Source organism: Microvirga sp. P5_D2, from assembly GCF_054049475.1.
In genome coordinates, this window is the sequence record NZ_JBFUMH010000004.1 from 1 (window position 1) to 56,336 (window position 56,336).

General features: G+C 62.5%; 54 protein-coding genes, 1 tRNA gene and 1 pseudogene (1 of these 56 running past the window's edge). 29 read left to right on the forward strand and 27 right to left on the reverse strand.

Annotated elements, in window-relative coordinates:
* Positions 1-49: 49 nt before the first annotated feature.
* The 3 genes and pseudogenes from ACXJKO_RS02540 to ACXJKO_RS02550 form a co-directional block, all read left to right on the forward strand.
* A pseudogene (locus ACXJKO_RS02540) lies at positions 50-286 on the forward strand (transposase); the annotation flags it as partial.
* A 241-nt stretch (positions 287-527) separates the two neighbouring features.
* Positions 528-1,688: a peptide ABC transporter permease gene (locus ACXJKO_RS02545; RefSeq protein ID WP_457089506.1), complete on the forward strand. Its 1,161-nt coding sequence runs from the start codon at positions 528-530 to the stop codon at positions 1,686-1,688.
* Between the two features lie 56 nt (positions 1,689-1,744).
* The gene (locus tag ACXJKO_RS02550) at positions 1,745-2,914 is read left to right on the forward strand and encodes a M20 aminoacylase family protein (protein WP_457089507.1); all 1,170 of its coding nucleotides are present in this window, start codon (positions 1,745-1,747) and stop codon (positions 2,912-2,914) included.
* Between the two features lie 48 nt (positions 2,915-2,962).
* On the opposite strand, the gene ACXJKO_RS02555 is transcribed toward ACXJKO_RS02550, so the two are convergent.
* Positions 2,963-4,645: an L-lactate permease gene (locus tag ACXJKO_RS02555; RefSeq protein WP_457089508.1), complete on the reverse strand. Its 1,683-nt coding sequence runs from the start codon at positions 4,643-4,645 to the stop codon at positions 2,963-2,965.
* 145 nt (positions 4,646-4,790) lie between these two features.
* Positions 4,791-5,903: a GTP cyclohydrolase II RibA gene (ribA, locus tag ACXJKO_RS02560; protein ID WP_457089634.1), complete on the reverse strand. Its 1,113-nt coding sequence runs from the start codon at positions 5,901-5,903 to the stop codon at positions 4,791-4,793.
* 287 nt (positions 5,904-6,190) lie between these two features.
* Between ribA and ACXJKO_RS02565 the strand changes: the two genes are divergently transcribed.
* Complete coding sequence (locus ACXJKO_RS02565; RefSeq protein ID WP_457089509.1) at positions 6,191-7,141, forward strand: hypothetical protein; 951 nt, start codon at positions 6,191-6,193, stop codon at positions 7,139-7,141.
* Here the strand turns inward: ACXJKO_RS02565 and ACXJKO_RS02570 are convergent.
* Positions 7,104-8,063 carry a DMT family transporter gene (locus tag ACXJKO_RS02570; protein WP_457089510.1) on the reverse strand — a complete coding sequence of 320 codons (960 nt, stop codon included), beginning with the start codon at positions 8,061-8,063 and terminating at the stop codon, positions 7,104-7,106. The two genes, ACXJKO_RS02565 and ACXJKO_RS02570, sit on opposite strands and share 38 nt — an antisense overlap.
* A 214-nt stretch (positions 8,064-8,277) precedes the next feature.
* Here ACXJKO_RS02570 and ACXJKO_RS02575 point away from each other — a divergent pair, with 214 nt between their 5' ends.
* Complete coding sequence (locus ACXJKO_RS02575; protein WP_457089511.1) at positions 8,278-8,547, forward strand: hypothetical protein; 270 nt, start codon at positions 8,278-8,280, stop codon at positions 8,545-8,547.
* Between the two features lie 6 nt (positions 8,548-8,553).
* Here the strand turns inward: ACXJKO_RS02575 and ACXJKO_RS02580 are convergent, their stop codons facing one another.
* Together ACXJKO_RS02580 and ACXJKO_RS02585 are read right to left on the reverse strand one after the other, a co-directional pair.
* Positions 8,554-10,332 carry an SLC13 family permease gene (locus tag ACXJKO_RS02580; protein ID WP_457089512.1) on the reverse strand — a complete coding sequence of 593 codons (1,779 nt, stop codon included), beginning with the start codon at positions 10,330-10,332 and terminating at the stop codon, positions 8,554-8,556.
* Positions 10,333-10,394: 62 nt separating this feature from the next.
* Positions 10,395-10,859, reverse strand: coding sequence for a CAP domain-containing protein (locus ACXJKO_RS02585; RefSeq protein ID WP_457089513.1), 465 nt, complete (start codon positions 10,857-10,859; stop codon positions 10,395-10,397).
* A gap of 157 nt (positions 10,860-11,016) precedes the next feature.
* Between ACXJKO_RS02585 and ACXJKO_RS02590 the strand changes: the two genes are divergently transcribed.
* The gene (locus tag ACXJKO_RS02590) at positions 11,017-12,288 is read left to right on the forward strand and encodes an NAD(P)/FAD-dependent oxidoreductase (protein WP_457089514.1); all 1,272 of its coding nucleotides are present in this window, start codon (positions 11,017-11,019) and stop codon (positions 12,286-12,288) included.
* Positions 12,285-14,087 carry a DNA helicase RecQ gene (recQ, locus tag ACXJKO_RS02595; protein WP_457089515.1) on the forward strand — a complete coding sequence of 601 codons (1,803 nt, stop codon included), beginning with the start codon at positions 12,285-12,287 and terminating at the stop codon, positions 14,085-14,087. Before ACXJKO_RS02590 ends, recQ begins: the two co-directional genes overlap by 4 nt.
* Here the strand turns inward: recQ and ACXJKO_RS02600 are convergent.
* From ACXJKO_RS02600 to ACXJKO_RS02615, 4 genes are all read right to left on the reverse strand, one after another.
* On the reverse strand, positions 14,084-15,202 hold the full coding sequence (locus tag ACXJKO_RS02600; RefSeq protein WP_457089516.1) for a Gfo/Idh/MocA family protein: 1,119 nt from the start codon (positions 15,200-15,202) through the stop codon (positions 14,084-14,086). The genes recQ and ACXJKO_RS02600 overlap by 4 nt on opposite strands.
* Positions 15,203-15,361: 159 nt before the next feature.
* Positions 15,362-16,147: an ATP-binding cassette domain-containing protein gene (locus tag ACXJKO_RS02605; RefSeq protein WP_457089517.1), complete on the reverse strand. Its 786-nt coding sequence runs from the start codon at positions 16,145-16,147 to the stop codon at positions 15,362-15,364.
* On the reverse strand, positions 16,147-17,289 hold the full coding sequence (locus tag ACXJKO_RS02610) for an ABC transporter permease (protein WP_457089518.1): 1,143 nt from the start codon (positions 17,287-17,289) through the stop codon (positions 16,147-16,149). The genes ACXJKO_RS02605 and ACXJKO_RS02610 overlap by 1 nt, the downstream gene beginning before the upstream one ends.
* Before the next feature lie 73 nt (positions 17,290-17,362).
* On the reverse strand, positions 17,363-18,304 hold the full coding sequence (locus ACXJKO_RS02615; protein ID WP_457089519.1) for a sugar ABC transporter substrate-binding protein: 942 nt from the start codon (positions 18,302-18,304) through the stop codon (positions 17,363-17,365).
* Between the two features lie 257 nt (positions 18,305-18,561).
* Here ACXJKO_RS02615 and ACXJKO_RS02620 point away from each other — a divergent pair, with 257 nt between their 5' ends.
* Positions 18,562-19,422 (forward strand): MurR/RpiR family transcriptional regulator, encoded by an 861-nt coding sequence (locus ACXJKO_RS02620; RefSeq protein ID WP_457089520.1) that lies wholly within the window; start codon positions 18,562-18,564, stop codon positions 19,420-19,422.
* A 262-nt stretch (positions 19,423-19,684) separates the two neighbouring features.
* Here the strand turns inward: ACXJKO_RS02620 and iolG are convergent, their stop codons facing one another.
* Positions 19,685-20,674: an inositol 2-dehydrogenase gene (gene iolG / locus ACXJKO_RS02625; protein WP_457089521.1), complete on the reverse strand. Its 990-nt coding sequence runs from the start codon at positions 20,672-20,674 to the stop codon at positions 19,685-19,687.
* Positions 20,675-20,818: 144 nt separating this feature from the next.
* Between iolG and ACXJKO_RS02630 the strand changes: the two genes are divergently transcribed.
* The 4 genes from ACXJKO_RS02630 to iolB all read left to right on the forward strand — a co-directional run bounded on the left by ACXJKO_RS02630 (position 20,819) and on the right by iolB (position 26,399).
* Positions 20,819-22,732: a bifunctional 5-dehydro-2-deoxygluconokinase/5-dehydro-2-deoxyphosphogluconate aldolase gene (locus ACXJKO_RS02630; RefSeq protein WP_457089522.1), complete on the forward strand. Its 1,914-nt coding sequence runs from the start codon at positions 20,819-20,821 to the stop codon at positions 22,730-22,732.
* Between the two features lie 101 nt (positions 22,733-22,833).
* Entirely contained in the window at positions 22,834-24,681 is a 1,848-nt protein-coding gene (iolD, locus tag ACXJKO_RS02635) for a 3D-(3,5/4)-trihydroxycyclohexane-1,2-dione acylhydrolase (decyclizing) (protein ID WP_457089523.1), read from the forward strand.
* A 23-nt stretch (positions 24,682-24,704) separates the two neighbouring features.
* Entirely contained in the window at positions 24,705-25,589 is an 885-nt protein-coding gene (gene iolE, locus ACXJKO_RS02640) for a myo-inosose-2 dehydratase (protein WP_457089524.1), read from the forward strand.
* Between the two features lie 12 nt (positions 25,590-25,601).
* On the forward strand, positions 25,602-26,399 hold the full coding sequence (gene iolB, locus ACXJKO_RS02645; protein WP_457089525.1) for a 5-deoxy-glucuronate isomerase: 798 nt from the start codon (positions 25,602-25,604) through the stop codon (positions 26,397-26,399).
* Positions 26,400-26,429: 30 nt separating this feature from the next.
* Here the strand turns inward: iolB and ACXJKO_RS02650 are convergent, their stop codons facing one another.
* The 8 genes from ACXJKO_RS02650 to ACXJKO_RS02685 form a co-directional block, all read right to left on the reverse strand.
* A complete protein-coding gene (locus ACXJKO_RS02650; RefSeq protein ID WP_457089526.1) occupies positions 26,430-26,864 on the reverse strand; it encodes a PilZ domain-containing protein in 435 nt (144 codons plus the stop codon).
* Positions 26,865-27,061: 197 nt separating this feature from the next.
* On the reverse strand, positions 27,062-27,391 hold the full coding sequence (locus tag ACXJKO_RS02655) for a hypothetical protein (RefSeq protein ID WP_457089527.1): 330 nt from the start codon (positions 27,389-27,391) through the stop codon (positions 27,062-27,064).
* 219 nt (positions 27,392-27,610) lie between these two features.
* Positions 27,611-28,378 carry a LuxR C-terminal-related transcriptional regulator gene (locus tag ACXJKO_RS02660; protein ID WP_457089528.1) on the reverse strand — a complete coding sequence of 256 codons (768 nt, stop codon included), beginning with the start codon at positions 28,376-28,378 and terminating at the stop codon, positions 27,611-27,613.
* Positions 28,379-28,692: 314 nt separating this feature from the next.
* Positions 28,693-28,769, reverse strand: a tRNA-Arg gene (locus ACXJKO_RS02665).
* Between the two features lie 215 nt (positions 28,770-28,984).
* Positions 28,985-29,662, reverse strand: a complete 678-nt coding sequence (locus ACXJKO_RS02670) for a TerC family protein (protein ID WP_457089529.1) — start codon at positions 29,660-29,662, stop codon at positions 28,985-28,987.
* A 661-nt stretch (positions 29,663-30,323) separates the two neighbouring features.
* On the reverse strand, positions 30,324-31,064 hold the full coding sequence (locus ACXJKO_RS02675; protein ID WP_457089530.1) for a pseudouridine synthase: 741 nt from the start codon (positions 31,062-31,064) through the stop codon (positions 30,324-30,326).
* Positions 31,061-31,966, reverse strand: a complete 906-nt coding sequence (locus tag ACXJKO_RS02680) for a class I SAM-dependent methyltransferase (RefSeq protein ID WP_457089635.1) — start codon at positions 31,964-31,966, stop codon at positions 31,061-31,063. The genes ACXJKO_RS02675 and ACXJKO_RS02680 overlap by 4 nt, the downstream gene beginning before the upstream one ends.
* A gap of 82 nt (positions 31,967-32,048) precedes the next feature.
* Positions 32,049-32,351 (reverse strand): hypothetical protein, encoded by a 303-nt coding sequence (locus tag ACXJKO_RS02685; RefSeq protein WP_457089531.1) that lies wholly within the window; start codon positions 32,349-32,351, stop codon positions 32,049-32,051.
* Positions 32,352-32,525: 174 nt separating this feature from the next.
* Here ACXJKO_RS02685 and ACXJKO_RS02690 point away from each other — a divergent pair, with 174 nt between their 5' ends.
* Complete coding sequence (locus tag ACXJKO_RS02690) at positions 32,526-32,810, forward strand: hypothetical protein (protein WP_457089532.1); 285 nt, start codon at positions 32,526-32,528, stop codon at positions 32,808-32,810.
* Positions 32,811-32,817: 7 nt separating this feature from the next.
* Here the strand turns inward: ACXJKO_RS02690 and ACXJKO_RS02695 are convergent, their stop codons facing one another.
* On the reverse strand, positions 32,818-33,771 hold the full coding sequence (locus tag ACXJKO_RS02695; RefSeq protein ID WP_457089533.1) for a DMT family transporter: 954 nt from the start codon (positions 33,769-33,771) through the stop codon (positions 32,818-32,820).
* 214 nt (positions 33,772-33,985) lie between these two features.
* Between ACXJKO_RS02695 and ACXJKO_RS02700 the strand changes: the two genes are divergently transcribed.
* From ACXJKO_RS02700 to ACXJKO_RS02715, 4 genes are all read left to right on the forward strand, one after another.
* Complete coding sequence (locus ACXJKO_RS02700) at positions 33,986-35,212, forward strand: MFS transporter (RefSeq protein WP_457089534.1); 1,227 nt, start codon at positions 33,986-33,988, stop codon at positions 35,210-35,212.
* Between the two features lie 190 nt (positions 35,213-35,402).
* A complete protein-coding gene (locus ACXJKO_RS02705; RefSeq protein WP_457089636.1) occupies positions 35,403-35,768 on the forward strand; it encodes a septal ring lytic transglycosylase RlpA family protein in 366 nt (121 codons plus the stop codon).
* Positions 35,769-36,009: 241 nt separating this feature from the next.
* Positions 36,010-36,597, forward strand: a complete 588-nt coding sequence (locus ACXJKO_RS02710; protein ID WP_457089535.1) for a hypothetical protein — start codon at positions 36,010-36,012, stop codon at positions 36,595-36,597.
* Entirely contained in the window at positions 36,590-37,762 is a 1,173-nt protein-coding gene (locus ACXJKO_RS02715) for a thermonuclease family protein (protein WP_457089536.1), read from the forward strand. Before ACXJKO_RS02710 ends, ACXJKO_RS02715 begins: the two co-directional genes overlap by 8 nt.
* A gap of 48 nt (positions 37,763-37,810) precedes the next feature.
* On the opposite strand, the gene minE is transcribed toward ACXJKO_RS02715, so the two are convergent.
* The 3 genes from minE to minC are packed head-to-tail and all read right to left on the reverse strand — an operon-like array spanning position 37,811 to position 39,568.
* Positions 37,811-38,071 (reverse strand): cell division topological specificity factor MinE, encoded by a 261-nt coding sequence (gene minE / locus ACXJKO_RS02720; protein WP_457089537.1) that lies wholly within the window; start codon positions 38,069-38,071, stop codon positions 37,811-37,813.
* The gene (gene minD, locus ACXJKO_RS02725) at positions 38,068-38,883 is read right to left on the reverse strand and encodes a septum site-determining protein MinD (protein ID WP_457089538.1); all 816 of its coding nucleotides are present in this window, start codon (positions 38,881-38,883) and stop codon (positions 38,068-38,070) included. The genes minE and minD overlap by 4 nt, the downstream gene beginning before the upstream one ends.
* A gap of 22 nt (positions 38,884-38,905) precedes the next feature.
* Positions 38,906-39,568: a septum site-determining protein MinC gene (gene minC, locus ACXJKO_RS02730; protein ID WP_457089539.1), complete on the reverse strand. Its 663-nt coding sequence runs from the start codon at positions 39,566-39,568 to the stop codon at positions 38,906-38,908.
* A 439-nt stretch (positions 39,569-40,007) separates the two neighbouring features.
* Here minC and ACXJKO_RS02735 point away from each other — a divergent pair, with 439 nt between their 5' ends.
* Together ACXJKO_RS02735 and ACXJKO_RS02740 are read left to right on the forward strand one after the other, a co-directional pair.
* On the forward strand, positions 40,008-41,201 hold the full coding sequence (locus tag ACXJKO_RS02735) for a TAXI family TRAP transporter solute-binding subunit (protein ID WP_457089540.1): 1,194 nt from the start codon (positions 40,008-40,010) through the stop codon (positions 41,199-41,201).
* Positions 41,202-41,271: 70 nt separating this feature from the next.
* Entirely contained in the window at positions 41,272-42,756 is a 1,485-nt protein-coding gene (locus tag ACXJKO_RS02740; RefSeq protein WP_457089541.1) for a hypothetical protein, read from the forward strand.
* Positions 42,757-42,765: 9 nt separating this feature from the next.
* Here the strand turns inward: ACXJKO_RS02740 and ACXJKO_RS02745 are convergent, their stop codons facing one another.
* Entirely contained in the window at positions 42,766-43,023 is a 258-nt protein-coding gene (locus tag ACXJKO_RS02745; protein WP_457089542.1) for a hypothetical protein, read from the reverse strand.
* 208 nt (positions 43,024-43,231) lie between these two features.
* Between ACXJKO_RS02745 and ACXJKO_RS02750 the strand changes: the two genes are divergently transcribed.
* Together ACXJKO_RS02750 and ACXJKO_RS02755 are read left to right on the forward strand one after the other, a co-directional pair.
* Positions 43,232-43,999, forward strand: coding sequence for a sulfite exporter TauE/SafE family protein (locus tag ACXJKO_RS02750; protein WP_457089543.1), 768 nt, complete (start codon positions 43,232-43,234; stop codon positions 43,997-43,999).
* Positions 44,000-44,129: 130 nt separating this feature from the next.
* A complete protein-coding gene (locus ACXJKO_RS02755) occupies positions 44,130-44,573 on the forward strand; it encodes a hypothetical protein (protein ID WP_457089544.1) in 444 nt (147 codons plus the stop codon).
* An 85-nt stretch (positions 44,574-44,658) separates the two neighbouring features.
* On the opposite strand, the gene ACXJKO_RS02760 is transcribed toward ACXJKO_RS02755, so the two are convergent.
* Entirely contained in the window at positions 44,659-45,690 is a 1,032-nt protein-coding gene (locus ACXJKO_RS02760; protein WP_457089545.1) for a cysteine synthase A, read from the reverse strand.
* A gap of 192 nt (positions 45,691-45,882) precedes the next feature.
* Here ACXJKO_RS02760 and ACXJKO_RS02765 point away from each other — a divergent pair, with 192 nt between their 5' ends.
* The gene (locus tag ACXJKO_RS02765; protein WP_457089546.1) at positions 45,883-47,118 is read left to right on the forward strand and encodes a YeeE/YedE family protein; all 1,236 of its coding nucleotides are present in this window, start codon (positions 45,883-45,885) and stop codon (positions 47,116-47,118) included.
* A 52-nt stretch (positions 47,119-47,170) separates the two neighbouring features.
* Here the strand turns inward: ACXJKO_RS02765 and ACXJKO_RS02770 are convergent, their stop codons facing one another.
* On the reverse strand, positions 47,171-48,073 hold the full coding sequence (locus ACXJKO_RS02770; RefSeq protein ID WP_457089547.1) for a LysR substrate-binding domain-containing protein: 903 nt from the start codon (positions 48,071-48,073) through the stop codon (positions 47,171-47,173).
* Positions 48,074-48,169: 96 nt separating this feature from the next.
* Here ACXJKO_RS02770 and ACXJKO_RS02775 point away from each other — a divergent pair, with 96 nt between their 5' ends.
* The gene (locus ACXJKO_RS02775) at positions 48,170-49,636 is read left to right on the forward strand and encodes a catalase (protein ID WP_457089548.1); all 1,467 of its coding nucleotides are present in this window, start codon (positions 48,170-48,172) and stop codon (positions 49,634-49,636) included.
* Between the two features lie 60 nt (positions 49,637-49,696).
* Here the strand turns inward: ACXJKO_RS02775 and ACXJKO_RS02780 are convergent, their stop codons facing one another.
* Complete coding sequence (locus ACXJKO_RS02780; protein WP_457089549.1) at positions 49,697-50,347, reverse strand: MBL fold metallo-hydrolase; 651 nt, start codon at positions 50,345-50,347, stop codon at positions 49,697-49,699.
* Positions 50,348-50,491: 144 nt separating this feature from the next.
* Here ACXJKO_RS02780 and ACXJKO_RS02785 point away from each other — a divergent pair, with 144 nt between their 5' ends.
* Together ACXJKO_RS02785 and fghA are read left to right on the forward strand one after the other, a co-directional pair.
* The gene (locus ACXJKO_RS02785) at positions 50,492-51,604 is read left to right on the forward strand and encodes an S-(hydroxymethyl)glutathione dehydrogenase/class III alcohol dehydrogenase (protein ID WP_457089550.1); all 1,113 of its coding nucleotides are present in this window, start codon (positions 50,492-50,494) and stop codon (positions 51,602-51,604) included.
* Between the two features lie 14 nt (positions 51,605-51,618).
* Entirely contained in the window at positions 51,619-52,464 is an 846-nt protein-coding gene (gene fghA, locus ACXJKO_RS02790; RefSeq protein ID WP_457089551.1) for an S-formylglutathione hydrolase, read from the forward strand.
* Here fghA and ACXJKO_RS02795 read toward each other — a convergent pair.
* On the reverse strand, positions 52,461-53,036 hold the full coding sequence (locus ACXJKO_RS02795; RefSeq protein WP_457089552.1) for an NUDIX domain-containing protein: 576 nt from the start codon (positions 53,034-53,036) through the stop codon (positions 52,461-52,463). The genes fghA and ACXJKO_RS02795 overlap by 4 nt on opposite strands.
* Before the next feature lie 130 nt (positions 53,037-53,166).
* Between ACXJKO_RS02795 and ACXJKO_RS02800 the strand changes: the two genes are divergently transcribed.
* The 4 genes from ACXJKO_RS02800 to ACXJKO_RS02815 form a co-directional block, all read left to right on the forward strand.
* Positions 53,167-53,988 carry an SIR2 family NAD-dependent protein deacylase gene (locus ACXJKO_RS02800; RefSeq protein ID WP_457089553.1) on the forward strand — a complete coding sequence of 274 codons (822 nt, stop codon included), beginning with the start codon at positions 53,167-53,169 and terminating at the stop codon, positions 53,986-53,988.
* Between the two features lie 172 nt (positions 53,989-54,160).
* Complete coding sequence (locus ACXJKO_RS02805) at positions 54,161-55,321, forward strand: OpgC family protein (RefSeq protein WP_457089554.1); 1,161 nt, start codon at positions 54,161-54,163, stop codon at positions 55,319-55,321.
* Positions 55,322-55,338: 17 nt separating this feature from the next.
* Positions 55,339-56,082, forward strand: a complete 744-nt coding sequence (locus ACXJKO_RS02810; RefSeq protein WP_457089555.1) for an SGNH/GDSL hydrolase family protein — start codon at positions 55,339-55,341, stop codon at positions 56,080-56,082.
* A gap of 84 nt (positions 56,083-56,166) precedes the next feature.
* Positions 56,167-56,336: the 5' portion of an AmpG family muropeptide MFS transporter gene (locus ACXJKO_RS02815; protein WP_457089556.1), read on the forward strand. 1,153 nt of this gene lie beyond the right edge of the window; only the first 170 of its 1,323 coding nucleotides appear in the window; the start codon lies at positions 56,167-56,169; its stop codon lies beyond the right edge, outside the window.

Sequence of the window (56,336 nt, forward strand, 5' to 3'; positions counted from 1 at the left end):
GTTCACAAAAGTGAAAAGGCTGCGCAGTGTCTGAAGCAACGTTCACAAAAGTGAAAAGGCTGCGCAGTGTCTGAAGCAACGCGGAGCCTGGTTCCTGTTCCTGCCGGCTTATTCGCCCGATATGAACCCCATTGAACAGGCCTTTGCCAAGATCAAGGCACACTTGCGCAAGGCCGAGGCGCGAACGTTCGACGCGCTCTGGCGCGCCCTCGGCGACATCTGCGATTTGTTTGAGCCGCACGAGTGTTGGAACTACCTCAAGGCTGCTGGATATGCGTCCGATTAAACATCCGATGCTCTAGCCCTCCCCGCAAGGGGAGAGAACGTGCCCCTCCCTCGGAGCGTCGCTGAGCGCCTAAAGGCCCTCACATGACTGCAAAGGTTCCGGGTGTTGCACAGCACCTACAGCTTTTGCCCCCTCCCTCCACTAGCTTAACCCTTCCGAACACGCCCAACAGACGATTGCCTCAAGCCTCATGGTCCGCCCCATCTCCCACACGGCCAACCCCTCAGCGGATGCCGCCTCCATGCTGCGGCGAATCGGCTTTGCGATCCTGTTTCTCGTGATTCCGTCGGTGGCGTTCCTGACCCGGCGCGCCATGGTCATCCTGGCGCCTCTGGCCGTGGTTTTGATCGTGCTGGCCTCTATCCTGGACGGCAGCGCCAGGCAGCCCATGCAACGCCTGACCGACCTGCTGGGGTCGCGCGGGATCCTGGCAGGCGGCGTCCTGCTGCTGTGGGCCTGCCTCTCCCTGATCTGGACGCCGTTCCTGCCCCAGGCCTCCGAGCGGCTCTTCAACATCATCGTCATGGGCCTGATGGCGCTCGTCGGGTATCTGGCCCTGCCCGAGCGCATGCGCTCGGCCAATCTTTACCTGTTGCCCCTCGGCGTCGGCCTTGCCGCCCTGGTCGCCGTGCCCCTGGTCCTGAAGGAAGGCGCGCGCCTCGACCCGGAGGGTCTGAGCATCGAGCGTGGCATGATCGTGCTCGTCCTGCTGCTCTGGCCCGCCGTTACTTGGCTCCATTCCAGGGGCCGCAACCTCGAGGCGTTGGCCCTCGTCCTGGCGGTCGCGCTCGGCGCTTTTGCCGCCACGGACGGCCTGCCGCTTTACGGCATGGCCATCGGCGCCCTCGCCTTCGCTCTCACCGCCACGAGCCCGGCTTTGGGCTCGCGCTTCGTCGCATTCGCCATGGCAGGCCTCCTGCTGTTGGCCCCTGTTCTCCCCTTCGTCCTGAAGCCTCTGAGCGACGGTGTGCTGGGGCCGAATTCCGCGGCGGCTTTGAGCCTTGGCGTGTGGCGCGACACCATTCTCGCCGATCCGCTGCGGCTGCTCACCGGCCATGGGCTGGAAACATCCATCAGGGGGCGGATCTATGGGATCATCCCCTCGCGCGCGCCCTCGACCCTGCTGTTCGAAATCTGGTACGAGCTTGGCCTCATCGGCGCACTCGCCGGGGCGATCCTGCTCTATCGCGCCGCCATGGGCGCACAGGGCCATCGCCCCATCCTCGGCCCCGGCATCATGGCTGCCTTCGCCACCGCCTTCGCGCTCGGTTGCTTCGGCATCGGCACCACCCAGGTCTGGTGGTTCACGGGCCTGATCATGCTCGTGCTGATCTTCGTGGCGATCGAACGCGGGCAGTTCCGCACCACACGCCCCAAGGCCATCCTGAGCCGCCGCGCTTGACCTTCGGGCTTTAGCTTGGTTCGGTAGGCATTCCCGATCATGCCGGAGGTGCGTTCATGCCGATCATCAACCGCGTTGCCGATCTCACCGATGAGATCACCGCCTGGCGTCGGGATTTCCATGAAAATCCGGAGCTTGAATACGACGTCCACCGCACCGCCGGGATCGTGGCTGAGAAGCTGAAAGATTTCGGCTGCGACGAGGTGGTGACCGGGCTTGGCCGCACCGGCGTCGTCGGCGTGATCAAGGGGCGCACGAATATCTCGGGCAAGGTAATCGGCCTGCGCGCCGACATGGATGCGCTTCCCATCGAGGAAGCAACCGACGTGCCCTATAAGTCCAAGGTGCCCGGCAAGATGCATGCCTGCGGCCATGACGGCCACACCGCCATGCTGCTGGGGGCCGCGAAATATCTCGCCGAGACGCGCAATTTCGACGGCACCGCCATCGTGATTTTCCAGCCGGCGGAGGAAGGCGGCGGCGGTGGCGCCGCGATGGTGGAGGACGGCCTGATGGAGCGCTTCGGCATCCAGGAGGTCTACGGCATGCACAATTGGCCTGGCGTGCCGATCGGCCATTTCGCCATGCGCCCCGGCCCGACCATGGCCGCCGCCGACCGCTTCACCATTGTCATCGAAGGCAAGGGCGGGCACGCGGCCTATCCGCATGATTGCATCGACCCCATTGTTGCAGCGGCCCATGTGATCACGGCTCTGCAATCCGTGGCCTCGCGCAGCGTCGATCCGCTGGAATCGGTGGTGGTGTCCGTATGCACGATCCGAGCGGGCGATACCTTCAACGTCATCCCGCAGACCGCGACCTTGCTCGGCACCGTGCGCACGTTGTCTCCCGCCATTCGCGATCTGGCGGAAACCCGCATCCGTACCATCGTCGAGAACACCTGCGCTGTCTTCGGCGCGAAGGCGAACATCACCTATAACCGCGGCTACCCGGTGACGGTGAACGATGCGGAGAAGGTTGATTTCGCTGCCTCGGTCGCGAAGGCCGTCGTGGGCGAGAGCGCCGTCGAAACGAATTTCCCACCGGAGATGGGCGCGGAGGATTTTTCCTTCATGCTCGAGAAGCGCCCCGGTGCCTACATCTTCCTCGGCAACGGCGACAGCGCGGGCGTGCATCACCCGGCCTACGACTTCAACGACGAGGCGACGCCTTACGGCGTGTCGCTCTGGGCGAAGATCATCGAGACAGGAATGCCTGCGCGATAAGCCGGCTCGAACAAAGCGCCGCTGGAGATAATCCGGCGGCGTTTTTCGTTAGTGCAGGACCATGGCCGAGAACGGATGGACATAAGCCTGCAGCATCACCAGCACGCCCACCAGGGAAGCGAGCACGATGGAGTGCCAGAACACGAAGCGCAGGATGCTGCCTTCGTGACCGAACCAGTTCGTTGCCGTTGACGCGACGACGATGGATTGTGCATCGATCATCTTGCCCATGACGCCGCCGGACGAGTTGGCTGCCGCCATGAGGATCGGCGACAATCCCAATTGCTCCGACGTGATCTTCTGCAAGCCGCCGAACAGCACGTTGGATGCGGTATCCGAGCCCGTCAGCGCGACGCCGAGCCAGCCGAGCAAAGTGCCGAAGAACGGATAGAAGAATCCGGTTCCCGCAAACGCAAGTCCCAGCGTGGCATCGACCCCCGCAAAGCGCGTGAGCGTGCCGATGGCGAGCATCGACGCGATGGTGATGAGCGAGTAGCGCAGGACCCAGATCGTCTCGAACCAGGCGGTGATGAGCCGCAGAGGCGAGAAGCCCATGACGAGACCGGCGATGATCGCCGCGATGAGAACGCCCGTGCCCGTATAGGACAGGTAGGTGAAGGCGAAGATCGCCGGCTCCGGTGTCGGCTTGGCCACGATAGGCGCAACCTTCTGCACGATGTTGTGCAGGCCGGGAATGGGATAGCTCCACGTGAAGATCGGATTGACGAGCGACTTGAACCAGCCGGTGCCCCAGATCGCGACGATCACGGACAGGATGATCCACGGAACCCACGCGCGGATGACTTCGCCGCGCGGAGCCTGAGGCATCACACCCGATGCGCCGGCGCCCAAAGGAGCGGGCCGTGTCAGCGTGGCGGCGGAAGCATCGTGCGTGCGCAAAGCCGGCGACGTCCAGATCTCCTTCGGATGCCAGACCCGCATGAAGGCGACGAGACAGGCCATCGAGATGAGCGATGCGCCGATATCGACGATCCACGGATTGATGAAGTTCGAGATCACGAATTGCGGGATCGCGAAGGAGACCGCGCAGACAAGGATCGCCGGCCAGATCTGAATCATGCCGCGGAAACCCGCGAAGACCCAGATCAGCCAGAACGGCACGATCACCGAGAAGAAGGGGAGCTGCCGGCCGATCATGGCGCCGAGCACGTAAGGATCGAAGCCCGTGACGGATGCCAATCCCTGGATCGGCGCACCGAGCGCGCCATAGGCCACCGGAGCGGTATTGGCGATGAGCGAGAGGCCGGATGCCGCGAGCGGCGAAAAGCCGAGACCGATGAGAATAGCGCCCGTCACGGCAACGGGCGTGCCGAACCCGCCCGCGCCCTCGAAGAACGCGCCGAAGGCGAAAGCCACGAGCAGCAATTGCAGACGCCGATCCGTCGTAAGGTTTCCGACCGATTGCTGGAGGGTCGCGAAGTACCCTTTCTCCACGGTGAGCCGGTAGAGAAAGATGACGTTCAGGATGATCCAGCCGATGGGGAACATGCCGGTTGCCACGCCGAAGAGCGCGGCGCGGAGGGCAAGTCCGGTGGGCATGGTGAACGCGATGATGGCAACCGCGATGGCGGCCGCCAGGGCGATCATAGCGGCGATATGCGCCTTCACTTTTCCGGAGGCGATCATCACCAGAAGCAGGACCACCGGAATGGCGGCTGCGACGGTCGATAACACGGCGTTGCCGAACGGGTCGTAAACTTGGCTCCACATGGCTTTTCCCCTAACCCGCCAGCGCAAGCTGGCGCACGTGGCAAGGCGGTCAGGCCGAAGCGGTCGTCTCCGCCAAGGGAAAAGCTAGAACCTTATTGGAGCGCGACAATATCGGATCGAAGGGAAATATCGAGAAGACCTCGCCCTAGTCCTTATTGGAGCAGGCGAGCAGCCCTTCGAGGTCGATGTAATGCCCGGCGCGGTCGCGCTTGGCCGCGAGATAGCTGACATTCTCAGGCGTCGGGCGGCCGAGCACGCGGTGATCGGACATCACCTGAAGGCCCGCCTCGGACAGGGCGCGGATCTTTTCGGGGTTGTTGGTCATGAGGCGCACCTTCGCCACCCCAAGCTGCTTCAACATCTCGGCCGCGAAATCGAAGCGGCGCTGGTCGGTCTCGAAGCCCAGAACCTCGTCAGCCTCGTAGGTGTCGTAGCCCTGAGACTGGAGCTTGTAGGCGCGGATCTTGTTGGCGAGGCCGTTCCCGCGTCCTTCCTGATCGAGATAGAGCAGGATGCCGCCTTCGTTCTCGGCCATGAAGCGCACGGTCTCGCGCAGTTGGTCGCCGCAATCGCATTTGAGGCTGGCGAACAGATCGCCCGTGAGGCAGGCCGAATGCAGGCGCACGGTAACCGGACTGGACAGATCCGGCTTGCCGACGATGATCGCCACCTGATCGCGCAGTCCCTCGCCGCCGCGATACACCACGAATTCGCTGGTCGGCGCGCCTTCCAGCGGCACCGGGGCGCGGCTCACGATCTTCAGGTCAAGGGCCTTGGCACGGCGGTAAGCACGAATGGCTGAAGCAGTTACCCGCACGAGGGACGGATCGATCTCGATCCCGGCGGAAAGCGGCACCACGATCACGGCGGGCAGGACGAGGGAGAGGCGGGCAAGCTCCACCGCCTCTTCGTCCAGATCGCCCGCGGGCCGGACCGGCGCGTCGATCCGCGCACCGACCTTGAGGGCCAGGGTCTCGACCCGCTCGCGGCTCACCACGGGCAAAGCCACACGACCCGGCACGTCGCGCTCGAGGCCAAGGCGGCGCAGGCGGGCGGCGGGCAGGATGAGATGAGCGTGACCGCCGGCAATCGCCTCGATCTCGGCGCTGCGGGCCTCGTCCAAGTCCTCGACGCCGATCACGAGCGCGCTCGCCTCCGGTCCGTCGATCACGACGGGACGGGCGCTGCGGAACTCCATGATCGCCCGCTCGACCGAGGTCGTGTCGGGGTTGTCGGACAGGCTCAAGGTCAGGCGCATCATCAAGAAAACTCGGGCAGACAGCCTTAAACGTTTGGAAAATCAGGTCTTTGCCGGATACCAGCCAAACCTGGGAAGCCAAGCTTCGGGATAGAGCTCACCTTACCACAGGAGGCCCATGAACCCTAATTCCTGAGATAGGATGGCTGCCATGCGCCATCAACAGGCCCCATGCAAAGGCCAGTCTGCAAATCCGGATATCTCGACGCGTCGGCGGCAGCGCGGTATCTGTGCGCCGAACGGCTCGGCCACCCATTCATAAACAACGATTGTTCATGATGCCCATGATGTTTTCCCGGCTCCTCGCCCTCGGCTTCCTTGGCATAACCTCGATGGCCCATGCCGCGACCCTCGACGGCCTTGCCGTCGATGTGACGAATACCAGTGAGCCGGTCCTCTGCGCGGAGAAGGACAACATCGCCATCAACTTCGCCTCGCCGGATGTGCGCAGCTTCAGCATCGAGGCCGTGCACCCGGCCTATATGGGCACCCTGCGCCAGGACCGCTGGGAGCCGGACTGGACGGCCTGCGAGGACATCTCGGCGGAGACCTCCGCGAAGCCTCACCCGACGATGAGCACGCTCTACGAAGATGCCGATATGCGCATCATCGGCCTGTCCTTCACGGAGTTCTGGCGCCCAAGCGACGTGACCGTGACCATCGGCACCCGTGTCGAGCGCAACATCCACCTGCTTCAGCTTTTGAAGAAGCGCGGCGACAAGGCGGAAGAGGTTCTCGTGATCTATCCGGGCGACGGCTACTGGCGCATCAAGCCGTTGCCGCCCGAGCACCTGGAATGGACCGCCTACGGCTCATCCTTCCTCGTCGGCCCGGTGGAGTTCGACCAGCGCCCGGTGGTGAACCTGAAGGACGTGGCTTTCGACCCGAAGGCCATGAGCTTCGCCCTGACGCTCTCCAAGGGCGGCAAGGCCGAGGTGAAGATCAAGGCGCTCAACGAGGAGCGTCTGGCGCTCGACGTGACCTTCGATCAGGCCGTGTCGGGCGTGCCTTTCGCGGCGCTTCGCTCCATGTACGTGACCGAGTTCAACGCGGACGTGGCGCGCATGGCCGTGCGCGAGGCCAATGCCCACTCCTGGCGCGAGGAGATGATCATGAACTTCCGCGACGCCAAGGCGACGGATGCGTGGATGGGACGCCTGCTTCCCTCGCGCCACAACACCAGCGCGCCGGATATGATGTTCAACCGCTTCCGTGCGCAGCCGGGCGCTTCGCGCTGAAGACGGACATGATCCGCCCGTCCATGAGGAGAAGCCCTGCGCCGATCAGCGCCATTCCGGCGATGTGACGCGGCTCCAGGGTTTCGCCCAACAGGACGACACCGAAGAGAATCGCGCTCACCGGAATCAGGAAGGTCACGAGCCCCGCATTGGTGGCGCCGGCGCGGGCGAGCAGCCGGAAGAAGAGAAGATAGGCAAACGCCGTCGAGACGAGGGCGAGGGCGAGAATCGAAAGGATCGCGGCAAGGCTCGGCATTGGCAGAGTCCAGGGACGGTCGATGATGAGGGCGAACGGCAGCAGCATCACGCTCGACGCCGTGACCTGCCCCGCGGCTGTCGCGAGCGGCGGAATTCCCATGGCCTTGAAGCGGCGGCCATAGACGCCCGAACAACCGTAGGACAAGGCTGCTCCCAGGATGGCGAGCTGCGCCAGCACATTGGCACTCAAGCCGGCGACCGCCGCTGCCCCCACCATCACGGCCACGCCGAAGAATCCGACGATGACGCCCATGAGCCTGTGGCCGGTCAACTTCTCGTCCGTCGTGAAGTAGTGCGCCACGATCACCGTGAAGAGCGGCGTGGTGGCGTTGAGAATCGACGCCAGCCCGCTCGCGATGTGGCTCTGCCCCCAGACGATGAGCGTGAACGGGATGACGTTGTTGAGGATGCCCATGCCGATGAAGGCGGCCCAGACCCGACGCTCGCGCGGCAACCACAGGCCCATAACGCGCAGGACCACATGCAGGGCAAGCGCCGCAATCGCGACCCGCAACGTGACGATGGTCAGAAACGGCAATTCCCRCACCGCGACGCCGTTGAACAGGAAGGAGCCGCCCCAGACCAGCGACAAGGTCGCCAGCACGCCCCAATCGGCGACTGTCATGGTTTTGCGGATGGCGTTGGGATCTTGCGGCTCGGGCATTGCGGGGACCTCTTGTCTCGGCCTTCCATGACACAGACCACGCCCCTTCGCGACCCGATTTCTGTGGTTCGACGCACGCAGTGACGCCAAGGCGGCGCCTTCGCATTTAAACGTTTGATTTACGACGAATGCGAAGGCTGTGAATCCTTTACCTCCCGTTCATTGCTTGGGGGCGAACGTGATGCCGTAACCTTTCTCCTCCAAGCGTGACGCCATGAGTTTCCAGCCCTCCCGCCATGCCTCCTACGGTGCCGACCTTGCCCATAGCCCAGTGCGCCAGGCGGTGAGGTCGAGCTTCAGCATCATCCCGCATTCGCCCAAGCCCGTGCGGAATGCGAGCTTCATCTTCGGTCGCTCCGATTCGCGCCTGCGTCCCCTACTGAACCAGGAAGAGCGCAACCGGATGCATTGCTGGGCGATGGTCATCGCCCTCGTTTCATCCGTCGCCGGAACCACGCTGCTGCTGACGACAATCCTGCCCTGACGCCGCTCATTGCAGCGGCCAGAAGACCATGATCAGGGGCGTTCCCACCACGACGACGAGAATCGACAGCGGCAAGCCGAGCCGCCAGTAATCCCCGAAGCGATAGCCGCCCGGCCCCATCACCAGCGTGTTGCATTGGTGGCCGATGGGCGTGAGAAAATCGCAGGCAGCCCCGATCGCCACCGCCATGAGGAAGGCATCGGGCCTAAAGCCGAGCTGGTTTGCGAAGCTCGCGGCAATCGGCGCCATCACGAGCACCGTCGCCGCGTTGTTGAGAAACGGCGTCACCGCCATGGCCGCCACCATGATGAGCACGATCGCGCCCGTCGGCGGCAGCATGTTCGCGGCGGAGGAGAGCCATCCAGCGATGAGATCCGTGCCGCCGGTCGTGCGAATCGATTCACTCACCGGAATGAGCGCGCCGAGCATGACGATGATGGGCCATTCGATGGTCTCGTAAGCTTCGCGTAAGGACAGCGAGCCGAACAGGACCAGCAGCACGCCCGCGCCGAAGAAAGCGATGGCGACCGGCAGGATATCGAAGGCGACCAGCACCATGGCGAGGCCAAGGATGACGATGGGAAGCAGGCTCCTGCGCGCGCTGCCGAGTCTGATCTCCCGCGCGGCGAGCGGCAAGCAGCCGATTTGCTGTAGGGTATCAGGCAATTTCTTGAGATTGCCCTGGAGCACGATCACGTCGCCCGGCCGAAGCGTGATCGTGCGCAAGCGTTCCTTGAACCGCTCGCCGCTGCGGCTCACCGCGATCAGGTTGATTTGAAAGCGCTCGTACAGGCCGATCATTTCAGCGGAGTGGCCCGCCAGAGGTGAGCTCGGCCCGACGATGGCTTCGATCACGCCGATTTCGTCCGTGGCTTCCTCGATCTCCGGCACTCTATGCTCGCGGGTGAGCTTGAGGCCCGCCCGCGCGACCGCACTCTCGAGCGCATCGGGCTCGCCCTCGAGCATGAGAAGATCGTTCTCGCGGATCATCGCATCCGGCAACGGGCTCGAGCTTCGGGTCTCGTTGCGGATGATCGCCGCCACTTTCACCTCGCCGTTGGCGAGCTTATGCAGATCGGCCACCGTCTGCCCGACCACATCGGATTCCTGGATCACCCGCGCCTCGGTGATGTAATCCTTGATGTTGAGCGCCTCTACGAGGGAGGCAGCGCCCTTGCGACCTTTGGGCAGAAGCCTGTAGCCGAAGGCGAGGAAGACGACGCCCGCAATCGCGATGCCGAGGCCCACCGGCGTGAAGTCAAACATGCCGAAAGGCTCGCCCAGCAATTCCTGCCTGACCCGCGACACGATGATGTTGGGCGAGGTGCCGACCAGGGTGACGATGCCGCCGAGAAGCGAGCCGAAGGCCATCKGCATGAGGAAGGACGACGGCGGTGTGTTCGTGCGTCGCCCGAGCTGGAATGCGACGGGAATCATCATCGCCAGTGCGCCGATATTCTTCACGAAAGCCGAGAGCACCGTGACCGTGGCGACCAGCACGATGACCTGCATCTGCGTGTTGCGCAGGTAGGGACCGACGCGATTGAGTGCCGCCTCAAGCACCCCGGATTTCGCAACCGCTGCACTGACGAGCAGCGCGCTCGCGACGATGATGACGATGTCGTCGCTGAAGCCGGTGAAGGCCTTGTTCGCCGGAACGATGCCCACCAGCACGGCGGCGAGAAGCGCCAGGACCGCCACGAGGTCGTAGCGAAAACGCCCCCACACGAAAAGCGCCATCATCCCGGCGACGATGGCGAAGGAGAGCATTTGCTGATGGGTCATGAGGGACGCACTTGAGAGGGAACCACGGAGCTAACGCGCCATGGCTTCCTTTGTGCCCGCCCTTACTGACCGAGAACGAGAGCCCAGTAGCGTCCGTAGCGGTTGTCTGCGTCGGCGCGGGCAAGACCGATCTTGCGGGCCTGGGGCAGCAGCAGATTGGTGTTGTGGCCGGGCGAGGCCTTCCAGCGGCCGATCGCGCCATCGACGGAGGACGAACCTGCCGAGAGATTCTCGGCCGAATAGCCGATGATGCCGTACTCATCCATGCGGCTCGCGAAATTGCCGTGGCTGAGCCGGCCCGCCGCCGCTACGGCGCGGGCCTGGTGCTCGGCGGCCTTGTTCAGGCCGGAATCCACGGTGACCGGACTCAGCCCCCTGGACACACGATAGGCGGAGATCAGCCGCGCCGCCTCGGCGGCGTCGGTGGTCGTACTGGCGAGAACCTTGTCGGTCGCGATCAGCGCCGAATCGGAGGCGCAGCCTGCGAGCGCCAAGGCGATCAGGGCGCAGATTGAAAGAACACGCATCGAATTTTCCCCTTGAGGCGGCGTTCGGCGCCGCTCCCCTTGAAAAAAGATCCTGTGGCGGTCATGTGCAAACAGCCATGATCCGACGCGTTGAATGCCATGTTGCAGCGTGAGGGTCCAGATTCTTGCTCCACCTCCTTCCGCGTCAGCTGAGCGCATGCCCGTGTCCCCACCCTCCCCTCATGTCGCCATCATCGGCGGCGGCCCCGCAGGGCTGATCGCTGCCGAAATGCTGGCGCGCGCAGGCGTAGCCGTGACAATCTACGACCGGATGCCTTCGTTGGGCAGGAAATTTCTCATGGCCGGGCGGGGCGGCCTGAACCTGACCCATTCGGAAGAATTCGAGCGATTCGTCGCCCGCTATGCGGAGGGCGCCCCGGCGCTTCGCCCCCTGATCGAAGCCTTCCGCCCGGAGGACCTGCGGGCCTGGTGCGAGGGCTTGGGGCAGGAGACTTTCGTCGGCTCCAGCGGGCGCGTGTTCCCCAAAGCCTTCAAGGCCTCCCCGCTGCTGCGGGCCTGGCTGTCCCGCCTGGATGGGCTTGGCGTCCGCTTCGCCCTGCGCCATCGCTGGCAGGGCTGGGATGCGAATGGCACCCTGGTTTTCACCGATGCCACCGGGGAAAGCGTGACGGTCGAGGCTGACGCCACGATCCTGGCGCTCGGCGGCGCGAGTTGGCCGAGACTCGGCTCGGACGGTTCCTGGGTGGAGATTCTCGAGGCCAAGGGCGTTGCTGTGGCCCAGTTACGCCCGGCCAATATGGGCTTCACCCTGCCCTGGTCCGAGGTGATGCGCGGGCGGTTCGAGGGCGAGCCTCTGAAGCGAATCGCCTTGACCTTCAAGGGAGTGACGGTTCGGGGCGAGGCCATCGTCACGGCAGATGGGATCGAGGGCGGTGCGGTCTATGCTCTGTCTGCCCGCCTCCGGAACGCCATCGAGCGCGAGGGACAAGCCGTTCTCCACCTCGATCTCAGGCCTGATCTGTCCGAAGAAGCTCTGGCGAAGCGCCTGAGCGCACCCCGGAAAGGGCAATCCGCCTCCACCTTCCTGCGCAAGGCAGCCGGTTTGAGCCCTCTCGGAATCACACTATTACGCGAATCAGATTCGCGCCTGCCCGGGGAGCCTGACGCCCTGGCGCGCCTCATCAAGGCCATTCCCTTGACTCTTACGGGCATTAAGCCCCTGGACCGGGCCATTTCCTCAGCGGGCGGCATCCCCTTCGCGGAACTCGACGAACACCTGATGCTGGGGCGGCTGCCGGGAGTATACGCTGCGGGCGAGATGCTGGACTGGGAGGCCCCGACCGGCGGCTACCTGCTCCAGGCCACCTTCGCCACGGGAATCGCGGCTGCCAAAGGCGTTCTGGCGCAGCTCAAGATTCCCGATGCCGCATTGACCTTGAATCCGTCATCGGCCACACCCCAGACGTGATCGACCCCGCTAAGATTCTCCACGACGTTTTCGGCTTTCCGTCCTTCCGCGAAGGACAGGAGGAGATCGTGCGCGCCGTGCTGGCGGGCGAGGACGTTCTTGCCGTCATGCCCACGGGCGCGGGCAAGTCCCTCTGCTACCAGCTGCCGACGCTTGTCCGGGAGGGCCTGACCGTCGTGGTCTCGCCGCTGATCGCCCTCATGCGCGATCAGGTCGCGGCGCTGCGCCATTTCGGCGTCGAGGCGGGCAGCCTCAATTCCGCGAACGACCAGGACGAGAACCGCCGGGTGGTGGATGCCGTGCGCGACGGCCGCATGCGCGTTCTCTACGCCTCTCCCGAGCGGCTCGCCAATACCGGCACCACCGAGTGGCTCGGCCGCTCCGGCGTGAACCTGCTCGCCATCGACGAGGCGCATTGCGTCTCGCAATGGGGACACGATTTCCGTCCCGAATACGCCATGCTCGGCGAGGTGCGCCGCAGGCTCGGCAACGTGCAGACCATCGCGCTCACCGCCACCGCCGATGTGGCGACGCGCGGCGATATCATGCATCGCCTGTTCGAGGAGGAGCCGCGCCTCTTCATCCACGGCTTCGACCGCCCGAACCTGCGCCTTGCCATGCAGGCCAAGGAGCAGTCGCGGCGCCAGCTCTTCTCCTTCCTCGACAAGCACCGGCACGAGAGCGGCATCGTCTATTGCTCGTCGCGCGATGCCACCGAGAAGCTCGCGGATTCGCTGAGCCAGGCCGGCTACCGCGCCATGCCCTATCATGCGGGCATGCCTCAAGGCGCGCGCGCCAAGAACCAGGACATGTTCCTGCAGGAAGACGGTGTGGTGATGGTGGCGACCGTCGCCTTCGGCATGGGCATCGACAAGCCCGACGTGCGCTTCGTGGCGCATGCGGCTCTGCCGAAATCCATCGAGGCCTATTACCAGGAGATCGGCCGCGCGGGCCGTGACGGCGCGCCCGCCGACACGCTCACCCTCTACGGCCTCGACGACATGCGCCTGCGCCGCATGCAGATCGAGCAGAGCGATGCCTCCGACGAGCAGAAGCGCGTGGAGCGCCAGCGCCTGAACGCGCTCGTTGCGCTTTGCGAAGCGCCGCGTTGCCGGCGCCAGACGCTGCTCGCCTATTTCGGCGAAACCACGGAGCCCTGCGGCAATTGCGACCTGTGCATCGACGGCGTCATGTCCTTCGACGGCACCATCGAGGCGCAGAAGCTTCTCTCGGCTATCGTGCGCACCGGCGAGCGCTTCGGCACAGAGCATCTCATCAGCATCGTCGTTGGCGACGGGACCGATGCCGTGATGCGTTTCGGCCATGACAAGCTGAAAACCTTCGGCGTCGGCAAGGATCGCTCGAAGAACGAGTGGCGCTCGCTGCTGCGCCAGATCTATGCCGCCGGACTCGTGAGCCTGGAGCTCGCCGAATACGGCCGCTGGACGCTCACCGACAAGGGCGTTGCGGTACTGAAAGGCCAGGAGCGGATCGAGCTGCGCTCCGACGTGCTGATGAAGCCAGCCGACCGCCGCCGCAAGCGCTCGCGCATGGAGGCGGAATCCGTTGTGCCTTCCGACGATCCGTTGCTGCTCGACCTGAAGGCCCTGCGCACGCGCCTTGCGAAGGAAGAAGGCGTGCCGGCCTACGTCATCTTCTCCGATCGCAGCCTCATCGACATGGCGGCAAAGAAGCCGACATCAACGCGAGCCTTCGGCGAAGTGCATGGCGTGGGCCAAGCCAAGCTCGACCGCTATGCGGATGCGTTCCTCGATGTGCTGAAGGCTCACGCGACTTAAGCCGCCAGCTCCACCCATCGTCCCTCATGCGCGCTGCGCGCCATGGCATCCACCGTGCGCTCGATGCGAATGCCGTCCTCGAACTCGATCAGCACCGCAGGCTCGCCGTGAATGCGGTCGATCAGCTGCCTGCACTCGATAATTTTGAGATCGTTGAAGCCGAGACCATGACCGGGTGCGGGAATGAACTTGTCGTAGGGCGGGTGCTTAGGCCCGGCCAGGATTGTCCGGAAGCCCTGCGTTTCTCTCGCATCATCGATCGTGTAAAGTTGCACCTCGTTCATGCGTTCCTGATCGAAGACGATGGTGCCTTTCGAGCCGAAGATCTGGATGAAGATGCGCCCCTTCCGTCCCCAGGCGGAGCGATTGAGCGCCATCACGCCCGATGCGCCATTTTCCAGTTCCAGCAGGATGGCGGCGATGTCGTAAGTCTCGACGGCGCGGCGTCCGCCATCACGTAGAGGACGGTCCACGTAAGGTTTCGACATGTGAGCGCAGACGCACCGCACGCCGCCCAGAAGCGTCCAGAGCAGGCTCAAAGGATGGACGCCGAAATCATCGAGCGCGCCATGGCCGGAGGATGCCTCGCTCTTCCAGTAGAAGAGCTCCTCCGGGTCCGCCATGAAGTCTTCGTCCATCTCGAAGCGCACATGGTTGACCTCGCCGATACGGCCTTCGTCGAGCAGGCGGCGGATCAGGCGGATGATGGGGTTCTGGATATAGTTGTATCCCAGCGCCGCGACTTTGCCGGAGGCCCTTGCCGCGGCCAACATGCGCTCCGCGTCGACAAGCTTCGTCGCCATGGGCTTCTCGCACCACACATGCTTGCCCGCCTCCAGCGCCGCAATGGCCATGTCCGGGTGAAAGGCGTTGGGTGTCGTGATCGAGACGACATCGATCTCAGGATCGGCGACAAGCGAGCGCCAGTCGCCGGTGGCCCGCGCGAAGCCGAGCTCCTGCGCCTTGCGTTCCGCCAGATCCTGCGAGGCTTCGGCCAGCATGGCAAGGCGCGGGCGAGGCACATCACCGAACACGGAAGCCACCGCGTTCCAGGCGAGCGCGTGGCATTTGCCCATGTAGCCGGTGCCGATGAGGCCGACGTTGAGAGACTTCATTCGCGAGGCTCCTGAAACGATAAAATCCCACCCTCATCCTGAGGAGCAGGCAGAGCCTGCGTCTCGAAGGATCGTCCAGTGGTCTCTGGAAACGCCCTCGTCCTTCCATCCAGTCGCTGCGTGATCCCTCAGGATGAAGGCTACATTTGTCGTTGGGTCCTAGACCATCCCGCCGAGTTCCTTCGACACGGCCTGCAATTCCTTGCCGCCGGCCATGAGGTTCTGCAGTTCCTCAATCTGGATATCGGACTTCGCATACGTCCCCAGCGTCTTCCCGCGATTGAGCACGGTGAACCGGTCGCCCACCGCGTAGGCGTGGCGCACGTTGTGCGTGATGAAGATGACGCCGAGGCCCTTTTGGCGGACCTGATGGATGTACTTCAACACCATGGACGTCTGCGCAACGCCGAGCGCGGACGTCGGCTCGTCGAGAATCAGCACCTTCGCGCCGAAATAGACCGCGCGGGCAATCGCCACGCATTGCCGCTCGCCGCCGGAGAGCGTACCCACAGCCTGATGCGGATCGCGCACGTCGATGCCGATCTTGTGCATCTCGTCCTGCGTGACGGCATCGCAATGATCGAAATCCACCCGGCGGAAGGGCCAGACACCCTTCACCGGCTCGCGRCCCATGAAGAAATTGCGCGTCACCGACATGAGCGGGATCATSGCSAGGTCCTGGTAGACCGTGGCGATGCCCGCGTCCAACGCGTCGCGTGGGCTCGTGAAGGTCACGGGCTGGCCCTCCACCATGAAATCGCCCGAGGTCGGCCTGTGCACGCCGGCAAGCGTCTTGATGAGCGTGGACTTGCCCGCGCCGTTGTCGCCCAGCAGGCACATCACCTCGCCGCGATGGACGGAGAGCGAGACGCCCGACAGGGCGATGACGGAGCCGAAATGCTTGACGAGATTGCGAACTTCGATGAGCGGAGCTTGGCTATCCATCACCGTTCTCCCGTCACCTTGCGGCGGATGAAGTTGTTGAACAGAACCGCCAGCAGCAGCATGGCGCCGAGGAACACCTGGAACCAATCCGAATCGAACCTCGTATAGGTGAGGCCGATGGAGACCATGCCGAAGATGATGGCGCCGAAGAATGCGCCGATGGCCGAGCCGTAGCCGCCGGTGAGAAGGCAGCCGCCGATCACCGCCGCGATGATGGCCTCGAACTCTTTCTGGAAGCCGCGCCGCGCATCCGTCGAGCCTGCATCGAGCACCGTGAGGATTGCGACCAGGGCGGCGGCGCAGGCGGTGAGCATGAAGAGACCGGTCTTCACCCGGTCCACCGGCACGCCGGAATTGCGCGCGGAATTCGCGTCACCACCGGAGGCGAAGATCCAGTTTCCGGCGCGGGTGCGCAGCAGGATCCAGGTGGCGAGAAGCGCGATGCCGATGAACCAGAGGATGGACACGGGCACGCCGGTGACCGTGGGCGTTCCATTCGGAAATTTTGCGATGAGATTGTTGGCGGCAAGCCAGGAGAACAAGCCTTCGAGCGCTGTGCCGGAAAAGATTTCCCGCACGAAGTCCCCGCCCGAATCCGCGCCGATGCCGCGCATCTGCGTGGAGCCGCCGGTCGCCCATTTAAGTCCCACCAGCGACAGGCCGCGCAGGATGAACAGGAAGGCAAGCGTCACGATAAACGACGGCAGACGCGTGCGGATAACGATCTGCCCGTTCAAGCCCCCGAGAACGGCGGCGACCACGAAGGTCGCGAGAATTGCGAGAAGAAGCGGCCAGCCGGAGAGAGTCACGAAGCTGCCGAAGACGAGGCCGGTGAACGCCACCATGGAGCCGATGGAAAGATCGAACTCGCCGCCGATCATGAGCAGGGCAGCCGCGATGGCGAGAATGCCGAGCTGAGATGCCGGCGAGAGAATGTTCATCACGCCCGCCAGCGTGAACATCGACGGGTCGGCGGTGGACATGAAGAAGATGGCGACCAGCACGAGACCTGCCAGCGCACCGAGCTCGGGGCGGCGCATGATCTTCGTCAGGACGGACACCTCCCTGAGGCGTTCATCCTGAATTTTCTTGACGGCAGGCGCCGGAGACACATCGGCGGTCGGCTGGGTGGTGTGCACCATGAGAGCCTCCCTTGAAACAATCGCATGTAAGAGGAAGCCCGCGGTTCCTTGCGGCCGCGGGCTTCGATGAGGCTTAGCGAATGCCCTTCGCGGAGAGATCGATCACCTGAGCGGCCTTTTCCTTGGTGATCAGGTTCGGGCCGGAAGGAACATTGCCGCCGGGCATGAGGCCGTATTTCGCGTTGAGCGCGAGGAAGGCCACAGGCAGATAGCCCTGCAGGAATTGCTGCTGGTCGATGGCGAAGACCGCCTCGCCCGCAGCGATCGCCTTGAGGAAGCCGGCGGACATATCGAACGTCGCCACGCGAACAGTGCCTGTCTTGCCGGCATCCTTCACCGCCGCAACGCTCGGCTCGCCCGCCGTGCCGGCACCCAGCGCCAGCACCGTATCGACGGTGCCGTCAGCGGCGAGCGCCGCCTTCACCTTGGCCCGGATATCGGTCGGGTCGTTCGATACCGGCAGCACCGTCACCTTGCCGCCGAAGCCTTCCGAGAAACCCTTGCAGCGCAGATCGAGCGAGACGTTACCGACTTCCTGGTTGACGCAGATGCCGACCTTGCCGCCCATCTCCTTGAGCTTCCCGCCGGCGATGCGTCCGGCCTCGACCTCATCTTGCCCCACATGGAGCATGGCGCCGAGCTTCTTCGACACGTCGGAGCCCGAATTCATGGAGATCACCGGGATGCCGGCGGCCACAGCCTTCTGGATCGAGGCGGTGAGTGCCGACGCATCGGGGATCGAGACCACGAGGCCCGCGGGCTTCTGGTTCACGGCAGCATCGATGAGCTGGCTCATGGACACCATGTCGAAGGTTTCGGGCGCGCGGTAATCGACTTGGACATTCATGTCCTTGCCGGCCTCTGAGACGCCGTTCTTCACGACGGACCAGAACGGATCGTTGGCCTGTCCGTGGGTGACGACGATGATGCGCCCGCCCTGCTGGGCAGCGACAGGCGCGACGGCGGCAACGGTCAGGGCCGCAGCGGCGACGAGACCGGTCAGATAAGATTTCATATGCTTCCTCCCAAATGGGTTCCCTGGCCCCAACGCGCCGGATTTCGACACGCCGGGTGCCCTCGCCCCCACTCAGGAACAGAAGAAAGCAAAATTGTTTTTCAGCCGAATCACCGGCCTTTGATGGCGCTTCCTCTGCCGACCCGGTCGCCTACGATGTAGAACGCCAGAACCTTTTTGTTTATATAGTGGAATATTCATTCCATTTTCTGTGGATCGGTGTCAAGGTCCCCGATCTTAGGCCTAAGGTAGAGAGAATGGAGACCGGGAAAAGCATCGACGTGACAGAATCTGCCAGAGAATTGCCAGGCGACTACGAGGGTCTGCGGATGCTGCTGCTCAGCCGCAGGGAGACGATGCCCAAGCGCCTCAAGCAACTGGCCGCCTTTGCCATGGAGCATCCCGAGGAGGTTGCCTTCGGTACGGTCGCCGGCATCGCGGAGCATGCGGGCGTGCAGCCCTCCACCCTGGTGCGCTTTGCCAAAAGCCTCGGCTATGACGGCTTCTCCCATCTCCAGCAGATCTTCCGCGACCGCCTTCGCGAGCGCTTTCCCGATTACCGCGAACGCTTGAAAGGTTTGCGCATCCTGGAGGGAGACCACGTTCATGCAGCCTCCCTGTTGGAGGGCTTCACCAATGCGGCCGCGATCTCACTCGACAAAATGCGCGAGTCGGTGCGGCCGGAGGAACTCTCCCGCGCCATCGAGACCCTTGCGAAAGCCGACACGATCTATCTTCTCGGCGCGCGCCGGGTGTTTCCCATTTCCGCTTATTGCGCTTATGCCTTCGGCAAGCTCGGTGTGCGGGCGATCCTGATCGATCACATTGCCCAGCTCGGCCCGGAGCAGCTCGCCACCGCCTCCGAGCGCGACGCGGTTCTCGCCATCAGCTTCACGCCTTATGCGCCGATCACCGCCGATCTCGCAGCGACCGCCGCCCGGCGCAACATCCCCGTGGTGGCGATCACGGATTCAGCCTTCAGCCCATTGGTAACGAGCGCCGATGTGTGGATCGAAGTGGCGGAAGCGGATTTCGGCGCATTCCGTTCGCTCTCGGCAACATTCGCGCTTGCGATGGCGCTGGCCGTGGGCACGGCGGAGAAGCGGGCGGAAGGCTGACGCACTCCCCGTCATGACCGGCTTTGTGCCGGTGATCCGCGCCTTCATGGCCAACCTATCACCCTGAGGAGCCTGCAAATCAGGCTTCTCGAAGGAGTATCCAATGCTCGCTGGAATCTCCTTCGAGACAGTCACTTCGCGACTTCCTCAGGATGAGGTTTGTATTTTCTAAAACGTGAATGGCCAGGACAAGCCCGGCCATGACGGAAAGTGCAATCTCGTAAATTCGGATCGACTTAGCTGTCCGGTATGACGCCCGGGATCAGACCTTAACCGGCTTTCCGCTCTGCGCCGACTCTGTCGCCGCATCCGCCAACCGCTGCGCCATCAGGCCGTCGCGGCCGTTGGGATTGCACGGCTTGCTGTCGCGGACGGCGTTGAGGAACGTGGTGAGTTCGTCGCGATAGGCGTCCGCATAGCGCTCCAGGAAGAAGTCCTGTACCGGATCGGCGGTGATGCCGGAGGCGTTCGCCACTTCCACCGTCGTGCGGTGGATGTTGCCCGCGCGGATCATGCCCTTCGAGCCATGCACTTCGATACGCTGGTCGTAGCCGTAGGTAGCGCGTCGGGAGCAGGAGATCTGCACGATCTTGCCCTTGGCGGTCTTCAGCATGACGGCGGCGGTATCAACGTCGCCCGCCTCGCCGATGGCCTTGTCCACGAGGGAGGAGCCGAGCGCGTGCACTTCCACCGGCTCATCGCCGAGCAGCAGAAAGCGCGCCATGTCGAGATCGTGAATCATCATGTCGCGGAACAGGCCGCCGGAGGTCTTGATGTAGCTCACCGGCGGCGGGCCGGGATCGCGGGAGAGAATCGTCACCAGTTCCACATCACCCACTTCGCCATCGGCAAGGCGCTTTTGCAGGGAAGCGAAGTTGGGATCGAACCGGCGGTTGAAGCCGATCATCAGCGGCGTGCCGGCCTTCTCGACCACGCCGAGGCAGCTCACGATGCGCTCGCTCGAAAGATCGACGGGCTTCTCACAGAACACGGCCTTGCCGGCCTTCGCGCCGCGCTCGATGAGATCGGCATGGGTCGTGGTGGGCGTGCAGACGAGAATGGCGTCCACATCGGAGCGTTCTACAATCTCCTCAAGCGGCGAGACCTCGGCACCGGTCGCCGCCGCGAGTTCCTGCGCGGAAGGCGCATGCGGGTCCGCCACCGCAACGAGGCGGGCATCGGGATGGTTGGCGGCGTTACGCCCATGAATGCGGCCGATGCGGCCAGCGCCCAAAACGGCGATCCTGATCATGTTTCCCCCAATATGTTTTGCCGGCTTCCAGAAAATTTGGAATTGAAATTCCAGTACCAGATGCTAATAGAATAAACATTCCATAAGTTCAAGGGCCGGAGGCCCTGACGCGATCTTATAAGGTCGTGCCCTGGGAGGAAGAGCATGAAGCCAGCCCTGGATGTGATCACCATGGGTCGCGCCTCTGTCGATCTGTATGGCCAGCAGGTGGGCGGCCGGCTCGAGGACATGGCCTCGTTCTCGAAGGCTGTCGGCGGTTGCCCGGCCAACATCGCCATCGGCACCGCACGGCTCGGCCTGAAGTCCGGTCTCATCACCCGCGTCGGCGACGAGGCCATGGGCCGGTTCATCCGCGAGCAGATGGAGCGCGAGGGCGTTGCGACGCGAGGCATCGTCACCGACAAGCAGCGCCTGACTGCTCTCGTGATTCTCGGCGTGCGGGACGAGGATTCCTTCCCGCTCATCTTCTATCGCGACAATTGCGCGGACATGGCGCTCAGCGAAGACGATGTGGACGAAAGTTTCGTCGCCTCGGCCGCCGCCATCGTCGTGACTGGCACGCACTTCTCCCGACAGAACACCGCCGCCGCGCAGAAGAAGGCGATCCGCATCGCGAAGGCCAACGGACGCAAGGTCGTGTTCGACGTGGATTACCGCCCCAACCTCTGGGGCCTTCTCGGCCACGGAGCGGGCGAGTCGCGCTATGTGCGCTCGGACGCGGTGACGGAACACTTGAAGCCGATTCTTGCCGATTGCGATCTCATCGTTGGCACAGAGGAGGAGCTGCACATTGCCGGCGGCTCCGAGGATACGCTTCAATCGATCCGCGCCATCCGCGCGGTCTCGAAAGCCACCGTCGTGTGCAAGCGCGGCCCCATGGGCTGCGTGGTCTTCCCTGGCGATATTCCGGATTCGCTCGATGACGGCGTGAAAGGCCCCGGCTTCCCGGTGGAGGTCTTCAACGTGCTTGGCGCGGGCGATGCCTTCCTCTCCGGCTTCCTGCGCGGTTGGCTGAAGGACGAGAAGCTGGAGACCTGCTGCGCTTATGCCAATGCRAGCGGTGCGTTTGCCGTGTCGCGCTTGCTCTGCTCGCCGGAAATTCCGACTTTCCCGGAGCTGCAGCACTTCCTCAAGGAAGGCAGCCGTCATAAGGCGCTGCGCTTCGACGAGGATATCAACCACATCCATTGGTCGACGACGCGCCGTCCCTCTCCCGACACGCTCATGGCGCTTGCCATCGACCACCGCATGCAGCTGGAGGTGATGGCCAAGGAAGTGGGCGCTTCAATCGACCGCATCCCCGACTTCAAGGTTCTGGCCGTGCAGGCTGCCGCCAAAGTGGCGAACGGGCGTGACGGGTTCGGCATGCTGATCGACGGCACCTATGGCCGCGAAGCCCTGTTTCGCGCCGCCGATCACCCGTTCTGGATCGGCCGCCCCGTCGAATTGCCGGGCTCGCGCCCGCTCGATTTCGAAGGCGGCGGCAGCATCGGCGCGAAGCTGGTGGAATGGCCGGTGGGCCACACCATCAAGTGCCTGTGCTTCTACCATCCCGACGATTCAGCTGAACTGAAGGCTCAGCAGGAGCGCGAGCTGCTTCGTATCCACGACGCCGCACGCCGCATAGGCCGTGAGCTTCTGGTAGAGATCATCGCGGGCAAGCATGGACCGCTGAAGACCGATACGGTCGCCGGCATCGTGCAGCATCTCTACGATCTCGGCATCAAGCCGGATTGGTGGAAGCTGGAGCCGCAGCAGGACAAGGCCGCATGGCACGCCATCGGCAAGGTGATCACGAAGAACGATCCCTATTGCCGCGGTATCGTGCTGCTCGGCCTCGAAGCGCCTGAAGACGAGTTGGAAGCGGCCTTCGCCGCCGCCGCCAGCGAGCCGCAGGTGAAGGGCTTCGCGGTCGGACGCACGATCTTCAACGACGCCGCGCGGCGCTGGCTGAAGGGCGAGATTTCGGACGAAGCCGCCGTCGCCGACATGGCCGGCCGCTTCCAGCGCCTCGTCGATTGCTGGCAGCGCGTATCGGGCCAAGCTAAGGCTGCCTAAGACGAAGGGCGGAGCCGATCCTCGGCTTCGCCCTCTTTTCATGACCAACAAAACCTGAGAACGCTGCCGACATCACGCGGCGCATTTTGAGAGAAACGCTCATGAGCACGATCTGCCTCACCATGGCGCAAGCCGTCGCCCGGTTCCTCACCGCGCAGAAGACGGAGATCGACGGGAAAATCCTGCCGCTGTTCGGCGGTGTCTGGGCCATCTTCGGCCATGGTAACGTGGCGGGCATGGGCGAGGCGCTGCATGGCGTGCGCGATCAGCTTCCCACCTTCCGCGCCCATAACGAGCAGGGCATGGCCCATGCGGCTGTCGCCTTCGCCAAAGCCTCGCGCCGGCGCCGCATGATGGCCTGCACCACCTCCATCGGTCCCGGCGCGACGAACATGGTGACGGCGGTTGCCGTCGCCCATGTGAACCGCATTCCCGTGCTGCTTCTGCCCGGCGACGTATTCGCCAATCGCAAGCCCGATCCGGTGCTGCAGCAGATCGAGAATTTTGCCGACGGAACGGTTTCGGCGAACGACWGCTTCAAGCCCGTTTCCCGCTATTTCGACCGCATCACGCGCCCCGAGCAGATCATCCCCGCGCTCCAGCGCGCCATGGCCGTTCTCACCGATCCTGCCGATTGCGGGCCGGTGACGCTGGCGCTCTGCCAGGACACGCAGGCCGAGGCCTACGACTACCCTGAGAGCTTCTTCGCGGAGAAAGTCTGGACGCCGCGCCGCATTCGCCCGGACGAGGCGGAGCTCGCCGAGGCTGTCAACCTCATCCGCAATGCCAAGAAGCCTTTCATCGTGGCAGGCGGCGGCGTCCTCTATTCGGATGCTGAAAAGGTTCTCGCGGATTTCGCGCAGAAGCACAGCCTCTTCGTGGGCGAGACGCAGGCCGGAAAATCCAGCCTCCTCCATGACCATCAGGCCAATCTCGGCGCCATCGGCGTGACCGGAACGGGTGCTGCGAATGCCCTTGCCGAGGATGCCGATGTGGTGATCGCGGTGGGCACGCGCCTTCAGGATTTCACCACCGGCTCCTGGGCTCTGTTCAAGAACCCGAACCGCAAGATCGTCGGCCTCAACGTGCAGGCTTTCGACGCCTCGAAGCATAACGCGCTGCCGCTGGTTTCAGACGCGCGCGTAGGCCTCGAAGAATTGAGCCGCGCACTCGGCAGCTGGAAAGCGCCTGACGCTTGGACGTCGAGGGGCCGCGAGGAAAAATCCCGCTGGTTCGATTCCTCCGCGCGCTTCACCGACCCGACGAATGCAGAGCTGCCCTCCGATGCGCAGGTGATCGGCGCGGTGCAGCGCACCTCTTCGCCGACCGATGTGGTCGTCTGCGCGGCAGGCGGCCTTCCGGGCGAGCTGCACAAGCATTGGAAGGCGAGCGCGGCGCTCGGCTACCACATGGAATACGGCTATTCCTGCATGGGCTACGAGATCGCGGGCGGACTCGGCGTGAAGATGGCCGATCCCTTCCGCGAGGTGATCGTGATGGTGGGCGACGGCTCCTATCTCATGATGAATTCGGAGCTTGCCACTTCCGTGATGCTGGGCAAGAAGCTCATCGTCGTGCTGCTCGACAATCGCGGCTATGGCTGCATCAACCGCCTGCAGCGCGCGACCGGCGGCGAGAGCTTCAACAACCTCTTGCAGCACACCAATCATGTGACGCTGCCCGACATCGATTTTACCGCCCATGCGGCAAGCCTCGGCGCGCAATCGCTGAAGGTGAAGAGCATCGCGGAACTCGAGGACGCGCTGAAGAAGGCGCGCAATGCCGAGCGCAGCACCGTCATCGTCATCGATACCGACCCGCTCATCTCCACCGATGAGGGCGGCCATTGGTGGGATGTGGCGGTGCCGGAAGTGTCCGTCCGCGATCAGGTGAAGACCGCGCGCAAGAATTACGAAACCGCCCTCGCCGCGCAGCGCGTGGGCGATTGATTGAAAAAGAAGGGTAACGAGAAATGACGATCCGCATCGGGGCGAATCCTATCGGCTGGTCCAATGACGACATGCAGGAACTCGGGGGCGAGACGCCGCTGGAGGTGTGCCTTGCCGAGGCCAAGGAAGCCGGCTTCGAGGGCATGGAACTCGGCAACAAGTTTCCGCGCGAGCCGGAAGCGTTGAAGAAGGCGCTCGCGCCCTTCGGCATGGCCTGCGTATCCGGCTGGTATTCCGCCGAGCTGCTGAAGCGCGATGCGGATGCGGAGATGAAGGCGCTGCGCCCGCATTTGGACCTGTTGAAAGCCATGGGCTCGAATGTGCTCGTCTTCGCCGAGACCTCGAACGCCATTCACGGCGACCGCTCGAAGCCGCTCTCGCAGCGCCCGGTGATGAAGGATGGCGACTGGGCTGAGTTCGGCCGCCGCATCACTGACGTCGCCGAGCGGACGCTGCAGGAAGGCGTGCGCGTGGTGTACCATCACCACATGGGCACCATTGTGGAATCCGAGGCGGACATCGACGCCTTCATGCGCTCGACGGGCGATGCGGTCCACCTGCTGCTCGATACCGGCCACGCCACCTGGGGCGGCGCCGATCCCGCAGCGCTCGCCCGTCGCTATCGTAGCCGCATCAGCCATGTTCATACGAAGGATGTGCGCAAAGCGGTGATGGAGAAGTCGAAGGCTGAAGGCTGGAGCTTCCTCGATTCGGTGATCGAAGGCGTCTATACTGTGCCGGGCGACGGCATGGTGGATTTCGTTTCCGTGTTCAAGGAACTGCCGGGCTATAGCGGTTGGGTGGTGATCGAGGCGGAGCAGGACCCCAAGAAGGCTCATCCGCTCACCTATGCCAAGATGGGCTACGCCAATCTCACGCGCTTCCTGAAGGAAGCCGGCCTGCGATAAGGAATGCACGCGATGTCAAAGCTTCTCGTCAAACCGTCGAAGCCCGATACAAACGGGCGCATCCACACGATCACGCCGGCTTCAGCCGGCTGGACCTATGTGGGCTTCGAGGTCTACCAGCTTAAAAGCGGTCAGACCTTGCAGCAGCAGACGGAGGATCGCGAAGCCTGCATCGTCATGCTCTCAGGTAAGGCGCGCGTGAGCGCGTCGGGACAGGATTTCGGCGTGATCGGCGGGCGCTCCTCGCCGTTCGAGCCCGATCCGTGGTCGCTCTATGCGCCTGCCAAATCCGAATGGTCGTTGAGCGCCGAGACGGATTGCGAGATCGCCATCTGTACCGCGCCCGCGGAAGGTAAGCTGCCGGCGCGCGTGATCCGTCCCGATCAGGTCGGCCAGGAAACGCGTGGCAAGAGCACCAACACGCGCCATGTGCGCAACATCCTGCCCGAGTCGGAGCCCGCGGAAAGCTTGCTCGTGGTGGAGGTCATCACGCCCTCAGGCCATTGGTCCAGCTATCCGCCGCACAAGCACGACCGGGACATGCTGCCCAACGAGTCGCTTCTGGAAGAGACCTACTACCACCGGCTCAACCCACCCTCAGGCTTCGCGCTGCAGCGGGTCTACACGGATGACCGCTCGCTCGACGAGACGCTGGCGGCGGCCAATAGCGATGTGGTGCTGGTGCCCAAGGGCTATCACCCGGTCGGTGCGCCGCATGGCTATGAGCTGTATTACCTGAATGTGATGGCCGGGCCGAAGCGGGTCTGGAAGTTCCACAACGATCCGGACCACGAATGGATGCTCAAGTAACGGATCGGTGAATACCGCTGACCGGCAAGGTCAGCGGTCGATCTCCAGCTTCAGCTGAATCACATCGACGGAAACGCCGAGAAGGCGCGCGATGTTATGGCGGGCGTCCTCGATGATGTCCGGAACGCTGGCAGGCTCTTTCTTGATCGCAAGAACCCTGCCTTGGGATTTGGTGGCGGAAGGCTTTCGAATAGGTTCGCCTGCATCGTCCTTAAGAAACATCACGCCGTGGTTCTGGCCGTCATACCACATGATCTGGGCCTGGCGGACGAGCTTCCGTTTCGGGACCTGCAATTCGAACTCGGCGGGAACTTTGACGGGCTGGGCGAATACGATCCGAGCCCCCGTCTCCGATAGATCGCGCACGATGCACTCCATCCGGGACAGCCGATTGTTGTAGATAATGTGCCCCTCAAGAAGAGTGCGCGAACGCGGACTGGCGCGACGCTGCTCGACCGGTTCCATGTGTTCCCCCTCACCGTGGCATGCCATATGGCAGAAATGCCAAGGCAAACCTAGTCGGCTACATCTACTAGGCCATTTGGCCGATCATGCTGCAGCCTCAGGCAAGGAGGGGCTGCCGGACAGCTGGCAACCTGAAAGTAATATAGTATCCGCTGGGTGACAACCTGACGTAGCGGCTTCAGGCGATGGCATCCCTGTCAGGGATTGGCGGCCCATCCGGCGATAGTGGACGGAATCTGCTTCACGTCCGCATCCGGCCTCGCGATCGGACGAGGCAGTTGCGGCCGGGCCATGCATTCACGCATGTGGTCGTAGCGGGCATCCTTGATGATGGCGCGGTAATTATTCAAGGAATGGTTCCGGGTCCGATACATGAGCCTGGTTTCTTTATAGCAGGCGTTCCACCGCACATCGCGATCCTGCATCATGCGTGTTTGAGGCGCTGGAAGGGCCGCCCATTCCTGAGCGAACGTCCCTGCAGGCATGAGAACTGACACGATGAACGTCGGTAAGATCAAAGCACGCATGTGAGCACTCCCTAGTAAGGAGCATAAGCCTTTTCGGGACGCAACGTTGCACGTATTTCAGCGCTACTACGGGTTACTCCGATCAACTTAGGAACTCTTTCGCTTTTTATACTTCTGTTGGGTTTTTAGATCTGTCCATCACCAAACGAATTCTTCCGCCACCAATTCGTGTGGGTGGCGGTGGATTCTGTGGGCAATGAGGTGGGGTCGGGAAAAGCCCTAGTCTGAGCTGACCATAGGCCCCTGGCTCAAATGACGCTGAGCCCACATAGCAGCCTGGGTGCGGTTGGCGACTTTCGCTTTCCTCAGAATGGCCTTGATGTGCACTTTGACCGTCGCCTCAGCAACACCGAGCTGCCGCGCGATATGTTTGTTGGAAGAGCCGTCGATGAGACAGCGCAGGATCTGGGTTTCGCGTTCCGACAAACGCTGGGGCGCGCTGCCGTGAGCGCGCATCGGAATGACATTCTCGCCGTTAGCGCCCAGAAGATCAGTGGGATTGGCCTCCAGAAGTGCAAGCCCCATCGAGGATGGAATGAAGCGCTCGCCGAGCATCACGAGTTCTAGTGCTTTCAGCAGAACGTCGCGATCCATGTCGGTTCTGCATACGCCGTCGACGCCGACCTTACAGACTTGCACCAGGGTCGCCGGTTCGAAATGATCCGCGAAGATCACCACCTGCGCCGTCGGGCATTTCTCTTTAAGACTCTCCACAATCTGCACCGGTTCACTCACGGCGCCATGCGTGCAAACGAGCAGAAGAACCGGATCCTTGCCGTCGATTGCAGGAAGATCCGCATGATCCTTGAACTCTTCCGCCGACAGGGCGAACTGAGTCCCAGAGAGGATATGGTTGAAACCGCTGCGCAACAGAACGTTCGAACAGACCAGATATGTCGAAACCGGCCGAACCGAATCGCGCGCAACGCGAATCGTCGACTCTCGATAGGCGAAGGCCTGGCTCATAGTGATGTACCCCACATCCATCCCGTCTCTATCTCACACACCTTTCAGCACCTCATCCGGAATGGACAATGAGAAGCTTGGTTCGAAGGCGCTTGTCCCGAAAAGCCCGTCCACGCATCGGGAAAGGTTCACGGCCTTAACACGACCGCAGGGTCCGGGGTTCCCCGGATGGATGCTCTCTGAAGAGGTACTACCCTACCGCTTTTCACGAGCCAGACGTATTGAGCTCGGCTGTTTGCATGAAGTCAGACGCAAGGGCGGTGGACAAATTCGCTACCGCACCGTTGAGCGGGGGCAGCTTAAAATCACAGAGGAAGAAAGATGCGCCGGGGAAATGGCGCACCCGACACGATTCGAACGTGTGACCTTTGCCTTCGGAGGGCAACGCTCTATCCAGCTGAGCTACGGGTGCATGGGGCCTTGGGCCTGCAATCTTCCCTACCCGATTAGCAGACCAAGGGCAACCTCCGCCTTGGGTGGCTGCGTAAGGCTCCTTCGGCAAAGGACGCCCATTCGAATCGTGTCGGATGCGCCGCAGGAGTGCCGCAGGCTCGATCTGAATCTATGGGGTCTGCCCCTCGACGAAGAGCGGAAGTCCCCATGTTCACTTCGAAAGCTCTGCGGGCGCTAGGCTTCCTTGGAGGCTCGCTGCCTCACGATATAGCCTAAACCGAGCACTAGGACCGCTCCGATGATCGCTGATGGAATTTCGGCCTTGTGGTCGAGCTCCTGGCCAAGCTGGCCGACGAGCCATGGATCGGAGATTAGCATTTCGCCCGCAACCCAGCCTAGGAGAGCTGCCCCGGCCCAGATCAGAAGAGGCATGCGGTCCAGAAGAGTCATGATGAGGGCGGCCCCAGCCACGATGAGCGGGATCGAGATTGCCAATCCTAAAATGAGAAGGAACGTCGAGTCCTGTGCCACGGCTGCAATCGCCAAAACATTGTCGAGGCTCATGACGGCATCGGCGATCGCGATGGTCCATACAGCGTGCAACAGGCGATCAGTCTCCTTCACCGCGCCCTCGTCGTCGTCGCCGGCAAGGAGCTTCACCGCGATCCAAAGCAGCAGTGCACCGCCCACGATCTTGAGGAAAGGCGTCGACAGGAGCGCGGCGACAAGAACCGTGAAGACGATCCGCAAGCCAACTGCCACGCCTGCACCAAGGATCATCCCGATGCGACGTTTGTCCTGAGGCAGACCGCGACACGCCAAGGCGATGACCACCGCATTGTCGCCGGACAAAATGACGTTGATCCAGATGATGCCAAGAACTTTAAGAACCTGAGGGAGGAAGACTTCCATGATTGAGAACTTCAGAAGCGTTCAGGAAGAGCAAAGGACGTGGTTTCTATCGAACTGGAAATCCAGTTCTGATGGGCAGCCCCAGCATCTCAAAGCTGTTCCTGACAGGGAGAAAAGATTGCTGCTTTCAGGCAGCTCGCGACAATCGTCCGGAAGGCATCAGAGCTGCATTCCGGAAGCGGCTCAGTCCCAGAAGCCTGGAGGGCCTGTCGCGCGCTGCGCTCCCAGGAGATGAGTATGGAAAAGCGCATCCAGGAAGCCTTGGCGGAGGAGCTCCCCACATACATTGGAGACTGTAAGGCAGGTGATGATCGGCGGGATCAGAGTGTCCGGGCCGCCATCTCCATCATTCCAGCGGTCCTGATCCGACCCGCTGCTGTCTGACAGCTCCAAAAGCGAGGGGATTTCTTCGGCGCAAAGCGGAAGCAGGCGCTCAGAAGTCGCACTTCCGATAAAAGGAAGCCATGCCAGGAACAGCAATGCTAGCAGCACCCGGGCGATGGAGCGGAAAACGCAAGAACGGGCCAACGCTCTATCCAGCTTGAGCTACGGGTGTGTGAGGCCTTGGGCCTAAGTCTTGCCTATCCGATTAGCAGGCCAAGGGCAACCGCCGCCTTGGGTGAGCGGGAGCGCCTCCTGCCCCTCGTCCGGATCAAGAGAGTCAGGCGACGGGCAGCACGAGGGCCAGGTCGGCTTCGGTGAGCAGGCGGTATTGTCCCGGCTCCAGATCCTTCGGGAGATCCAGGCTGCCGATCTTGTCGCGGTGCAGGGCGGTCACGTGGTTTCCGATCGCGGCAAACATACGCCTAACCTGGTGATAGCGGCCTTCCGTGATGGTGATATGGGCGCTCGTAGTGTCGAGCGGCTCCATGATGGCGGGCAGGAGCGGCTTGTCCTCGCCTTCGAGCATCAAGGTGCCGGCTGCGAAGATTCCCGCCTCGTCGCCTTTCAGGGGACGGTCGAGGGTGACGTGGTAGCGCTTCGCGATATTCGCGCGCGGCGAGATGATCCGGTGCAGGAGATTGCCGTCGTCCGTCATCAGGAGAAGGCCGGAGGTTTCCTTGTCCAGCCGCCCGACGGTGGAGATCGCGGGATCGCGCCGGCGCCAGCGGTCGGGCAGGAGGCTGTAGATCAAGGGCCCCGCTTCCTTGTGCGAGCAGGTCACGCCGAGCGGCTTGTGCAGCATGAGCGCGAGGCCGGGTGGCGGATCGAGGGGCTTGCCCTGAACGCGTATCCGCTCTGACAGGTCACGCGTGACGGCGATGCGCTGGTCGGCATCCTCGATTTCCACGCCGTCGAGTTTCACGAGACCGGCATGGACGAGCTGTTGCACCTCGCGGCGTGAGCCGTAGCCGAGATTGGCAAGAAGACGGTCGAGGCGGAGCGTCTGCGTCTTGCTCATTTCATGGCCTCGTACACCTTGTATCCACCGCCCTCGATGGCCGATGTCACGCGCCGGAAGAGGGGTTTGAGCACGCCCTCATACGGCAGATGGCGATTGGCCACGAGCCACAGCGTTCCGCCCGGACGCAAGGTCTCGGCTGCTTTGCGGATGAAGCTTTGGCCGAGCGATTGATCCTCCGCGCCGCCATCGTGGAAGGGTGGGTTCATCACCACGAAGTTGAGACCGCTCAACGGCAGTTTGGCACGCACATCGGCCCAGAGAATTTCGGCGCGCGGATCGTCGATGTTGCGCGCCGACATGTCCGTCGCGCGGCGGTCGAGATCGAGCATAGTGAGATGCTCGACCTTGGGCGATGTGAGAATAGCGCGCGACAGAACGCCGATGCCGCAGCCGAAATCGGCGCCCTTTCCGTTCAACGCGGGAAGGTGCTGCATGAGCAGCGCGGAGCCAGGATCGAGGCGGTTCCAGCTGAAGACTCCGGGTTGGGTCCATAGACCCAACGTATCATCGAGCACAGGCTGTCCCTCGCGGATCGCCTCATCGATGCCGGTCGCTTCGCTGGGCCGCTCGCCGGCGCAGATGCGATGATGCCGGCGCGAGGTTTCGCTGATCGCGCAGCCGAACCCTTTAAGTTCCTTAGCGAGCCGCGAGCCGCCTTTGTCCTTGGGCGCAAGGACGATGAATTCGCCGCCGGGCGCAAGCGCCTTGAGGGCAAGGGCGATGGTGTAGCGCCGCTCCACTGTTCCGGGGGGCGCGAGCACGATCATGCGGCTGAGCGAACCCTCAGCCTGAGCTTCCAGCGCGGCGGAGCCGGGCATGAGCGGCGAGAACTGAATGCTGCCCTCGGGCGCCTCCGCCAATTCGACCGGAGGCGCTCCGTAGACGCCCGATGGTTTCATATCTTGCAAGGCTTTACCGATCCACGCTGTACGAGCGGGTTATTAGTATGCTGCAACCTGGAAAGTAAGCCTTATCGCGCTCCTATTGGCAGACGATGGCGGCGCTCGGGCAATAAGCTTGGTATTGCGGCGTCGGGCAATAGGTCTGCCGGAAGGTCTCGGGGATCGTGCAGGTCACGTGCACACGGTAGCCCTGCTGCGGCACGCCGATGGCCTCGTGCAGGACCGAATAGCCGATTCCCTGCTCGGCCAGCCTCGAAATTGCCCGCTCGGGCTGGAGGACGCTGGTCACCCGGGTGGTCCTTACCGAATAATCCGCAGCGTGAGCGGCCGAAACTAAAAGGCCTGCTGCGATGGCTGCTGCACCGATCCATTGAATTCTCATGCCAGTTCTCCCGCATTCTCAACGAAACAGGCCAATCCGGCCTATGGAAGAATAAATGCCGAGGGGGGCGTTTGGGATCCTTAACCACGTTCCACAGGGGGGAAGCGTCTTAAACAAGCGGTAGGAATCTGTGGGCGATAACGCGGCTGACGTCAGTGAAGTGAATAGGCTCACATGCACCACATCCATCTCGCCGAAGGTTTGAAGCTTCGTTTTCCGGCCCGCAGCGCCGATTTCGACCAGGGTGTCGAGGTTGGCATGCTGGCGGCTCTCATGAGCCAGGACGTTGCGGAGTTCAGCCGCCGGATCTCCAACGCCAATCTGGGGCAGGTGCGCGCTTTGGCCGATCAGTTCGGCTACCGCCTCGTGGAAGGCGAAGCCGAGGGCGAGAGCGTAGCCCTCACCTTCTATAACCGCACCGCCCGCCCGCGCCTGCGGGTCGTGCATTCGGGCGCCTGAGACCTTCTCAGGCGTTCTTGAACCTCTTCTCGAGCGCCCGCACCCGCGCACGATAGGCGGTATAGAGGCCGCTGGCGGCAATGATGCCGCCGCCCAGGATCGTCCAGGCATCGGGCACCGTGCCGAACACCCAAAACCCGAGCAGGCCCGCCCAGATGAGCTGGGTGTAGGAGAACGGGGCGATCACCGAGGCATCGCCCTGCCGATAGGCCATGATCAGGAACCATTGGCCGATCGTGAAAGCCACTCCGGCCGCGATGCCGAGCAGGGCCATGTCCCAGCCTGGACTCACCCATTCGAAAGGCACGACGGCGCTCAAGGAGATGGCCCCGATGATGCTGGTATAGATCATCGTGGTCAGAGCATGGTCGCTACCGGTCTTGCGGGTGATGATGGCGCCGAGCGCCCAGCTCGCCGCGCTGAGAAGAGGCAGCAGCGCCGCCGCCTGGAAGGTGCCCGAGCCGGGGCGGATGACGATGAGGACGCCGATCAACCCGACCGCCGCCGCGCTCCAGCGCCTGATGCCGACGTTCTCGCCCAGGAAGACGATCGACAGGGCCATGATGAGGATCGGCGCCACGAAGAAGATAGCGGTTGCATCGGCAACCGGCAGGTAGGGAAGGCCCGTGGTGAAAATCAGGGTCGAAGCGACCATCGCGACAGCGCGGAGGATCTGAAGGCCGGGCCGCGTGGTGCGAAACAGGGCCGAGCCGCCCGTGAGATAGACGAAGGGGACCATCAGCAGAGCGAAGGTCGCATAGCGCATCCACGCGATCTGAGAAACCGGAAGGTTCGCCGTCAGCAGCTTGGTCACCACGTCAGTGAGCGCGAAGAACACGGTCGATCCCACCAGCAGCAGGATGCCGCGCAGGGGCGTATGCCCCCGCTGGGGCTTCACGGACGCTTGCGCGGCAATCGCGGATGCCGCTTCCTGTTGGAGGGCGATGGGACCGGTGGACATGAGCGGCTCAAAAAAATTGGCTCGCGCGGTGGAGACGCAGCGAACCAGAGGAGGCAATCAACTTCCGGGAATGAACCCTGTTTCACCCGGTATGAGAAGTGCAAACTCGGCACATGATCCATGCTTTAGACGAATGGATCGACCATGATTGAGGTCTAGATTTGCACGCTGAGCATGGGCATTCAAAAGCACCCAATAGCCTACGGGAACGATGATGCAGGAGAGCGCACTGGAGCGACCAAGCCGTCTGGTCAGCGGAACGCCAGCATTCCGCCGCCTGAACCTTGCCTTGTTCGCAGCCGGATTCTCGACCTTTGCGATTCTTTACTGCGTGCAGCCCCTGCTGCCGGCTTTCTCGGAAGAGTTTCACGTCAGCGCGGCGGCGAGCAGTCTGTCCCTCTCCCTCAGCACAGGCTTACTCGCCGTCGCGATGCTGGTGGCGGGCTCTCTCTCGGAAGTGTGGGGCCGCAAGCCGGTCATGGTTGCCTCGCTGCTCTCCTCTGCCCTGCTGACGCTTCTCTCTGCCGTCGCGCCGACTTGGACGACCTTCCTGATCATCCGCATGCTCATTGGCATCACGCTCAGCGGACTTCCTGCCGTGGCCATGGCTTATGTGAGCGAGGAGGTGGAGCCCAAATCCATTGGCCTTGCCATGGGCCTGTTCATCGGCGGCAATGCAGTGGGCGGCATGGCGGGCCGCATCTTCAGCGGCGTCCTGACGGATCTCGGCTCGTGGCGCATGGCCATCGGAATCATCGGAGCCATGGGGCTGGCGGCAGCAATGGCCGCATGGCGCAGCCTACCGGCCTCGGCCCATTTCCAGGCACGCCGCGCCGATCTCGGCGACATGCTTCGCGCCTTCGCGGGACACTTGCGTGATCCTGGCCTGCGCTGCCTGTTTGCCGAGGCATTTCTGCTCATGGGCGGGTTCGTGACGCTCTATAATTATCTCGGCTACCGGCTGACGGCGGAGCCCTATGCTTTAAGCCAGACCGCCATCGGCGCGATCTTCTTCAGCTATCTCATCGGCACGGCGAGCTCCGCCTGGATCGGCGGACTTGCCGAGCGGCTGGGCCGCCGCCGGGTGATGTGGGTCATGATCGTCATCATGATGGCGGGCCTGGGCCTCACCCTTTTCCAGGCGCTGCCCGTAATTATCCTCGGCATCGCCGCCGTCACCTTCGGCTTCTTCGGTGCGCATTCCATCGCGAGCAGCTGGGTCGGGCGCCGGGCGCGGGGAACGAAGGCGCAGGCCTCGGCTCTTTACCTGTTCTGCTATTACTTCGGGTCAAGCGCCATCGGCACCCTTGGGGGCGTGTTCTGGTCCAACTGGGGCTGGATCGGGGTCTGCGTCCTTGTGACCACTCTCCTCCTCATCGCACTTGCCCTCGCCTTCTATCTGGCGTCGCTTCCTCCGCTGACAGATCAGTCGCAGCCCTAGTAGGATCGATGAGGCTATAGTCGATGGATTATCCCAAACTGTAATAATATATGTTCAGCCTATTGATCGTTATTCATCGCATTCCATCGATTAAGAATAATTATACTGGTCTTATTGTTGCCCCATTAGCCTCCATTTTGCACACCCATACAACACGACAAGGGAATGCATTTTGGATCAACGTAAGCTCATGCTTGCTTTCGCGAGCATCGCTCTCGCGAGTGCTGCTCTCCTTTCTCCTGCCAGTGCAGAGCCGGATGCCCTATCCGGCAAAGTCATTCAGAACGGCAAGGCTTCCTGGTACGGCCCGGGCTTTCAAGGAAAGCGGACCGCCAGCGGAGAGACCTTCAACACCAATGAGCTCACCGCCGCTCACCGCACGCTGCCCTTCGGCACGAAAGTGAAGGTCGTGAACAAGCAGACCGGGCGTTCCGTGGTGGTGCGCATCAATGATCGCGGCCCTTATGCCCATGGCCGCGTTATCGACCTCTCCCGCGCCTCCGCCCAGGCCATCGGGATCGACGGCGTCGGATCGGTCTCCGTCGCGCAGATGTAAGGCTGAGCCTTGGCGGGATCCTTTCCTGCCAAGGCTTGGACCGTCGCCTTTTGTGGAACTCTAGACGGCCCAGGCTGCTTTTCCCCGGTCACTCGCGTCATTGAGAGCCCTTGGGAACTACATGCAAGTTCAGCCGCCGCTGATCGGATTTTTTGGAGCCTTCGCGCTTTTGTGTGGAACCACATTGGTGTCGCAAACAGTTGCCGCACGGCCGTGGACTGAACCCCCGGCTGAGCTTGGCTTGTCTGCTCCACCACCCACACCTTCGCCTCCCGCGCAGATGCCGGCCCCGGCCCCTGCGGCCGAAGCTCCTCCTGCGCTACCGCAGCAGGAAGCAAAGCCCCAGCCTTCCGCCCCTGAGCCAAAACCTGAAATCGAAACCGCCAACCGTCCGACGCGCGATGAGAAGGCCAAGACATTCGTCATGACCTATCTCGATACGTGGTCGAGCCCGAATGAACGCGCTCTCGATGCAACGGCGGAGCTTTATGCGCCGCGCGTTCTTTTCCATGGCCGCACCGTCAGCATGGACCGGGTCTTCAAGCAGAAGGAGCGCTTCGTGCGGCGCTGGCCGGAGCGCGAATACCGCCCGCGGGACAATACTACCGGTGCCGAGTGCAATGCGGCCGGTACGCTCTGCACGGTTCACACGGTTTTCGATTATGTCGCCGCCAATCCTAAGCGTGGCCGCTTTTCGCAAGGAGCCGGCGCTTTGCAGCTCGTCGTTCAATTCATCGGCGACAAGCCCGTGATTGTTGCCGAGCATAGCACGGTGATCACACAGAAGCGCAAGCGCACTCTAGCTTCGGAGAATGCATCGAATGAGTGACGTCAAATCGATCCATGACGCTCCGCATGTGTATGACAGCGAGCGCAGCCGCCACTGGACCCATATGCGGGACCGCATGCGCGCGCTGATTCACGCTGAGGTCGAAAAGTTCAACCCTACCGACGATGCACGCCGCGCGCTGGAACTCATCATCGAATCCTCGGTCCGCCCTTCGGAGGTGGAAGGCGAGCTGAAGCTTACAGTCATCGATCCGGGCGGCGAACCTCGCATGATCATGCGGAACGGTCAGGCCGAGCCCTTCACCTTGCAGGATCTGATCGACGAGCTGCGCGCGAGTCATCCGGTGCTCTTCACGACCGCCCGTAGGGACGACAGGTTGATTCAGGAACGTCGGCCCGAGCCCGTACCGCGCCACGAGCCCGCACCTCGCGACTGGCTCAGCGTCGGAAGCGTGGCATCGGCGGCGCCAGCGGAACCTGCGCATCGCAAACCCTCCCTGCACCACTGGCGCAAGCGCGGAATCCGCCTTCATGCGTGGTCGCGTTCCATCAAAAGAATATTGAGGGAGAAGGCTCCCGGCGATAGCGCCGTGCGCCTGGAAGCGATCAGGCAAAGTCTTGTTCAATCCGGCGAGCGGGCTGGCACCTTCTTCGAGGACCTTCGCGAACGTCCGGTTTATCGGCGCCCCGGCTTTGCCCTCGGCGCCGTGGCACTTGCAGCCTTTCTCGGCTTCGGGGTCTTCATGCTCATGAGAGGTGAGGAACCCCCTCAGGCCAGCATCGCAGAACCGGCCACCACGGGAGCCGTCACCCCAAGCCGCAGCGTCAGCGCAGTCGCGAACGCGGCGGTCAGCACGCAGGCATCGCGCTCGACGGGCGGGCGCTCCTTGCGCGGCGTTCCGGATGTGATCGACACCGCCACCTTGTCTCTTGAGGGCGAGGTCGTTCGCCTGTTCGGCGTCGAATGGGCACCGGGCGCGGGCAAGCCCGAGGATCTCACGAGCTACCTGCAGGGCCGCGAAGTCTCCTGCGAGCCTGCCGGCAGCAACGACACTTATCGCTGCAAGGTCGGCGAGCAGGATCTGTCGCGGGTCATTCTTTACAACGGCGGCGGCCAGCCGACTGCCGMGGCGACGCCGGAGCTGAAGGCCGCCGCCGACAAGGCGCGCGAGACGAAGATTGGCGTGTGGGGAAGTCAGCCATAAAAAACGGCCCCGTGCATGCACGGGGCCGTTTGATCTTGAAGCCTGCGCTTAGCGGGCGCCGGCCGGAGCGGGAATTTCGACCTCGATCTCGAGGGTCGAGATGTCCGAGTCCCGGTTCATCTTCACCTGGACATTGTCGTGCTCGACCATCACGTGGCGGCGGACGACGGCCAAGATCTCTTCACGCAACTGCGCCACCAGATCGGACTTGCCGCCGACGACGCCGCGCTCGTGAGCCAGCAGGATCTGCAGGCGCTCGCGCGCCACAGGCGCCGACGTACGACGGTTGAAGAAGCTCATCAGGTTCATGCGGCCCTCCTTCCGAACAGCTTGCCAAACAAGCCCTTCTTGTCGGACGGGACGGTCATCTCGACCGTTTCGCCCTTGAGCCTGCGCACTGCATCGAAGTAAGCCCGGCCCGGCGCGCTGGCCGGGTTGTTGAGGGTGACCGGCGAACCGACGTTCGATGCGCGCAGAACCTCTTCGCTCTCCGGGATAATGCCGATGAGCGGGATCGAGAGGATCTCGAGCACGTCATCCACTTTGAGCATCTCGCCGCGCTCGGCGCGGATGGGGTCGTAGCGGGTGAGCAGCAGGTGCTTCTCGATGCGGCCGCCATTCTCGGCTTTCTCGGTTTTGGAATCGAGCAGGCCGATGATGCGGTCGGAGTCGCGGACCGAGGACACTTCCGGGTTCGTCACGACGACGGCGACATCCGCGTGGCGCATGGCCATGGTCGCGCCACGCTCAATGCCGGCGGGGCTGTCGCAGATGATCCAGTCGAACTTCTCGCGCAGCTCGTTGAGCACGCGGGCGACGCCCTCATCCGTCAGCGCGTCCTTGTCGCGGGTCTGCGAGGCGGGCAGCAGCGAGAGGTTCTCGAGGCGCTTGTCGCGGATGAGAGCCTGGTTGAGCTTCGCGTCGCCCTGCACCACGTTGATGAGGTCGAACACCACGCGGCGCTCGGCGCCCATGACGAGATCGAGATTGCGCAGCCCGACGTCGAAGTCGATGACGACGACCTTTTCGCCGCCATGTGCGAGCGCCGCGCCGAGAGCTGCCGAGGACGTTGTCTTTCCAACGCCACCTTTGCCGGATGTTACGACCAAGACTTTGGCCATTGTCGTCTCTCTTTCTCTAGTATCAATCCAGTGTTGTCAGGATGATGGAATCGCCATCCAGGCTTACCTGGACGGGCTGACCGTGAAATTTTGTGCCGAGATCGTCGGCGGTCTTGTAGAGACCGTCGACCGCGATCAGTTCGGCTTCGAACTTTCTGCAGAAGATGCGGGCGCGGTCATTGCCCGTGCAGCCGGCAATCGCCCGTCCGCGCAAGGTGCCGTAGACGTGGATCGATCCGCCCGCCACGATCTCCGAACCGGAGGCGACGGAGCCGATTACCGTCACATCGCCTTCGGGATGAAGGATCGACTGGCCGGAGCGCACGGAGCCCTCGATGAGGAGCGTCTTCTCCGAGCCGGGCTGGTAGCCGGCGGCCTCGACGGCAGCGGCGGCTTCCTCAGCCACTCCGGGCTCTATCTCGCCCGCAGGCTTGCCGCCATTGATGGCGGGCGGCATGTCGGGCTCGACATTCTCAGGAGCTGCGCCTTCCAGTCCGATGATGCGGATGTTGCGCATCTTGAAGGCGGCGAGCAAAAACTTGAGTTCTGACTTGGACGGCTTGAGGGAGGAGACGTCGGCAATGATGGGCCGTCCGGTAAAAAAACCGGGCGAGCGTTCTGACACGGCGTCGAGATCCTCCAGCCAGTCCCTCAGGGGCACTTCAGGCGCGAGGACCAGGGCCATGAAGGACCTGCCACGGAAGCGAAGAGAGGGGCGGGGGCGAACGGCGATGGTCACGGGAGTTCAAATTCCTTTAATACCCCCTGATTTCGTCTCACTATGGTTAATGGACCGTTAAGAGGCCGCCCAGTGCTAACAAATTTCTTAAATTCTTCGGTCCTGAAATCCGTCACCGCCGACACAACGAGATAGGACCGATAAGAAATTCCACTCCTGCAAGGAATATAAAGATAAGATCTAGCTCTTTATGAGTAGATACTAGCACTTCTTGCGTATTACTTTGAAAGCAAAGCTCAATTGACCGCCTATGGGATGAGCATAGGATCAACGTTCTTTCGTTTTGTCAGATCGTTGCTTCAAGACTATTTTCACAAGGGAGCCAGGAACGACAAGACGATCGACACGACAATAAGCCGAAAGGCAAGTCCACGGAGGACGAAGTATGTCGGATCGCGTTTCTGGTCTTCTTTCCCTGTTCAATTCCTTGAGTCGCTTGTCCTGCCGAATCGTTCTCGCCGCAGCCTTTCTGGTTTCCGGCCTTATCGGTGCATCGGCCCAGCCAAGCCCACCTCCAGCGCCGTCGCCGGTTCCTGAAACCGCCCGTGCCAATGCGGGCACGCTCGGTGTCATTTCCGGCGGCGCCGACGGAACCTATATCCGCATCGCCGCCGATCTCGCCAATGTTCTCGACGGCGAGGATCTGCGCATTCTTCCGATGATCGGGCGTGGCTCGCTTCAGAACCTGCGCGACATCATGTTCCTGCGTGGTGTCGATATCGGCATCGTGCAGATGGATGCCCGCGAGCAGCTCAAGGTGGAGGGACTTCAGGACAACGCGGTGAGACGCCTGCGCTTCATCACCCGCCTCTACAACGAGGAAGTCCACATCATCGCAAGCCGCGACATCACCGATATCAAGCAGCTCGACGGCAAGAAGGTGAATATCGACAAGGTCGGCAGCGGGACGAACCTGACCTCGCGGCTCATCTTCGACAAGCTCGGAATCAAGCCCGAGCTCACCACCTTCGATCAGGCTTCATCCTATGCGCGGCTGAAATCCGGAGAGATCCAGGCCGCCGTCTATGTCGCCGGAAGGCCGGTGCGGGCAATCGCCGAATTCCAGACGGAAGGACGCTTCCACCTGCTCTCCATTCCCTTCGAGGGCGAGATCGCGGAAAGCTACTTCCCGGCGCGCTTCGCGAACAACGATTATCCGCAGCTCGTCGACACTGATAAGCCCGTCGAGACGCTTGCCGTCGGCAGCCTGCTGGCGGTGTTCAACTGGCCTGAGAATTCCGATCGCTACAACCGGGTCAGGCGCTTCGTGAATGCCTTCTTCTCGCGCTTCGACGAGTTTCTGCAACCGGGACGCCATCCGAAATGGAAGGAGGTCAATCTGGCCGCAGACGTGCCCGGCTGGGAGCGCGTGAAGCCCGCCCAGGAATGGCTCGACCGCATGGCGACCGCCAGCAATTCGCCCGCGCAGGTGCAGAGCTTCGAGAGTTTCATGAACAGTCGCGGCATCAGCGTTTCCGCTGAGCAGCGGGACATGCTGTTCCGCGAATTCCTCACCTGGCAGAGCGACCGGCAGAACGACCGGCAAAGGTCGCCCCGGCGCACCAGCCGACAGGAATAATCACACCCCAAACTGGACCCAGGCCAAAGGCTCCCTCTCAAGCCTTTGGCTCCGCCACAGGAGGTCCGCCATGAATCGGAATACGACATCACCATCGAAACGCCTGGCCGCCGAGTTGCTGACAGGCACATTGCTCGGCCTGTCTCTTCTCGGGCCGGCCCGCGCGCAAGATACCGTCGCCGCCATCCCCGATGCGGCGGATGCCTATGCCACCGATCGTCTGACACCGTCATCGAGCGATCTCGCGAATCTTCTGCCGCTCGTTCTGACCTCGCGCGAGCGAAGACAGCTGGCCGAAAGGCTCGAAGCCTCCATGCGTAGCGGCGACATGAGCGGAGCGCAGAACAGCCTGAACTCCGCCATCGAGGTCGGCACGCTCGCCATCGTTCTCGCAGGCCAGCTGAAGAATCCGGACCTTCTTACGACACTTCAGAATCTCGGAATCAAGGGCGATGYCGCCATGCCGGCGGAGCCTCCGGACGCATCGGCTAATTGCAGCGCCCCGGTAGCATTGGCGGATCTTCAGGAGGCTGTCGAGCGGGAGAAGAATTACAGCGGCATGATTTCGCAAACGCTGAACGATCTCATGCAGGAGAACAACGCCCTGAAGGCGCGCCTGGACACGGACAATGCCGACCAGCAGTCGAAGATGTCCGAGTTGCAGCAGGCGCTGCAACGCGAGCAGGAGAAAAGCGAAACTGCCGGCCGCGAACTGGCGACCCTGCGCACCGATTACCAAGCCCTCCAATCGGCACCAGAGCAGGCCAAGGCCGCGATAGCCGCGAGCACAGCCGAATGGGAGACTCGTCTGCGGGAACAGCGCGATACCAACGCCCGTCAGCTTGCGGATATGGAAAAGGAATTGCGCGCCCTGCAAGTGCTCAAGGAGCAGGAATCGATTTCGCAATCTGCCCATGTGAGCGAACTCGAAAAGACATTGGCCCGCACGCAGGCGCAGGGTGAAGTTCTCGCCCAGGAACTGATTGCGGTGAACAAGGAGCTGAGCGCGCTCAAGGAGCCGCAACAGTCGAGCGTCACGCCACTGGTGCACCGGATCACGCGAGCAGGAATGGATGCGCCTCTGCCACCCGTCATCGAGGATACAACGCCTCGAGAAACCTCCGCGATTTCGCAGACCGATGCGACACCATCAGCGCCCGAGCGCGCTCTTCCGTCACAGGACAACGCTTCTAATCAGAAACAGAAGGAGCCCGCACCCGTCGTGGTTGCCTCCCTGCCGACAAGCTTCGATCCGATACCGGCGGTTTCGCCACCGGCGGATCCGCCGAAGAGCGAGGACCGCCTCACGATCCGCGCAGACGAACTCTTGCGCAAGGGCGACGTGAGCGGCGCGCGCCTGCTTCTGGAGCGGGCCCTGGACAACGGCAACGCACGCGCCGCTTTCCTGATGGGCGAGACCTTCGACCCGAACGTGCTCAACAAGCTGCGCGTTCTCGGCATTCGCGGCGACGCGTCCAAAGCGCGGGAATTCTACGCGCAGGCTCTCGCCCTCGGCATGGTCGAGGCGCGGGCGCGGATGGAGGCTTTGAAATAAAGGTGCAGGTTAAAAGGGCACCCACTCACCGTTTTCGGTGAGGGACTCGACGGCGCGCTCCAGCGCAGTGCCGGCATCGAGAAGCTGCTGGGCGGTCTGCTGGATCTGGAGCGTCGGGCCGGAAAACGTTGCCACGTGCTCGGTCATCTCCCGGACGCGCTCGATCAGATCGATCAGATCCGCGGCAAGCGCGGCCCTCTCCTCCGCCTCACCGGCGGCGGGCCGACCTTGCTTCAGGCGCGGGGCGAGAGGGATCACGTTCGTCATGTGTTCCAAATTCCGCTTTTGCGCCGCGCGGGGCAATGGACACACCCGGCACGATCCACAAGAATCAGTCGTCTTTGGGCGGTGGAAGCGCATTTTCCTATGCCTTCGCGCCTCTAGACGTTCGCCTAATGGGCCTTGGCTGGTACCAGTGCTATTCCTTTGATCGTCATATCGACGTCATTTTTTCCTAAAGCTCACCGATCACATCATGGAATTATCTACTGCGGCGCTTCTTGCTGCCTCGGGTCTTGCGGCCGGTCTTGTCAATGCGATTGCCGGCGGCGGCACCTTCTTCACTTTTTCCGCTCTCTTGGCTGCGGGCCTTCCGCCGGTGGTAGCCAATGCGACAAGCGCGGTAGCGGTGACGCCTGCGAACATCGCCAGCGCCTGGGCCTATCGCAAGGAACTCGCCGCCAATCTGCGCCGCTTCGCCGCTCTCGGGGTGGTGAGCCTCATCGGCGGCCTTGCCGGTGCGTATATCCTCACCGTCACCAACAACGAGGCGTTCCGCCAGCTCGTGCCGTGGCTCCTTCTGTTCGCCACCGTTCTGTTTGCCTTAAGCCCGCGCATCGTGGCGATCGCCCGCGCCATCGGCAAAAGCGAAGGGCATCACCCCTCCACCCGCGCCTGGGCTGCAGGCCTCGCGTTCCAGACACTCGTCGCCACCTATGGTGGCTTCTTCGGCGCGGGCATGGGCATCGTGATGCTGGCGGCACTTGCCATCACAGAGGGCGATGATTTCCATCTCATCAACTCGGCAAAGCATCTCTGCTCCACCGTGATCCAACTTGTCGCGGTGGTGCTGTTCATCATCGCAGGCCTCGTGAGCTGGCATGAGACGATCATCGTGGGAGCCGCATCGATCATCGGCGGATATCTCGGCGTGCATTTCGGGCGCAAGATGCCGGCCAGCATGATCCGGTGGCTCGTCATTGGTGTCGGTGCAGCACTGACACTGTATTTCTTCATTCGTTAACGCGCATTAACGGCCTTCCGCATTTTCTCGCGACCTTCGTGCATTTTGCGGAAATCTGCCTGATTCACGCCATAAGCGTCCGTCTTTCTGAGGCTGTCTGATTCCAAGCATTTCAAGAAGGATGAACTCAGTGGCCGAATCTCAGAAACTGGCAGGGCTCGACGCCATGGCATCGGTAAGCGCGCTCGGCCTGCGGTGGGCCGCCTTGCGCGGCATGCTGAACTCGCCCCTCATCCTGGGAGAGGAGCAGCGCGGGCTGCGCGACGAACTGGTGCATGAGCTCAACACCGTCGAGCAGGATTTCAGCGCGCTCCAATCCCGCAACCCGGCGGAAATTTCCGCGAAGGTCGACATCGCGAAATCCGCTTTGCGCGAGAAGGTGCAGGGCAGCGAGATGTGGATGCTCGACCTGCTCGACAGCATCCAGGCCGATCTCCAGGGCCTTGCTGCGAAGTCCGTGAACGGCGCACAAGCGACACGCCCGCCGGTCAATCTCTCCCGCACACATCAGTCGCGACCGGACGAGGCCACGCCACCGGCAGCGCAGGACAACGGCACGTCAAGCGCGGCGTAATGCTATAAACGACAAGCGCGGCGTAATGCTATAAACGACAAGCGCCGCATCATCGTCGATGCGGCGCTTTTTCTTTGCCCGATGTCTAGACGAGGCCCGGATCGATATTGCTCTGGCGATCCAGCCATTCAGGGATCGGCAGGTTCTTCTCGCGCAGGAAGGCCGGGTTGAAGAGCTTGGATTGATAGCGCGTGCCGTAATCGCACAGCACCGTCACGATGGTGTGCCCGGGTCCTAGATGCCGCGCGAGACGGATCGCGCCCGCCACGTTGATGCCGGACGATCCGCCGAGGCACAGGCCTTCATGTTCGAGCAGATCGAAGATGACCGGTAGCGCCTCTTCATCGGGAATCTGGAACGACAAATCGATGGGCGCGTCCTCCAGATTCTTCGTGATGCGCCCCTGCCCGATGCCCTCGGTAATGGACGATCCCGTCGATTTGAGTTCGCCCGTCGTGTAGTAACTGTGAAGCGCCGCACCCAGCGGATCCGCAAGCGCGATGGCGACCTTCGGATTGCGCTGCTTCAAGGCCATGCCGACGCCGGCCAGCGTGCCGCCCGTGCCGACCGCACAGGTGAAGCCATCGACCTTGCCGCCCGTCTGTTCCCAGATCTCCGGTCCGGTCGTCTCGACATGCGCCTGACGGTTCGCCACGTTGTCGAACTGGTTGGCCCAGATCGCCCCGTTCGGCTCCGAAGCCGCAAGGCGTTCGGAGAGACGGCCTGAGACCTTCACGTAGTTGTTTGGATTGGCATAGGGCACCGCAGGCACTTCGATCAGCTCCGCGCCCGCGAGCCGGAGCATGTCCTTCTTCTCCTGGCTCTGCGTCTCCGGGATCACGATGACCGTTCTGAAACCCATGGCGTTGGCCACGAGCGCGAGCCCGATGCCGGTATTGCCCGCCGTTCCCTCCACGATCACACCGCCGGGTTTCAGCTGCCCGCGCTCCACTGCATCCTGAATGATGAAGAGCGCCGCCCGGTCCTTCACCGACTGTCCGGGATTCATGAACTCGGCCTTGCCGAGGATCGTGCAGCCCGTCAGTTCTGAGGCCTGGCGAAGCTTGATGAGCGGCGTGTTGCCGATGGCGGCGGGAACGTCAGGCTTGATGGACATAGGTTCGGTCATCCGTTGCAGAGAATGGAGAGGAGCATCGACCCGAAAGCCAAAGGGCGCAATTGCGATAATTTCACATATTTGATCAGATAATAATCTATTAATTACAAGACTTGACGTTCTTTAAAAAGAACCACATGTTCCACGCTTAGGCCCATAGGCCCTTTCCCCTCCATCCAGCAAGGGAGAACCATGTCTGGCTCTGCAGTGGCTTCGCCTCTTTCCGTCGGAAACCGTGCAAGCTTGACCATCAACGCCCCGGCCTCGCTTGCGGCGGCAGCGGGCATCCTCGGCGGCGCGGCCCTTCTGGGCGCGATCATCAACCCCAAGCAGGCGGCGCTTTATGTTCTCGGCGCGGCGCTCGGCCTCGTGCTCTATCACGCAGCCTTCGGCTTTACCTCCGCCTGGCGCGTCTTCATCTCCGACCGGCGTGGAGAAGGCTTGAGGGCCCAGATGGTGATGCTCGCCATCGCCTCCATCCTGTTCTTCCCGGTTCTGGCCTCGGGCACGCTCTTCGGCCAGCCGGTGGCCGGCAACGTCTCGCCGGCGGGCATCGGCGTCGTGTTCGGCGCTTTCATCTTCGGCATCGGCATGCAGATGGGCGGCGGCTGCGCCTCCGGCACGCTCTATACGGTAGGTGGCGGCTCCACGCGCATGCTGATCACGCTCGCAGCCTTCATCGCGGGTTCGGCCATCGGCGCGGCGCATCTGCATTGGTGGACGGCTCTGCCGAGCCTGCCGAAGATCTCGATCATCGAGCTCTGGGGGCCTTGGCCCGCGCTTGCCGTGCAGCTCGCCGTCTTCGCCATCATCGCAGGCGTGACGGTGGTGCTGGAGAAGCGCCGCCATGGGCAGCTCATTCAGCCCGCTCCTTCCCCGCGCCAGGGCCTTGCCCGCTTCACGCGCGGTCCGTGGCCGCTGGTGGCGGGCGCGGTGGCGCTGGCTCTCTTGAACTTCGTGACGCTCTATCTCGCCGGCCGTCCTTGGGGCGTAACCTCGGCCTTCGCCCTCTGGGGTTCGAAGATCGCAGCCGCCATCGGCTTCGATGTGGCAAGCTGGCCTTATTGGTCGAGCCCTGCCAGCCAGGCCGCGCTGAACGGCAGCATCTTCAACGACGTCACGACCGTGATGGATTTCGGCATCATCCTCGGCGCGCTGCTTGCGGCATCGCTCGCGGGTCGCTTTGCTCCCACCTGGAAGGTCCCATTGCGCTCGGCTATTGCCGCCGTCGTGGGCGGCCTGCTGCTGGGCTACGGCGCGCGCCTCGCCTATGGCTGCAATATCGGCGCCTATTTCTCCGGCATCGCCTCGGGCAGCTTCCACGGTTGGGTCTGGCTGGTGGCAGCCTTCGCCGGCAACGTTCTCGGCACGCGCCTGCGCCCGCTCTTCGGGCTGGAAGTGGAACGCGTGAAGCTCACCGGCTGCTGAGGCCATCCGCCCTGAAAGACAAAGGCTCCCGGCTCACGCCGCGGAGCCTTTTTCATGCGTGCGCTTCCTCTTGCCGGATCGTCTTGATGAGATCGCCGAGCGCGGTGAAATCCTTCTTGCGGCCCGATGTCCGACGCCACACGAGGCCGAGTGTGCGCATGGGCGGGTTCTCGGGAAACGGAATGAGTGCGACGCGCTGGCGGTCCACTTCCGTCGCGGCGCACAGTTCCGGCAGCAGCGTGATGCCATGGCCCGCCGCCACCATCTGCATGATGGTGGTGAGCGAAGCGGCTCCAAGGGCTTTTCGCGCCTGCATGTTGGCGATCTGGCAATAGTGAAGCGCCTGATCGCGCAGGCAATGGCCTTCTTCCAGCAAAAGCAGACGCTCCTGCCCGATGCGCTCGCGCAGGTCGGGGGCGTTCCATCGAGCAGCCTCCTGCGCCTGCACGGCAATGAGGAAGCGATCGTCGAAGAGCGGCATGGATTCGAGCTGCGTGTTCTGGACGGGCAAGGCCACCAGCACCACATCGAGTTCGCCGCGCATCAGCTCATCCATCAGGATGTCGGTCTGCGTCTCGCGGATCTGGAGATCGAGTTCGGCATAATGACGATCCAGTTCGGTGAGGATCGCAGGCAGGAGATAAGGCGCGACCGAGGGGATGATGCCGAGGCGGATGGGGCCTGCGAGCAGGCCGTGATGCTGGCGCGCGAATTCCGACAATTCCCGCACTTGGGCAAGAATGCCTTCGGCCCGCTCCGCGATTTCCAGACCGGCCGGGGTGAGCGCGATGGAATTGCCTCGCCGCTCCACGAGGTTCACGCCGAGTTCGCGCTCAAGCTCCTTGATCTGCATCGACAAGGCAGGCTGTGTGATAGCGCATTGATCGGCCGCCATGCCAAAATGCTTCATGCGCGCGAGCGCCTCGAAATAGCGTAACTGTCGCAGTGTAACCATGATGCCGATAAGAATATCTGATCGCAGTTTATAATCAATTCAATTGGACCTTATGTCCTAAGCCCGTCATGGTGCCGCCCGCAACAAGGGACGATCATGACTAAACCGACAACTTTGACCACAACGGGCGGCGCGCCGATCCCCGACAACCAGAACAGCATCTCCGCCGGCCCGCGCGGCCCGCTGCTGCTTCAGGATTACCAGCTCGTCGAAAAGCTGGCGCACCAGAACCGCGAGCGCATCCCCGAGCGCGTGGTGCATGCCAAGGGTTCGGCCGCCTATGGCACGCTGACCGTCACCAACGACATCAGCCAGTATTCCAAGGCCAAGGTCTTCTCGGAAGTCGGCAAGCAGACGGAAGTGTTCCTGCGCTTCTCCACCGTCGCAGGCGAGCGCGGCGCAGCGGACGCTGAGCGCGATGTGCGCGGCTTCGCGCTGAAGGTTTACACGGAAGAAGGCAACTGGGACATCGTGGGCAACAACACGCCCGTGTTCTTCGTGCGCGATCCCGTGAAATTCCCAGACTTCATTCGTACGCAGAAGCGCCACCCCGCCACCAACCTGCGTTCGCCCACAGCCATGTGGGATTTCTGGTCGCTGAGCCCCGAGAGCCTGCATCAGGTCACGATCCTGTTCTCCGATCGCGGATTGCCGCAGGGCTACCGCTTCATGCACGGCTTTGGCTCGCATACCTACTCGTTCATCAACGAGGACGGTGAGCGCTTCTGGGTGAAATTCCACTTCAAGTCCATGCAGGGCATCAAGACCTGGACGAACAGCGAAGGCGAGGCCGTCATCGCCAAGGACCGCGAGAGCGCCCAGCGCGATCTCTATGAGGCCATCGAAGGCGGCGAGTTCCCACGCTGGAAGTTCTGCGTGCAGATCATGCCCGAGGCGGATGCGGAGAAGACCTCCTACAACCCGTTCGACGTCACCAAGGTGTGGCCGCACGGCGAGTATCCGCTGATTGAAGTCGGCGTTCTCGAGCTCAACCGCAACGCCGCGCATTACTTCGCCGAGGTCGAGCAATCCTCGTTCTCGCCGTCGAACATCGTGCCGGGCATCGGCTTCTCGCCCGACAAGATGCTGCAGGGCCGCATCTTCGCCTATGCGGATGCGCACCGCTATCGCGTCGGCACGCATTACGAGGCGCTGCCGGTCAATCGTCCGCGCTGCCCGGTGAACCACTACCACGCCGATGGCGGCATGCTGTTCGACACGCCGAACCGCGGCAACGCCTATTATGAGCCGAACTCCTTCAGCGGTCCGGTTCAGTCGAGCCGCGCTGCCGAGCCGCCGCTCAAGATCTCGGGCGATGCCGACCGTTACGATCACCGCGCCGGCAACGACGACTACAAGCAGCCGGGCGACCTCTTCCGCCTCATGACGCCGGACGAGCAGAGCCGCCTCATGGACAACATCGCTGCCGCGATGCAGGGCGTGCCGGAGGAAATCGTGAAGCGCCAGATCGTGCACTTCTACCTCGCCGACAAGGCCTATGGCCTGGGCGTGGCGGACCGCATGGGCCTGAAGGGCGCCGTGATGATCCAGGCTGCAGAATAATAAAAAGCCGTAGGGGCAAAACGAAACGGCTCAGGAGCGATCCTGAGCCGTTTTTGTTTGCTAAAGCAGCTCCTCACCCTGCAAGAACGGGTTCGTCTCCCTCTCCTGCCCAATCGTGCTCATGGGACCGTGGCCGCAGATGAAGGCGATGTCGTCGCCGAGCGGCAGGAGCTTGTCCTTGATCGAGGCGATCAGGGCCTTGCCGTCGCCGCCGGGAAGATCGACACGGCCCACGGAGCCCTGGAACAGCACGTCGCCGACAAGTGCGAAGCGCTCCGCTTTCGACACCAGCACGACGCTGCCGGGGGAATGGCCGGGGCAATGCAGGACATCGAGAGTGAGGTCGCCGACAGTCACCGTATCGCCCTCGTCGAGCCAGCGGTCCGGCGTGACGGCGCGGGCCGGAAAGCCATAGGCCTGCCCCTGCTCGGCGAGTCGCTGGAGCAGGAAATCATCCGCCTTGTGGGGGCCTTCGACCGGCACGCCGAGCGCTTGGCGCAATTCATCCGCGCCGCCCGCATGGTCGATATGGCCGTGGGTGAGGATGATCTTTTCCACCTCGACGCCGCTCTGCGCGATGGCGTCACGGATGCGCTCCACATCGCCACCGGGATCGACGACGGCCGCCTTCTTGGTCTTCTCGCACCACAGTAACGTGCAGTTCTGCTGAAAGGGTGTGACGGGGATGATGGCGGCGCGAACGTTCGGCACGGGCTGATCCTTTGATTGTCGAAGCAACACATATGTCCGCCAAGCTCTTCTGGAAAGCCTGCCGAGGCGCGCCCGACTCCATTGACCTTGCGGGACGTCGCTTCACATAGTCCCCCTCATCGAATCACATGAGGAGAGACTCGCATGGAAACCAGGGCCGCAGTCGCATGGGAGGCCGGCAAGCCGCTCACCATCGAGACGATCCGCATAGAAGGCCCGAAAGCCGGCGAGGTGCTTGTCGAGGTGATGGCAACGGGCGTGTGCCACACGGATGCCTACACCCTCTCGGGCCTCGACTCGGAAGGCAAGTTCCCGGCGATCCTCGGCCATGAGGGCGCGGGCATCGTGCGAGAGGTCGGCCCCGGCGTCACCACGTTGAAGCCCGGCGACCATGTGATTCCGCTCTACACGCCCGAGTGCCGCAACTGCAAATCCTGCCTGTCGCGCCGCACCAATCTCTGCACCTCGATCCGCTCCACGCAAGGCCAGGGCCTGATGCCCGATGGCACCAGCCGCTTCCGCTGCGATGGCGAGACCGTGTTCCACTACATGGGCTGCTCGACCTTTGCGAACTTCACCGTTCTGCCGGAGATCGCACTGGCGAAGGTGCGCGAGGACGCGCCCTTCGACAAGATCTGCTACATCGGCTGTGGCGTCACCACCGGTATCGGCGCGGTGATCTACACCGCGAAGGTCTGGCCCGGCGCGAATGTGGTCGTGTTCGGCCTCGGCGGCATCGGCCTCAACGTGATCCAGGGCGCGCGCATGGTTGGTGCCGACAAGATCATCGGCGTCGACATCAATCCCGCCAAGGTCGAGATGGCGAAGAAGTTTGGCATGACCGACTTCATCAACCCCAAAGAAGTCGGCAACCACAAGGTGGTGCAGGCGATCGTCGACCTGACGGGCGGCGGCGCGGACTTCTCGTTCGATGCCACCGGCAACACGGATGTCATGCGCCAGGCTCTCGAATGCTGCCATCGCGGCTGGGGCGAGAGCATCATCATCGGCGTGGCGGAAGCGGGCAAGGAAATCTCGACCCGTCCGTTCCAGCTCGTCACCGGCCGCGTGTGGAAGGGCACGGCGTTTGGCGGTGCGCGCGGACGCACGGACGTGCCGAAGATCGTGGATTGGTACATGGAGGGCAAGATCAACATCGACGACCTGATCACCCACAAGATGCCGCTCGACGAGATCAACACCGCCTTCGATCTCATGCACGAGGGCAAATCGATCCGCTCCGTGATCGTGTACTGATTAGGAGAGAGCACTTGAGTTTCGAGGTCGTTTCGCAATCGCGCTGCTTCGACGGCACGCAAGTGATCTATCGTCATGAATCGAGCGAGACCGGCACGCCGATGCGTGTGGCGGTTTACGTTCCGCCGCAGGCGAGACACGGCAAGGTTCCGGTGGTGTGGTTCCTCTCGGGGCTGACCTGCACGGAAGAGAACTTCACCGTCAAAGCCGGCGCGCAGCGCGTGGCCTCGGAACTCGGCCTGATCCTTGTCGCGCCGGATACCAGTCCGCGCGGCGAGGGCGTGCCGGATGACGTGGAAGGCGCGTATGATTTCGGCCTCGGTGCGGGCTTCTATGTGGATGCCACGCAGGAACCTTGGGCCAAGAACTATCGCATGCGCTCCTATATCGAGCGTGAGTTGCCCACGCTCATCGCCGAGAACCTCCCCGCCGACATGGATCGTCAGGGCATCACCGGCCATTCCATGGGCGGGCATGGCGCGCTGACCATCGCCTTGCGCAATCCGGGACGTTTCAAGGCGGTCTCCGCCTTCGCGCCCATTGCGTCACCGATGAATTGTCCCTGGGGCGAGAAGGCGCTGTCGAACTATATCGGGTCCGATCGCTCTGCCTGGAGTGAATACGATGCCTGCGCTCTCATCGAAAGCGGAGCGCGCGTGCCCGACATCCTTGTCGATCAGGGCATGGCGGATAACTTCCTGGACAACCAGCTGAAGCCGCAACTGCTGGAACAGGCCTGCGCCAAGGCGGGGCAGCCTCTCACGCTGCGCCGCCAGGAGGGCTATGACCACTCCTATTTCTTCATCGCGAGTTTCATTGAAGACCACCTGCGCTGGCACGCCGTGCGGCTTCGCGCTTAAGCTTTCCTGAAATGCTCGGGGTAGCGGAGCTGGAGCGCCTGGACGAGAGCCTGGGTCTTCAGGTCCGCGATCACATTGCGCTCTGCAAGATCGGCGAGTTCATCGAAGCCGACCTCCAACACCTCGATCTCTTCATGCTCGTCGGCAACACCGCCGCCCTCGCCGACCTTCTCCGTTTCCGCATAGGGCGCCAGGAACAGGTGCAGCCGCTCGGTGGTGATGCCGGGCGCTGACCAGAAGCGGCCCACCGGCTCCAGCGTGGCAACACGGATGCCGGCCTCCTCCATAGTCTCGCGGCGGGCGCAGGTCTCGGGGTCGTCCTCGTCGAGCAGGCCTGCCACCGCCTCGAGAAAATCCGGATGTCCCTCGATATGCATGACGGGCGCGCGGAACTGCCGGATGAGGATCACCTTCTGCCGCTTCAGATCGTAGGGCAGCACGGCGGCCGCCTCGCCGCTGTTGAGAACCTCGCGGATCATCGTCCGACCATCGGGCATCTCGACGCTCATCCTAAAAATCTTGCGCCATCCCTCATAGGCGGTCTCGATCTGCTTGATCCGGTAGGCTGTCACGGCAGGGCTCTCCTGTTCTTGGACCCAATCCTCAAGACAACTCATGAAACGCTCAAGTTGTCCAATAATGTTTCGCACAATGACGCAGTTGGTGCGTTTATGGGGCAAGGTTCGAGTCAAGAGGTGTCGCGTGGAAGATCTGGTCACAGCCATCAGGAACAGGCAGGCTATTCTGTTTGCTGGAGCCGGTGTGTCGATGACGGTGGGATTGCCCTCGTGGAGCACCCTGATCGAGCACGTGGCGGAAGAACTCGATCTGGATCTGACTGCGTTCAAGAATGACGAGTTGAGCTACCTGACGCTGGCGGAATTCTACCGCATCAAGCAGGGCAGTATCGGCCCCTTGCGCAGCTGGATGGACCGGAACTGGACCATCGACGACAAAGAGCTCAAGTCCTCGAAAGTTCACAAGCTCATCTGCGAGCTGGATTTTCCCATTATCTACACCACCAATTTCGACCGGAACCTCGAGACCTCCTTCGATCTCCAGGGCAAGGAATACGTCAAGATCGTCAATGCCAAGGACATCGCTCGCGTCCGCGAAGGCGTGCCGCAGATCGTGAAATACCACGGCGATTTCGACGATGATGATTCCATCGTCCTCGCGGAAACCGATTATCTCGACCGCCTGTCGTTCGAATCACCCCTCGACATCAAGTTCCGCTCGGACGCGCTCGGCAAGACCATCCTGTTCATCGGCTACAGCATGACGGATTTGAATATCCGCTTTCTCATGCACCGCCTTTGGAAAACATGGGCGGGCTCGGGCTTCGAGCGCGATCGTCCGCAATCCTATGTGTTCACCTTGCGCCCCAACCCCGTCGAGCAAGCCGTGTTGGAACAATGGGGGTTGCAGGTTCTGACCGAGAAGGAATGCCCGCCGCAGGATGCTCTCGAAACGTTTCTCACCAAACTGCATGACGCGGTGCGGAAGGAAGATTCCTGCGCCTGAACAAGAGGGTTGCGGCGAACATGAACAATTTGTAATTCGTTCCTCAATAGCCACGCTTGTAGATTATTCACGCGCGGAAAAGTGTTTGGCCTCGGCAGGCTTTGCGAAATCGCCGAGGCAACCGCATTGCAATTTTGACGTTTCACCTTGAGAAATATTGAAGAGCGAATTGATGGCAGCTCCGGAGAGAAACACGACGATCGATTTTTGGCGGGGCCTTGTCCTCGTGATCATCTTCGTCAATCACATTCCGGGGAACCTGATCGAGCATGTCACACCGCGCAACTTCGGCTTCTCCGATTCCACGGAAGCCTTCATCTTCATCTCGGGCCTCTCCGTCGCGCTCGTCTATTACGGCAAGCTGCCTCAGGGCGATACATTCGCAGTGATGAAACGCTGCCTGCGCCGCGCCTTCGAACTCTATCGGATGCACCTGTTCCTGACTGCCGGCGCCATCGTTCTCTTCTCCGTCGGCTATGAACTGAGCGAGGAGATTGGCCTCATCGAAGAGCATGGCCGCAACGCAGTCTTCTACGACACCGCCAAGGGCATCACAGGCATCATCCTGCTCGGGCATCAGCTTGGCTATTTCAACATCCTGCCGCTCTACATCGCGCTGATGCTGCTGGCGCCTTTCGTGCTCGTGCTTGCGCGAATGAGCCTCGTGCTGGCGCTCGCTGTTTCCGCCTTGCTCTATGTGCTTGCTCGTTTCGGCCTGCTCGCGCTGCCCAGCTGGCCCGAGCCGGGAACCTGGTTCTTCAATCCCTTCGCCTGGCAGTTCCTGTTCACGGCCGGCATCGTGACCGGAATCGCGATGCTGGAGAAAGGCATTCCCTATCGCCGCGACCTGATGATCGGCGCGCTTCTCGCCTTAAGCGTGTCGCTCGTGGTGACCACGGCCGGGTTCGGCCTGCTGCCCTGGTTGCCGGATGCCGCCCGCCCACTGTTCGATCTCGACAAGCACAATCTCGGTTTGGGCCGCATCCTGCACTTCCTGGCGCTCGCCTATGTGCTTGCGCAGTTCGGGATCGGCCGTGTTTTCAAGCGCACGATCGTCGGCCCGGACCTGATGAGGCTTGGCCGTAATGCACTCACCATCTTCGCCTCCGGATCGCTGCTCAGCGCTGCGGGACAAGTCATCATGACGCTGGCTGCAGTTAAATCCTCCGCTAGTCCGCAGATCATTGGCATGGTATTCACCGTTCTTGGTATCATTGGTCTTCTAGCACTGGCTCGATATCTCGAATGGAACAAAGAAAACTTGGCTGCTCGTCAAAAAGAGCAGGCAAAGGGGCTCGGACTGTCCGCTTCTGCGGGGCGGCTCTCTTCCTAACCTTGGCGTTTCTTGGCATGATGGCTCCAGCCTCGGTGGCCAACGCCCAATGCAACACGCAGCGCAAGATCTTCACGGCGCAGGGTTCGCTTGCCTTCATCAAGGCCAAGCTTACGCAGCACGAGCCTGTGCGCATTCTCGCTATCGGCTCCTCCTCGACCGAGGGCATCGGCGCTTCCTCGCCTGACCATTCCTATCCGGCGCAGCTCGAGGACGATCTCAGCATGCGCTGGAAGGATGAGGTCACTGTCGTCAATGCGGGCAAGGGCGGTGAGACAGCAATTCAGACCATCAATCGCCTGGAGGCGGCTCTCAAGGCCGATAAGTTCGATCTCGTGATCTGGCAGGTCGGCACGAACGATGCCATCAATGGCGTCAATGAGGATGCCTTCCGCGCCCTGCTGGAGCGCGGCGTCGCCGCAGCCCAGAACGCTGGCACGGCCATCATCCTGCTCGACCAGCAATACTTTCCATCCATCAGGGATCTGCCGCGCTACGAGCGGTTCGTGAAGGCGGTGAGCGTACTCGGCAACGAGCGTAAGGTATCGGTTTTCTCCCGCTATGCCCTCATGCAGGACTGGAACAGCCACTCGACGGAGGAGCTGCGCTCCATGCTGTCCGCTGACGGCTTCCACATGGGCGACAAGGGCTACGATTGCCTTGCCGGCCACGTGGCCGAGGCCATCGACAAGCTGTCCAAGCAGCCGGTTGCCGAGGCCAAGTTGGATGTGAGCGCTGGACAGGGCTTTCAGGATCGTTAACACCAAGGCAAGGATCGAGTGCCAGCATCTGATGTGGCGGTCGGGCCTGAAGCCTGACCGCTGAACCTACAGAGCGACCTTGTAATGGCCCAAGCCAGACCCCGCCTTTCCTTCCGCGATGTACTCACCGATGGGCGCATCGCACTCATGCTGCCCCTCGGCTTCTCGTCGGGCCTGCCCTTCCTTCTGGTCTTCAGCACCCTCTCGACCTGGCTGCGGGAAGCGGGCATTTCGCTCACCGTGATCGGCATGCT

Bases quoted from the DNA above. Each gene is read 5' to 3' on its own strand.
- ACXJKO_RS02545 (WP_457089506.1), top strand. From the start codon at position 528: ATGCTGCGGCGAATCGGCTTTGCGATCCTGTTTCTCGTGATTCCGTCG.
- ACXJKO_RS02550 (WP_457089507.1), top strand. From the start codon at position 1,745: ATGCCGATCATCAACCGCGTTGCCGATCTCACCGATGAGATCACCGCC.
- ACXJKO_RS02555 (WP_457089508.1), bottom strand. From the start codon at position 4,645: ATGTGGAGCCAAGTTTACGACCCGTTCGGCAACGCCGTGTTATCGACC.
- ribA (WP_457089634.1), bottom strand. From the start codon at position 5,903: ATGCGCCTGACCTTGAGCCTGTCCGACAACCCCGACACGACCTCGGTC.
- ACXJKO_RS02565 (WP_457089509.1), top strand. From the start codon at position 6,191: ATGTTTTCCCGGCTCCTCGCCCTCGGCTTCCTTGGCATAACCTCGATG.
- ACXJKO_RS02575 (WP_457089511.1), top strand. From the start codon at position 8,278: ATGAGTTTCCAGCCCTCCCGCCATGCCTCCTACGGTGCCGACCTTGCC.
- ACXJKO_RS02585 (WP_457089513.1), bottom strand. From the start codon at position 10,859: ATGCGTGTTCTTTCAATCTGCGCCCTGATCGCCTTGGCGCTCGCAGGC.
- ACXJKO_RS02590 (WP_457089514.1), top strand. From the start codon at position 11,017: ATGCCCGTGTCCCCACCCTCCCCTCATGTCGCCATCATCGGCGGCGGC.
- ACXJKO_RS02600 (WP_457089516.1), bottom strand. From the start codon at position 15,202: ATGAAGTCTCTCAACGTCGGCCTCATCGGCACCGGCTACATGGGCAAA.
- ACXJKO_RS02610 (WP_457089518.1), bottom strand. From the start codon at position 17,289: ATGGTGCACACCACCCAGCCGACCGCCGATGTGTCTCCGGCGCCTGCC.
- ACXJKO_RS02615 (WP_457089519.1), bottom strand. From the start codon at position 18,304: ATGAAATCTTATCTGACCGGTCTCGTCGCCGCTGCGGCCCTGACCGTT.
- ACXJKO_RS02620 (WP_457089520.1), top strand. From the start codon at position 18,562: ATGGAGACCGGGAAAAGCATCGACGTGACAGAATCTGCCAGAGAATTG.
- iolG (WP_457089521.1), bottom strand. From the start codon at position 20,674: ATGATCAGGATCGCCGTTTTGGGCGCTGGCCGCATCGGCCGCATTCAT.
- iolE (WP_457089524.1), top strand. From the start codon at position 24,705: ATGACGATCCGCATCGGGGCGAATCCTATCGGCTGGTCCAATGACGAC.
- iolB (WP_457089525.1), top strand. From the start codon at position 25,602: ATGTCAAAGCTTCTCGTCAAACCGTCGAAGCCCGATACAAACGGGCGC.
- ACXJKO_RS02650 (WP_457089526.1), bottom strand. From the start codon at position 26,864: ATGGAACCGGTCGAGCAGCGTCGCGCCAGTCCGCGTTCGCGCACTCTT.
- ACXJKO_RS02655 (WP_457089527.1), bottom strand. From the start codon at position 27,391: ATGCGTGCTTTGATCTTACCGACGTTCATCGTGTCAGTTCTCATGCCT.
- ACXJKO_RS02660 (WP_457089528.1), bottom strand. From the start codon at position 28,378: ATGGATGTGGGGTACATCACTATGAGCCAGGCCTTCGCCTATCGAGAG.
- ACXJKO_RS02670 (WP_457089529.1), bottom strand. From the start codon at position 29,662: ATGGAAGTCTTCCTCCCTCAGGTTCTTAAAGTTCTTGGCATCATCTGG.
- ACXJKO_RS02675 (WP_457089530.1), bottom strand. From the start codon at position 31,064: ATGAGCAAGACGCAGACGCTCCGCCTCGACCGTCTTCTTGCCAATCTC.
- ACXJKO_RS02680 (WP_457089635.1), bottom strand. From the start codon at position 31,966: ATGAAACCATCGGGCGTCTACGGAGCGCCTCCGGTCGAATTGGCGGAG.
- ACXJKO_RS02685 (WP_457089531.1), bottom strand. From the start codon at position 32,351: ATGAGAATTCAATGGATCGGTGCAGCAGCCATCGCAGCAGGCCTTTTA.
- ACXJKO_RS02690 (WP_457089532.1), top strand. From the start codon at position 32,526: ATGCACCACATCCATCTCGCCGAAGGTTTGAAGCTTCGTTTTCCGGCC.
- ACXJKO_RS02695 (WP_457089533.1), bottom strand. From the start codon at position 33,771: ATGTCCACCGGTCCCATCGCCCTCCAACAGGAAGCGGCATCCGCGATT.
- ACXJKO_RS02700 (WP_457089534.1), top strand. From the start codon at position 33,986: ATGCAGGAGAGCGCACTGGAGCGACCAAGCCGTCTGGTCAGCGGAACG.
- ACXJKO_RS02705 (WP_457089636.1), top strand. From the start codon at position 35,403: ATGCTTGCTTTCGCGAGCATCGCTCTCGCGAGTGCTGCTCTCCTTTCT.
- minE (WP_457089537.1), bottom strand. From the start codon at position 38,071: ATGAACCTGATGAGCTTCTTCAACCGTCGTACGTCGGCGCCTGTGGCG.
- minD (WP_457089538.1), bottom strand. From the start codon at position 38,883: ATGGCCAAAGTCTTGGTCGTAACATCCGGCAAAGGTGGCGTTGGAAAG.
- minC (WP_457089539.1), bottom strand. From the start codon at position 39,568: ATGGCCCTGGTCCTCGCGCCTGAAGTGCCCCTGAGGGACTGGCTGGAG.
- ACXJKO_RS02735 (WP_457089540.1), top strand. From the start codon at position 40,008: ATGTCGGATCGCGTTTCTGGTCTTCTTTCCCTGTTCAATTCCTTGAGT.
- ACXJKO_RS02745 (WP_457089542.1), bottom strand. From the start codon at position 43,023: ATGACGAACGTGATCCCTCTCGCCCCGCGCCTGAAGCAAGGTCGGCCC.
- ACXJKO_RS02750 (WP_457089543.1), top strand. From the start codon at position 43,232: ATGGAATTATCTACTGCGGCGCTTCTTGCTGCCTCGGGTCTTGCGGCC.
- ACXJKO_RS02760 (WP_457089545.1), bottom strand. From the start codon at position 45,690: ATGTCCATCAAGCCTGACGTTCCCGCCGCCATCGGCAACACGCCGCTC.
- ACXJKO_RS02765 (WP_457089546.1), top strand. From the start codon at position 45,883: ATGTCTGGCTCTGCAGTGGCTTCGCCTCTTTCCGTCGGAAACCGTGCA.
- ACXJKO_RS02770 (WP_457089547.1), bottom strand. From the start codon at position 48,073: ATGGTTACACTGCGACAGTTACGCTATTTCGAGGCGCTCGCGCGCATG.
- ACXJKO_RS02775 (WP_457089548.1), top strand. From the start codon at position 48,170: ATGACTAAACCGACAACTTTGACCACAACGGGCGGCGCGCCGATCCCC.
- ACXJKO_RS02785 (WP_457089550.1), top strand. From the start codon at position 50,492: ATGGAAACCAGGGCCGCAGTCGCATGGGAGGCCGGCAAGCCGCTCACC.
- ACXJKO_RS02805 (WP_457089554.1), top strand. From the start codon at position 54,161: ATGGCAGCTCCGGAGAGAAACACGACGATCGATTTTTGGCGGGGCCTT.
- ACXJKO_RS02810 (WP_457089555.1), top strand. From the start codon at position 55,339: ATGATGGCTCCAGCCTCGGTGGCCAACGCCCAATGCAACACGCAGCGC.